The sequence below is a fragment of the Flavobacterium suncheonense GH29-5 = DSM 17707 genome (assembly GCF_000430025.1).
GTDB lineage: Bacteria > Bacteroidota > Bacteroidia > Flavobacteriales > Flavobacteriaceae > Flavobacterium > Flavobacterium suncheonense.
The window spans coordinates 1-57,671 of record NZ_AUCZ01000015.1 but is presented as its reverse complement, the minus strand read 5'-3'; the positions used below and the strand labels follow the sequence as shown (position 1 = coordinate 57,671).

General features: G+C 41.2%; 52 protein-coding genes (1 of these 52 running past the window's edge). 30 read left to right on the top strand and 22 right to left on the bottom strand.

What is annotated here, in order from left to right; translation table 11 throughout:
• From G498_RS15425 to G498_RS0108890, 10 genes are all read left to right on the top strand, one after another.
• On the top strand, positions 1–583 hold the 3' end of the coding sequence (locus tag G498_RS15425; protein WP_026980871.1) for a tetratricopeptide repeat-containing sensor histidine kinase. Its footprint begins 1,382 nt before the window's first position; 583 of the gene's 1,965 nt are visible here — the last part of the coding sequence; its start codon lies beyond the left edge, outside the window; it ends in the stop codon at positions 581–583.
• Between the two features lie 6 nt (positions 584–589).
• Positions 590–1,345: a LytR/AlgR family response regulator transcription factor gene (locus G498_RS0108940; protein WP_026980870.1), complete on the top strand. Its 756-nt coding sequence runs from the start codon at positions 590–592 to the stop codon at positions 1,343–1,345.
• 152 nt (positions 1,346–1,497) lie between these two features.
• A complete protein-coding gene (locus tag G498_RS0108930; RefSeq protein ID WP_026980868.1) occupies positions 1,498–2,619 on the top strand; it encodes a hypothetical protein in 1,122 nt (373 codons plus the stop codon).
• 357 nt (positions 2,620–2,976) lie between these two features.
• Positions 2,977–4,164 (top strand): hypothetical protein, encoded by a 1,188-nt coding sequence (locus tag G498_RS0108925; protein ID WP_026980867.1) that lies wholly within the window; start codon positions 2,977–2,979, stop codon positions 4,162–4,164.
• 17 nt (positions 4,165–4,181) lie between these two features.
• A complete protein-coding gene (locus G498_RS0108920; RefSeq protein ID WP_026980866.1) occupies positions 4,182–4,958 on the top strand; it encodes a T9SS type A sorting domain-containing protein in 777 nt (258 codons plus the stop codon).
• A gap of 216 nt (positions 4,959–5,174) precedes the next feature.
• Entirely contained in the window at positions 5,175–5,546 is a 372-nt protein-coding gene (locus tag G498_RS0108910; protein ID WP_026980864.1) for a VOC family protein, read from the top strand.
• Between the two features lie 28 nt (positions 5,547–5,574).
• A complete protein-coding gene (locus G498_RS0108905) occupies positions 5,575–6,015 on the top strand; it encodes a VOC family protein (protein ID WP_026980863.1) in 441 nt (146 codons plus the stop codon).
• 321 nt (positions 6,016–6,336) lie between these two features.
• Positions 6,337–6,915, top strand: a complete 579-nt coding sequence (locus G498_RS0108900) for a non-canonical purine NTP diphosphatase (protein WP_035744881.1) — start codon at positions 6,337–6,339, stop codon at positions 6,913–6,915.
• 175 nt (positions 6,916–7,090) lie between these two features.
• Complete coding sequence (locus tag G498_RS0108895) at positions 7,091–8,932, top strand: DEAD/DEAH box helicase (RefSeq protein ID WP_026980861.1); 1,842 nt, start codon at positions 7,091–7,093, stop codon at positions 8,930–8,932.
• A 78-nt stretch (positions 8,933–9,010) separates the two neighbouring features.
• The gene (locus G498_RS0108890; RefSeq protein WP_026980860.1) at positions 9,011–9,781 is read left to right on the top strand and encodes a carboxypeptidase-like regulatory domain-containing protein; all 771 of its coding nucleotides are present in this window, start codon (positions 9,011–9,013) and stop codon (positions 9,779–9,781) included.
• Between the two features lie 139 nt (positions 9,782–9,920).
• Here G498_RS0108890 and G498_RS0108885 read toward each other — a convergent pair whose 3' ends face one another.
• On the bottom strand, positions 9,921–10,589 hold the full coding sequence (locus G498_RS0108885; RefSeq protein ID WP_026980859.1) for a TrmH family RNA methyltransferase: 669 nt from the start codon (positions 10,587–10,589) through the stop codon (positions 9,921–9,923).
• A gap of 56 nt (positions 10,590–10,645) precedes the next feature.
• On the opposite strand from G498_RS0108885, the gene G498_RS0108880 reads away from it, so the two are divergent.
• The 5 genes from G498_RS0108880 to G498_RS0108860 all read left to right on the top strand — a co-directional run bounded on the left by G498_RS0108880 (position 10,646) and on the right by G498_RS0108860 (position 16,620).
• Positions 10,646–11,176, top strand: coding sequence for an RNA polymerase sigma factor (locus tag G498_RS0108880; RefSeq protein ID WP_026980858.1), 531 nt, complete (start codon positions 10,646–10,648; stop codon positions 11,174–11,176).
• The gene (locus G498_RS0108875; protein WP_026980857.1) at positions 11,176–11,976 is read left to right on the top strand and encodes an anti-sigma factor; all 801 of its coding nucleotides are present in this window, start codon (positions 11,176–11,178) and stop codon (positions 11,974–11,976) included. Before G498_RS0108880 ends, G498_RS0108875 begins: the two co-directional genes overlap by 1 nt.
• Before the next feature lie 68 nt (positions 11,977–12,044).
• Positions 12,045–12,728, top strand: coding sequence for an SIR2 family NAD-dependent protein deacylase (locus G498_RS0108870; protein ID WP_026980856.1), 684 nt, complete (start codon positions 12,045–12,047; stop codon positions 12,726–12,728).
• A gap of 143 nt (positions 12,729–12,871) precedes the next feature.
• A complete protein-coding gene (purB, locus tag G498_RS0108865; RefSeq protein ID WP_026980855.1) occupies positions 12,872–14,215 on the top strand; it encodes an adenylosuccinate lyase in 1,344 nt (447 codons plus the stop codon).
• 158 nt (positions 14,216–14,373) lie between these two features.
• On the top strand, positions 14,374–16,620 hold the full coding sequence (locus tag G498_RS0108860) for a cation:proton antiporter domain-containing protein (RefSeq protein ID WP_026980854.1): 2,247 nt from the start codon (positions 14,374–14,376) through the stop codon (positions 16,618–16,620).
• Positions 16,621–16,673: 53 nt separating this feature from the next.
• On the opposite strand, the gene guaB is transcribed toward G498_RS0108860, so the two are convergent.
• The 12 genes from guaB to katG form a co-directional block, all read right to left on the bottom strand.
• A complete protein-coding gene (guaB, locus tag G498_RS0108855) occupies positions 16,674–18,146 on the bottom strand; it encodes an IMP dehydrogenase (protein ID WP_026980853.1) in 1,473 nt (490 codons plus the stop codon).
• A gap of 80 nt (positions 18,147–18,226) precedes the next feature.
• Positions 18,227–19,096, bottom strand: coding sequence for a hydroxymethylglutaryl-CoA lyase (locus G498_RS0108850; RefSeq protein WP_026980852.1), 870 nt, complete (start codon positions 19,094–19,096; stop codon positions 18,227–18,229).
• Positions 19,097–19,117: 21 nt separating this feature from the next.
• Positions 19,118–20,137, bottom strand: coding sequence for a quinone-dependent dihydroorotate dehydrogenase (locus G498_RS0108845; protein WP_026980851.1), 1,020 nt, complete (start codon positions 20,135–20,137; stop codon positions 19,118–19,120).
• Positions 20,138–20,146: 9 nt separating this feature from the next.
• Positions 20,147–21,325 carry an AIR synthase related protein gene (locus G498_RS0108840; RefSeq protein WP_026980850.1) on the bottom strand — a complete coding sequence of 393 codons (1,179 nt, stop codon included), beginning with the start codon at positions 21,323–21,325 and terminating at the stop codon, positions 20,147–20,149.
• A 146-nt stretch (positions 21,326–21,471) separates the two neighbouring features.
• Entirely contained in the window at positions 21,472–22,326 is an 855-nt protein-coding gene (locus G498_RS0108835) for an OmpA family protein (protein WP_026980849.1), read from the bottom strand.
• A gap of 44 nt (positions 22,327–22,370) precedes the next feature.
• The gene (locus G498_RS0108830; RefSeq protein ID WP_026980848.1) at positions 22,371–23,150 is read right to left on the bottom strand and encodes an OmpA family protein; all 780 of its coding nucleotides are present in this window, start codon (positions 23,148–23,150) and stop codon (positions 22,371–22,373) included.
• 483 nt (positions 23,151–23,633) lie between these two features.
• Positions 23,634–25,823, bottom strand: a complete 2,190-nt coding sequence (locus tag G498_RS0108825) for a glutamine synthetase III family protein (protein WP_026980847.1) — start codon at positions 25,821–25,823, stop codon at positions 23,634–23,636.
• A gap of 121 nt (positions 25,824–25,944) precedes the next feature.
• Positions 25,945–26,781 carry a hypothetical protein gene (locus G498_RS0108820; RefSeq protein ID WP_131387705.1) on the bottom strand — a complete coding sequence of 279 codons (837 nt, stop codon included), beginning with the start codon at positions 26,779–26,781 and terminating at the stop codon, positions 25,945–25,947.
• A gap of 182 nt (positions 26,782–26,963) precedes the next feature.
• Positions 26,964–27,491: a hypothetical protein gene (locus G498_RS0108815; RefSeq protein WP_026980845.1), complete on the bottom strand. Its 528-nt coding sequence runs from the start codon at positions 27,489–27,491 to the stop codon at positions 26,964–26,966.
• Positions 27,492–27,605: 114 nt separating this feature from the next.
• On the bottom strand, positions 27,606–31,031 hold the full coding sequence (locus G498_RS0108810) for a methylmalonyl-CoA mutase family protein (protein ID WP_026980844.1): 3,426 nt from the start codon (positions 31,029–31,031) through the stop codon (positions 27,606–27,608).
• A 114-nt stretch (positions 31,032–31,145) separates the two neighbouring features.
• A complete protein-coding gene (locus G498_RS0108805) occupies positions 31,146–31,805 on the bottom strand; it encodes a VOC family protein (protein WP_026980843.1) in 660 nt (219 codons plus the stop codon).
• A 16-nt stretch (positions 31,806–31,821) separates the two neighbouring features.
• Complete coding sequence (katG, locus tag G498_RS0108800; RefSeq protein WP_026980842.1) at positions 31,822–34,032, bottom strand: catalase/peroxidase HPI; 2,211 nt, start codon at positions 34,030–34,032, stop codon at positions 31,822–31,824.
• A 222-nt stretch (positions 34,033–34,254) separates the two neighbouring features.
• On the opposite strand from katG, the gene G498_RS0108795 reads away from it, so the two are divergent.
• A complete protein-coding gene (locus G498_RS0108795; RefSeq protein WP_026980841.1) occupies positions 34,255–34,965 on the top strand; it encodes a DUF4197 domain-containing protein in 711 nt (236 codons plus the stop codon).
• Positions 34,966–35,122: 157 nt separating this feature from the next.
• On the opposite strand, the gene G498_RS0108790 is transcribed toward G498_RS0108795, so the two are convergent.
• Positions 35,123–35,959 (bottom strand): ABC transporter substrate-binding protein, encoded by an 837-nt coding sequence (locus G498_RS0108790; RefSeq protein WP_026980840.1) that lies wholly within the window; start codon positions 35,957–35,959, stop codon positions 35,123–35,125.
• Positions 35,960–35,976: 17 nt separating this feature from the next.
• Positions 35,977–36,792, bottom strand: coding sequence for an orotidine-5'-phosphate decarboxylase (gene pyrF / locus G498_RS0108785; protein WP_026980839.1), 816 nt, complete (start codon positions 36,790–36,792; stop codon positions 35,977–35,979).
• 155 nt (positions 36,793–36,947) lie between these two features.
• Between pyrF and G498_RS14880 the strand changes: the two genes are divergently transcribed.
• The 6 genes from G498_RS14880 (at position 36,948) to G498_RS0108755 (ending at position 42,121) form a co-directional block, all read left to right on the top strand.
• Positions 36,948–38,075: an AI-2E family transporter gene (locus tag G498_RS14880; RefSeq protein WP_051269816.1), complete on the top strand. Its 1,128-nt coding sequence runs from the start codon at positions 36,948–36,950 to the stop codon at positions 38,073–38,075.
• A 56-nt stretch (positions 38,076–38,131) separates the two neighbouring features.
• Complete coding sequence (locus G498_RS0108775; protein WP_026980838.1) at positions 38,132–38,689, top strand: helix-turn-helix domain-containing protein; 558 nt, start codon at positions 38,132–38,134, stop codon at positions 38,687–38,689.
• Positions 38,690–38,698: 9 nt separating this feature from the next.
• Positions 38,699–39,145, top strand: a complete 447-nt coding sequence (locus G498_RS0108770; RefSeq protein ID WP_026980837.1) for a response regulator — start codon at positions 38,699–38,701, stop codon at positions 39,143–39,145.
• 16 nt (positions 39,146–39,161) lie between these two features.
• Positions 39,162–40,955: a sensor histidine kinase gene (locus G498_RS0108765; protein ID WP_026980836.1), complete on the top strand. Its 1,794-nt coding sequence runs from the start codon at positions 39,162–39,164 to the stop codon at positions 40,953–40,955.
• Between the two features lie 188 nt (positions 40,956–41,143).
• Entirely contained in the window at positions 41,144–41,296 is a 153-nt protein-coding gene (locus tag G498_RS15745) for a lmo0937 family membrane protein (protein WP_117616546.1), read from the top strand.
• 159 nt (positions 41,297–41,455) lie between these two features.
• On the top strand, positions 41,456–42,121 hold the full coding sequence (locus G498_RS0108755; RefSeq protein ID WP_026980835.1) for a DUF6565 domain-containing protein: 666 nt from the start codon (positions 41,456–41,458) through the stop codon (positions 42,119–42,121).
• Positions 42,122–42,163: 42 nt separating this feature from the next.
• Here the strand turns inward: G498_RS0108755 and prfA are convergent, their stop codons facing one another.
• A complete protein-coding gene (gene prfA / locus G498_RS0108750) occupies positions 42,164–43,237 on the bottom strand; it encodes a peptide chain release factor 1 (protein ID WP_026980834.1) in 1,074 nt (357 codons plus the stop codon).
• A 139-nt stretch (positions 43,238–43,376) separates the two neighbouring features.
• Here prfA and G498_RS0108745 point away from each other — a divergent pair, with 139 nt between their 5' ends.
• From G498_RS0108745 to G498_RS0108735, 3 genes are all read left to right on the top strand, one after another.
• On the top strand, positions 43,377–43,889 hold the full coding sequence (locus G498_RS0108745) for a DUF6265 family protein (protein WP_051269813.1): 513 nt from the start codon (positions 43,377–43,379) through the stop codon (positions 43,887–43,889).
• Between the two features lie 181 nt (positions 43,890–44,070).
• A complete protein-coding gene (locus G498_RS0108740) occupies positions 44,071–46,269 on the top strand; it encodes a TonB-dependent siderophore receptor (RefSeq protein WP_026980832.1) in 2,199 nt (732 codons plus the stop codon).
• Positions 46,270–46,344: 75 nt separating this feature from the next.
• A complete protein-coding gene (locus tag G498_RS0108735; RefSeq protein ID WP_026980831.1) occupies positions 46,345–47,535 on the top strand; it encodes a PepSY-associated TM helix domain-containing protein in 1,191 nt (396 codons plus the stop codon).
• 85 nt (positions 47,536–47,620) lie between these two features.
• On the opposite strand, the gene G498_RS0108730 is transcribed toward G498_RS0108735, so the two are convergent.
• On the bottom strand, positions 47,621–49,084 hold the full coding sequence (locus tag G498_RS0108730; RefSeq protein ID WP_026980830.1) for an aminoacyl-histidine dipeptidase: 1,464 nt from the start codon (positions 49,082–49,084) through the stop codon (positions 47,621–47,623).
• 86 nt (positions 49,085–49,170) lie between these two features.
• On the bottom strand, positions 49,171–49,455 hold the full coding sequence (locus G498_RS0108725) for a (2Fe-2S) ferredoxin domain-containing protein (RefSeq protein WP_035744888.1): 285 nt from the start codon (positions 49,453–49,455) through the stop codon (positions 49,171–49,173).
• A 98-nt stretch (positions 49,456–49,553) separates the two neighbouring features.
• On the opposite strand from G498_RS0108725, the gene G498_RS0108720 reads away from it, so the two are divergent.
• Positions 49,554–50,615: a DUF3810 domain-containing protein gene (locus tag G498_RS0108720; protein WP_026980828.1), complete on the top strand. Its 1,062-nt coding sequence runs from the start codon at positions 49,554–49,556 to the stop codon at positions 50,613–50,615.
• A gap of 119 nt (positions 50,616–50,734) precedes the next feature.
• On the opposite strand, the gene G498_RS0108715 is transcribed toward G498_RS0108720, so the two are convergent.
• Positions 50,735–52,039, bottom strand: a complete 1,305-nt coding sequence (locus G498_RS0108715; RefSeq protein ID WP_026980827.1) for an NAD(P)/FAD-dependent oxidoreductase — start codon at positions 52,037–52,039, stop codon at positions 50,735–50,737.
• Positions 52,040–52,381: 342 nt separating this feature from the next.
• Between G498_RS0108715 and G498_RS0108710 the strand changes: the two genes are divergently transcribed.
• Both G498_RS0108710 and G498_RS0108705 read left to right on the top strand, forming a co-directional pair.
• On the top strand, positions 52,382–52,876 hold the full coding sequence (locus tag G498_RS0108710; RefSeq protein ID WP_026980826.1) for an RNA polymerase sigma factor: 495 nt from the start codon (positions 52,382–52,384) through the stop codon (positions 52,874–52,876).
• A 12-nt stretch (positions 52,877–52,888) separates the two neighbouring features.
• Positions 52,889–53,530: a hypothetical protein gene (locus G498_RS0108705; RefSeq protein WP_026980825.1), complete on the top strand. Its 642-nt coding sequence runs from the start codon at positions 52,889–52,891 to the stop codon at positions 53,528–53,530.
• Between the two features lie 27 nt (positions 53,531–53,557).
• On the opposite strand, the gene G498_RS0108700 is transcribed toward G498_RS0108705, so the two are convergent.
• Positions 53,558–54,373, bottom strand: a complete 816-nt coding sequence (locus G498_RS0108700; protein WP_026980824.1) for a lysophospholipid acyltransferase family protein — start codon at positions 54,371–54,373, stop codon at positions 53,558–53,560.
• Between the two features lie 47 nt (positions 54,374–54,420).
• On the bottom strand, positions 54,421–55,068 hold the full coding sequence (locus G498_RS0108695; protein WP_026980823.1) for an NUDIX hydrolase: 648 nt from the start codon (positions 55,066–55,068) through the stop codon (positions 54,421–54,423).
• Between the two features lie 80 nt (positions 55,069–55,148).
• On the opposite strand from G498_RS0108695, the gene G498_RS0108690 reads away from it, so the two are divergent.
• Positions 55,149–55,592: a DUF4268 domain-containing protein gene (locus G498_RS0108690; protein WP_026980822.1), complete on the top strand. Its 444-nt coding sequence runs from the start codon at positions 55,149–55,151 to the stop codon at positions 55,590–55,592.
• On the opposite strand, the gene G498_RS0108685 is transcribed toward G498_RS0108690, so the two are convergent.
• Entirely contained in the window at positions 55,589–56,833 is a 1,245-nt protein-coding gene (locus G498_RS0108685; protein WP_026980821.1) for a glycosyltransferase family 4 protein, read from the bottom strand. The genes G498_RS0108690 and G498_RS0108685 overlap by 4 nt on opposite strands.
• A gap of 68 nt (positions 56,834–56,901) precedes the next feature.
• On the opposite strand from G498_RS0108685, the gene miaE reads away from it, so the two are divergent.
• Positions 56,902–57,483: a tRNA-(ms[2]io[6]A)-hydroxylase gene (gene miaE / locus G498_RS0108680; protein ID WP_026980820.1), complete on the top strand. Its 582-nt coding sequence runs from the start codon at positions 56,902–56,904 to the stop codon at positions 57,481–57,483.
• Positions 57,484–57,671 lie beyond the last annotated feature (188 nt).

The following is a 57,671-nucleotide window of genomic DNA, read 5'->3' as shown; positions in this document are numbered from 1 at the left end:
GCATTTCATTTTCAATTCCATCGACAATATTCAGGGGCTGATTTACGACAAAAAAGATACCGAAGCGGTAAATTACCTGACCAAATTTTCCAAACTGACGCGCCAAATCCTGGAGAATTCGAATGAAAATTACATTTCGCTTGCGGAAGAAATAGAAATGACCCAAAATTATCTGGCCATCCAGCAACTTTTGTACGACAATAAATTCAGTTTCAGCATTGAGGTGGAAGACAACATCGATCAGGAAGCTATCCTTTTGCCGCCAATGTTAACCCAGCCATTTATTGAAAATGCCATTAAGCACGGTTTGAGCAACACCACAGCGCAGGGAAAAATCGACATTCATTTTTACCTGAAGGAAAGCAAGCTGTATTTTGAGGTTACCGATAACGGCAAAGGATTTGACACGGCACCAAAAATAAACGGCCACAAATCTCTGGCCATGACCATTACCAAAGAACGACTGGTGAGTTATACTAAAAATCAGGATTTTGTGGTACTTACCGACAACATAAAAGACAACGATGAGAATGTTGTGGGTGCAAAAGTTAGTTTTGAAATCCCTTATATTTACGAAAATTAAACACACATGTTACGAGCCGTAATTATTGATGATATCGAGAATATCCGAAAAAAGAACAGTGCCTTAATTAAGGCTACCTGCCCTACTGTTTCCATAATTGGAGAAGCCGACGCTGTGGAATCCGGAGTAAAACTCATAAAGCAATTGTCGCCCGATCTTGTTTTTCTGGATGTTGAAATGCCGGACGGAACCGGTTTTGATTTGCTTCAGAAATTAAAACCCATCAATTTTAAAGTCATTTTTATTACGGGTTACGAAGACTTTGCGGTTAAGGCCTTCCGATTTTCCGCCATTGATTATTTACTGAAACCGCTTGATCCCGATGATTTAGCCGAAGCGGTTAAAAAGGCCGAAAGTTCCCTTAACAAGGAAGTTTTTGAAATGAAGCTAAGCAACTTATTTGCCAATCTGGAGCGCCCTAAAAACCTGCAGAATCTTATTCTTAAAACGGCAGACCGTATTTACTCGGTAAATATTCAGGATATTGTAAACTGCGAATCGGATAAAAACTACACTACGTTTCATTTCATCAATGCGCCAAAGTTAATCGTTTCTACCAATCTTAAAGAGTATGAAACCCTGCTTACGCCGCACAACTTTTTCCGTACCCATCAATCGCATTTAATCAACATGGCCTATTTCGACCATTTCATCAAAACCGACGGTGGGAATACCATTGTAATGAAAAACAAAATTACCATTCCGCTTTCGGTTCGTAAAAAAGAAGAGTTCATGGTACTGCTTGAAAACCTTCAGGCGTAAATTTTCCGAAAAACGAATTTCCTTCCATCTTCAACGAATTTCCTTTAAAAGGAAACAGATGTTCATTGCCCGAAATTCCCATTTTCTTTTGATTTAAGTTTGGCCTGTATTTAAGAAAACAGAGTACTATTAATTTCAAAAAACAGTAAAACATGAAACAAATTAGAACGAGTGCACTCATTATTGCATCTTTATTCTCCTTTACCGCTTCTAATGCACAGTTATTGAATAAGCTTAAAAAAGCGTCCAATGATGCCGGAACTGCTGTTGAAGCAACCAAAACTGCAGACAAGGTGCTGAAATCTGCCAAAGGAAAAGCAGGAAAAGGAGGCAAAAGCGGTGATTTTGGAGGTTTAAAATTAGATTGGACTACTTTCAAACAAACGCCTGCCATAACTTTCAACTCTCTGCTTTACGGTACCACTGCCGGAACCATTAACAGTTATACGGCAACTTTTATTCCGAATAAAACGGTTGACGGAAGAACAGTTCATGCCTTTTCGGATCAGTCACAGTATTTAAGAATCAAGGTGTTCAAAGACAACCAATACATGAACTATTTTGAATATTCGGGAGATCAGGTTTTTGATGACGGTAAGAAAACAAAATTCAATGAACCAAGCAGCCGTTACCAACGTGATGGCGAATGGATTGGACATTCAGAATCGTTCATAACAGACTGGGGGCCGGGCAATTACCGATTGGATTTTTATGCCGGAGACAAAATGTTTTATTCTTTTGATTTTGAGTTGGCTAAACTAACGAATTCAGATCCTTATGCCGCTATGAATGAAATGTATGTGGTACGAGGACCCTGGAATAATTTTGCTTATTTAAATCATGCCAATACCGGTAATCTTCTTTTTGGTTTCTATATTACTCATGAAGAGTTTATGCCAAATCCTTCCAACAGCAGAAAAACCAACAAGAGTGTGAAATGGTCGGTAAATATGTTCAAAGACAATAAATTGTATGCGCAACATTACGGTAACGGACCAAATACAGCCCAAGTAGAACAAGCAAAATGGAATGAAGTTTCCTGTGCCTTTAAACTGGTGAACAAACCTGGTGAGATTAAATTTGCAGATCTTACCGACGGTGCTTACAAAATTGAACTTACTATTGAAGGGGAAAACGATCCGAGAATCTACAATTTCACTGTTAAAGATAAAAAGATTGTATTAATCCCGGAACAAGACAGAACCAAAAACACCGATCCTACAAGATTAATCGAAGGATGGAATGATTATTTCTGGCTTAAAAAAGTAAAATAATATCCAATTAAAGCCAGTCTGCCGACTGGCTTTAATTTAAATGTTTTCGGGGTAAATCAACAGACGAATTCTCTTTAAAAAACATCGAATACCATTTCATAGCCGTTAAATACTTCCTCAAAACCGACAAATACTCATTACCAAATATACAAGGTTTTGTTTGTTATAATATTGCAGCCGCTTTACGAAAAACATACTCTTGAACTATCCGATTATAAATACAACACTCATTCATCTTCCTGATTTTTAAGAATCATTTAGTCTTGGGACTACTATAATCACAGACCATTGGGAGCCGGAATGAGATCTTAAATTGATAAAACAATAATTACTTAAAAATAAAGCAAAACAAAAATCATGAAAAAACAATTACTTTTTACGGCAATCGCAGGTTTGTTTACTACGATGGCCAGTGCAGCGGATCTGTACGTTAGAGCAACAGGCGCAGGTGGTGCTTATACAACCGTATCAGCAGCGATAACGGCAGCGAACAACGGAGACCGAATCATCATTCAGCCCAAAACCGACGGATCGGCTTACATTGAAAACCTGACCATCAACAAATCACTAACCTTCGTTTCCGAAACCAATTACAACAAATACTTCATCAGAGGAACCATTAACATCAATCCGGCAGCCGGAAGGGTCGTAACGATAAGCAACTTAAGCTCCGGTAACTTTACCATCTACAACGTAGTGGCAACGGGTGCCACAACAGGCGGAAGAACAACCATCAATCTATTGAACTGTTATTTGAATAATGTGGATACCACACCGGCAAACACAACAACAAACATGTCTGGATGTACGGTTAGTGGCTACGTGTTTTTTTCACACGGAAGAATGACCGGAAACAACGTAGACAGAATGAATGCCTATAACACGTCTTCTGATACTTCTATGGCAACATCCGATATTGAAATCATAGGAAATGCTGTGTCTTCCTGGATTGGAAGTCAACAAACCAGCTATAATTTTAAATTCTATAACAACTTTACTAGTGGGTTTGGAATTTATAATACCAAAACAAGCGGAACCAACGAAATTGTAAACAATACGGTTTACCAACCTCTTGGTGGAGACGTAGCACCTATCCATATCAGCTTAAATGGCGATCCGGGTACTGGCGGAAACATTGCAATCATGAACAATGCGATTTCTTTTGTTGTAGCTCAAACCAATGCCTGTATCCAAAATGATAATAGTGTTGCGATAGTAACAGCTACCTATAACGTATCTACAAATCCTTTTGTAACAGAAGGGACCATCACGCAAAGCAACAATACGGGAGCTGCTAACATGAACTTCAACAATACAGCTTACACCGTTACTGGTGCAAACGTTAATGCAGGAAACCCGGCACTGAGCTACACCGATTTAGATTTAACACGAAACGATGCCGGGCACTACGGCGGTTCCAACAGCTGGGCAAACTATTGGCCGGCAGACTCCGGAGGTAAACCACAGATAAACTATTTAGTTACACCAAGAATCATTATATCCGGGGATACTTTAAATGTTTCGGGTTCAGGTTTTTCTAAATAATCCCAAATTACACACAGATGAAAAAATATATTTACAGCTTCATCGCATTGTTGGCGATAAGTTTATGTGGTGCACAGACCTCTATAACCCAGGCCGAATATTTCTGGGATACCGATCCGGGTGCAGGAAATGGTACAGCCGTTTTAGCTACCGACGGAAATTTCAACAGTGCGTTTGAACAATTGTCAAAAAATGGAATTTCTGCACCGGGAACAGGTTTGCATAAATTTTGCATCCGAATTAAGGATAACACAGGGGTTTGGGGGCCGGTTTTTACAAATATTGTTCAGGTTAATACCGCTACCACTACAGCCATCATGAGTATTTTGCAAGCCGAATATTTTTGGGACAACGACCCGGGAGAAGGGAACGGAACAGCTGTTTTAGCCACCGACGGTAACTTTGACAGCGCTCTTGAACAACTCTCAAAAACGGGAATCGTTTTACCTGCTGTCGGGCTTCATGTTTTCAATATTCGGATAAAAGACAATACCGGTATATGGGGACCGGTTTTCAGGAATGTTGTAAATGTTGAGACCAACTTAAGCAGTAACGATTTTGATATGAGCGGCTTGACCGTTTACCCAAATCCGGTAAAAAACATCCTAAATTTGTCATCTTCCCATGAGATTACAGCGGTAACGGTTTATAATTTTTTAGGCCAGCAGGTTCTTACCCGATCGGCACAGGCTAATGCATCAAAAATTGATGTATCCGGACTGACCTCGGGAACTTATTACCTGTCCATCCAATCTCAGGATAAAGTCAAAACAATAAAAATTATTAAGGAATAGACTCATTATTTTTAGTAATAATAAACCCAAACTTCATAAAAGCGGAGTTTGGGTTTATTTTTTTCGGAAGGGACATTACTGCTATACCCAAAACACCGAATACTATTAATGAAAAATGTATATTGAACAATATGTTTCCTGATAAACTTTTTGTAAATTGATGCCGTTTGCAAAGCAACAGAAACATTATATACAAATTAACCAAATCAAAAAAACATGAAATTAGGCGCATTTTCGATTAGTTTGGCCGTTAAAGACATTCACAAATCTAAAGAGTTTTACGAAAAATTAGGGTTTACCTATAAAGGCGGAAATATTGACCAAAACTGGATTGTTCTGAAAAACGAAAATTCCGTTATCGGGCTTTTTCAGGGCATGTTTGAAGACAACATCATTACCTTCAATCCCGGATGGGACGGCAATGCCCAACCCATTGAGGATTTTGATGATGTAAGAAGCATTCAGGCCCAGTTAAAAAATTCCGGTATAACCTTAACACGGGAAGCAAACAGCGACACAACAGGTCCGGAATACATCACTCTAACCGATCCTGATGGAAACAAAATATTAATTGACCAACACAGATAGATTTAACCAACAAATAATTATAAAAAAAATGGCAACAGTAAATGTTTATTTGACTTTTGACGGTACCTGCGAAGCGGCTTTCAAATTTTACCAATCGGTTTTCGGGGGAGAATTCCCGTATATAGGAAAATTCAAAGACATGCCGCCCAGTGAAGATTGCCCGCCCATGAGCGAAGAAGACGGCAATAAAATTATGCACGTTACCCTTCCGATCAGTAAAGAAACCTGTTTGATGGGAAGTGACACCGGCGGCGGATGGGCTACCGATTTCAAACAAGGCAACAATTTTTCCATTTCAATAAACGCTGAAAGTAAAGATGAAGCGGACAGACTGTTTAATGCACTTTCTGCAGGCGGACAAGTGACCATGCCCATGAACAAAACCTTTTGGGGCGCTTATTTTGGCATGTTTACAGACAAATTCGGCATTAACTGGATGGTTAACTTTGATGAACAGCCAAAGGGTTAAGTAACACTTTTTTCAAATTACTCCTAAAAACAAAACCTATTCCAATTGTTGGGGTAGTTTTTTTTTAATAATGGTCACAAATTACACGGATTACATGGATTAAGGGAATCGGTTTGTGCTTCTTGGCTTTAGTGTTGTCGTAACAAAATTTTCATTTTGATTTTTTTGTTGCAGAATGTGTAACATTTTTTTCGTTTTAATCCTTTTGTTGCAAAGTGAATTTTAGTTGAAGGTTTTGCCTCTAAACTCACATTACCTTTAAAAAGTATCCGTTTTCGCAACCAAACCTTATCTTTGCTCCCACAACATAATCAAACCAATATGCTTCAACTCGTTTTCGCCTCCAACAACAAAAACAAAATCAGGGAAATACAGCAATTAGTACCTTCCGATGTTCGCATTTTAAGTTTAGAAGACATCGGTTGCGACGTAGATATCCCCGAAACTGCCGAAACCATTGAAGGCAACGCCATCCTGAAAGCAAATTACGTTACCGAACATTACGGTTATGCCTGTTTTGCCGACGACAGCGGTCTGGAAATTGATGCCCTGAACGGTGAACCCGGCGTGTATTCCGCGCGCTATGCCGGTTCGCAGCGCAACGATGATGACAACATGAATAAAGTATTGGAAAAACTGCAAAGTGAAACCAACCGGAAAGCCAATTTCAAAACCGTTATCGCCCTGAATATGAATGGAGAACAACATCTATTTACCGGAATCATCCACGGAAATATTATTAATGAAAAACGCGGAACAAATGGTTTTGGCTACGACCCCATTTTTGTAGCTGATGGTTATACCAAGACTTTTGCCGAACTTTCCATGGATGAAAAATCGGCCATCAGCCACCGCGGAAAAGCAGTAAAACAACTGATTTCCTTCCTTAAAAACGCCTAATTTCATTGTCAAATCCTCAATAAAAAGGCGTAAATATTTTCAAATCTTCAAACTTTCTTCAGGGTTAATTTTCTAATTTATTGATTATCAAATACTAATAAATTCACAAATAAAGTTTTTTCATTAGTTAGTCTCGTTTATTAGCAGTACTTTTGCACCCAATTTAAAATATTTTATGAATAAATTTGAACAATTAGGATTGAATGAGTCGCTACTGCTGGCGATTAAAGATCTAGGATTTGAGAATCCGTCAGAAGTGCAAGAAAAAGCGATTCCAGTACTATTGGAACAAAACACAGATTTAGTTGCCTTAGCGCAAACAGGTACAGGGAAAACCGCCGCTTTTGGTTTCCCGCTAATTCAGAAAATTGATGCTGAGAACAGAAATACTCAGGCATTAATTTTGTCGCCAACGCGTGAGTTATGCTTACAGATCACCAACGAGATTAAATTATACTCAAAGTACATAAAGGGGTTACATACTGTGGCTGTTTATGGTGGTGCAAGCATTACAGAACAGGCTAGAGAGGTAAAACGTGGTGCACAGATTATTGTGGCTACACCCGGTAGAATGCAGGACATGATTAACAGAGGTCTTGTAAACATTAAAAACATCGATTTCTGTATCTTGGATGAGGCCGATGAGATGTTAAACATGGGATTCTACGACGACATTTGTTCCATATTATCGGACACACCAGATGAGAAAAACACTTGGTTATTCTCGGCTACCATGCCTGCTGAAGTAGCGCGCATCGGAAAAAAATTCATGTCTAACCCGGTTGAAATTACCGTTGGACATAAAAACTCAGGATCGGCAACGGTTTCACACGAATTTTACGTTGTAAATGCCCGTGACCGTTACGAAGCTTTAAAACGTTTAGCAGATGCCAACCCGGATATTTTCTCGGTAGTTTTCTGTCGTACCAAACGCGACACACAATCGGTTGCCGAAAAATTAATCGAAGACGGATACAACGCTGCAGCTTTACACGGCGATTTATCCCAGGCACAACGCGACGGGGTAATGAAAGCGTTCCGTGGCCGTCAGATTCAGATGTTGGTGGCTACAGATGTGGCCGCTCGCGGAATCGACGTAGACAACGTAACCCACGTGGTAAACTATCAGTTACCGGATGAAATTGAAACCTACAACCACCGTTCGGGCCGTACCGGTCGTGCGGGGAAATTGGGAACTTCCATTGTTATTGTAACGAAGAGTGAAATCCGTAAAATTCATTCGATTGAAAAAATCATCAAACAGAAGTTTGAAGAAAAAACCATCCCAAGCGGAATCGAAATCTGTGAAATCCAGTTATTGCACTTAGCCAATAAAATTCACGATACGGAAATCGATCACGAAATCGACAACTATTTGCCGGCTATCTACGAAGTTTTTCAGGATTTAAGCAAGGAAGAACTGATAAAAAGAATGGTTTCTGTGGAATTCAACCGTTTCTTATCGTACTACAAATCAAAACGTGACTTGTCAAGCCAGGGAGGCGAAAGAAGTTCGGAACCAAGAGAAATCAGAGCAGGCGACCCTGTTCGTTATTTCATCAACATCGGTTCGAGAGATGATTTCGACTGGATGCAACTGAAAGACTTCTTAAAAGAAACTTTAGATTTAGGACGTGACGATGTTTTCAAAGTAGATGTTAAAGAAGGATTCTCTTTCTTCAATACTGACGGAGAGCACACCGCTAAAGTAATGGACATCTTAAACGGATACGAACTTCACGGAAGAAGAATTAACGTGGAAATCTCTAAAAACGACGGAAGCAGCAACTCCAGTCGTCGTGATCACAATGGACGCGGTGGCGAAAGAAGAAGTTTCGGTGGCGGAAGAGACCGCGACAGAGGATCACGCGGTGAAAGCCGTTTTGGTGGCGAAAGACGTTCCGACAGAAGAAGCGGTTCGGATGACAGAGCACCGAGAAACGAAAGACGCAGCAGTGCAGCACCTCGTCGTTCCGATTCAAGCACACCAAGAGAAAGAAGACCGAGAAGAAGCTAATTCTTTTTGTTAATTTTCTTTAAATTCTTATAGAAACTACAAAATATCTAGTACTTTTAGACCATTCTAAAAACAAGTATGAAATATTTTGTAGTTTTTTTATTCGCCTTATTTTCCTTATCTGCTTTCGCTCAGGAAGAAGGACGTACCAAAATATCCGGAACCGTTGTTAATGAAGCCAATTTATTACCCAAAAAAGACGTTAACGTAATTAACCTTAATACGGTAAAAGGAACATCTACCAACGGCATGGGAGAATTTGAAATTGAGGCTAAAGTTAACGATACCCTACACTTTTCCTATATCGGATTTCAATCGATTAAAATCCGTGTTTCTGCAGACTGGATTAAAAACAAAACCGGTTTTAAGGTAAAACTTACCGAAAAGGCTTTTGCCATTGAAGAAGTGTTCATCCCAAGATATTTATTAACCGGCTATATGGAAGTAGACACCAAACTGATTGCCTTAAACGAAGCACAACGTTACAGTATTTCGGGTTTGCCGTACGGATACGAATCCGGCGGAAATTCTTCCTCTCAGGTTAAAAAAGTATTAGGCGCTTTATCCAACCCTGCCGATGCGCTGTACAATGTCTTCGGAAAAAAAGGAAAAGAAATGCGAAAACTCCGCGAGTTTAAAAAAGACGAGACCGTCCGTAACGTACTGGCTTCCAAATACGACCGCGAAACCGTATCCGCTTTATTAGGGATTGAAAAAAAGGAAATCAAAGAAATTCTGAAGAATTGTAATTACTCCGATACGTTTATTGAAACCGCCAACGATTTGCAGATCATGGACGCTATTAAAGGCTGTTACGAGGATTATAAATTGCTGAAGAAGAATAAGTAGTGAGAAGTGAAAAGTGAAAAGTGAAAAATGAAAAGTAAACAGTTTGCAGTTGCTTTAAAAAAATAAAAATAAAAAAACGCCTTGATATCAAGGCGTTTTTTTATTTAAATACCAATAGTCAAAACTGAAACTGAACCTCCTAAACCTGCTCCAAATATTTTTTCGTAATAAAATCAATATCCTTAATTGATTTTCGGGTCCAGTCGATGCGTTTTTCCAGTAATTCCGCTTCGGTTAATTTCCAGTCGATGTCGGAATGCCGCAAACGGGTGGAAATATTTTGCAGGATAATCGCTGCCGATACCGAAATGTTTAAGCTTTCCGTAAAACCTACCATCGGGATTTTCAGAAAACCGTCTGCCTGTTGCAAAACTTCATCGGAAAGTCCTAATTTTTCCGTACCGAAGAAAATGGCAGATGGCTTGGTAATATCAAAATCCTCTAACATGCAATCGTTTTCATGCGGCGTGGTGGCAATGATCTGATATCCTCTGGCTTTCAAATCGTTAATACAATCCTGATTGGTGGAAAACCGACGGATATCTACCCATTTTTCAGCACCCATCGCAATTTCCTTGTCGATTCGCTTTCCGAAACGCTGTTCCACTACATTAAGTTCCTGTATTCCAAATACTTCACAACTCCGCATCACCGCACTGGTATTGTGCAACTGATAAACATCTTCCATGGCAACGGTAAAATGCTTTGTGCGATTTTGCAATACTTTTAAAAAACCTTCTTTGCGGTTTTCGGTTATGAATGTTTCCAAATAGCTAAGGTAATTGCGGTCTGCAAAAAGGTTTTCCATCAAAAAAGCGGATTTATCAAATTTGTTTCTTATTTTTAAGGGATTAATTCCTACTTATGACACAAGAAGAATTATTGGAGCAAATTTATAAAAAAGACGACAAAGCCTTCACGCTTTTATACGATATGTATGCCAAAAGCCTTTTCGGTGTCATTTTCAATCTGATTAAAGACCGGGAAGAAGCCGAAGACGTGCTACAGGAAGTTTTCGTTAAAATCTGGAAAAACCTGGACAGCTACAACGAAAACAAAGGACGCTTTTTCACCTGGATTCTGAATATCGCCCGCAATGCGGCTATCGACAAATTGCGTTCGAAAGACTTTAACAACTCGCAAAAAAACTTATCGGCAGACAATTTCGTACATATTCTTGACGATCCCGGCCGGATGATCAACAAAATAGACACAATCGGTATTCACGAATTTGTCAAAAAACTAAAGCCAAAATGCATCCAACTGATTGATTTGCTCTTTTTTAAAGGCTACACCCAACAGGAAGTGGCCGACGAGCTTGAAATTCCTTTGGGCACCGTGAAAACACAAAACCGAAACTGCATTAACGAATTAAGAAACCTATTGAAAGTGTAATGAACAGCAGAGAATACATAGAGAGTGGTATTTTAGAGCTTTACGTTTTCGGAAAATTATCGGAAGAAGAACGGCAGGATGTACAGCAAATGGCCGCTGACAGTCCCGCTATCCGGACGGAAATTGCAGCTATTGAAAAAGCGGTTATCGATCTTTCACAAAGTGTTTCCCCAACTATTTCTTCGGAAACCTATGATAAAATCCGTCAGGAATTGTTAGGGGATGATCCGAAAGTTGTTCATTTAAAACAAAAAACAAACTGGACGCAATACTTAGGATGGGTCGCTTCGTTCATCCTCTTATTAGGCGCCGGGCTGATGTACTTAAAAATGAACGATTCGATGAACGAGCAAATCAATTCCGAAATCGAAAAAAACAAAGCCGAATACAGCAAAATGCAGCAAACCGTGTCTACACTGGAGCAAAAAAACAAAGCAGTGGAAAACATGATGGAAATTCTGCGCGATCCGAACAACACCATTGTTGCCTTAGACGGACAAGCAGCCATGCCTTCCGCCTCAGTAAAAGTGTATTGGAACAGAGCCACTCAGGCAGTATATGTTGATGCCAAAAGCCTTCCGGAACCGCCACAAGGTATGGTTTATCAGGTTTGGGCTTTAAAAATGGATCCGTTCACCCCAACCAGTATTGGTTTGTTGGAAAGAGCCACTGCTTCCTCCTCAAAAATGTACCGCGTTGACAATACTCACGAAGCCGAAGCATTTGGAATTACGCTGGAACCGGAAGGCGGCAATGCAACACCAACAATGGAGCAATTGTATGCGCTGGGAAAAGTATAACGTAAATAACAACACTCTTAAAACCTCAATTGCATCGCACTCTTGAGGTTTTTTAATTGCCATAAACCATGAAAAAGAAACTCGTAATCCTTTCCGGAGCCGGAATGAGTGCCGAAAGCGGTATCAAAACCTTTCGCGATGCCGACGGCCTTTGGGAAGGTCATGATATTATGGAAGTCGCCTCACCGATCGGCTGGTCCAAAAATTCGGGATTGGTTTTGGATTTCTACAACAAACGCCGCGCCCAGCTTTTAGAAGTGCAACCCAACCGCGGACACGAAATCATCGCTGAAATGGAACATCAATTCGACGTACACATCATTACTCAAAACGTAGACGATTTGCACGAACGCGCCGGCAGCACCAAGGTTTTACACCTGCATGGCGAATTGCTGAAAGTGCGCAGTACAGTCAACGAAAATTACATTCTGGACTGGAAATCCGACTTAAAATTGGGCGATACCGATGCGCACGGCCATCAGCTCCGTCCGCATATTGTATGGTTTGGCGAAGCGGTTCCGGCAATTGATGAAGCAATAGACATCGTGGAAGGTGCCAATTATCTGATTGTTATCGGAACTTCATTACAAGTGTATCCGGCCGCAGGTTTAATCAATTATACTAATCCCGACATTCCGATTTATTACATTGATCCGAAACCGGCGACCATGTACGATGTTGCCAATCCTGTAACAGTAATTCCGATGAGTGCCAGTGACGGGATGGAATTTGTGAAAAAGGAATTAGGGTAAGGGGTAAGGGACAAGGGACAAGGGACAAGGGACAAGGGAGAAGTGGACGTTCGTTTTCGATTCAATACAACTTTTGTCTTTTGCCTTTTGCCTTCTGCCTTAAAAAAATTATCTTTGCAGCTTCAAAAACAACACAAAACACCATGCAACTAACTGAACTGAACGCTATTTCACCGATTGACGGTCGTTATAGAAACAAAACGGTTTCCTTATCCCAATATTTTTCCGAAGAAGCTTTAATCCGCTACCGTGTTTTGGTGGAAGTGGAATATTTTATTGCACTTTGTGAATTGCCATTACCGCAATTATCCGGCGTTGATAAAAACTTATACCCGGAATTGCGCAAAATGTATGAGAATTTCTCCACCGAAGACGCACTCTGGATTAAAGAAACCGAAAAAACGACCAACCACGACGTAAAAGCGGTGGAATATTTCATCAAAGCGGCTTTCGACAAGTTAGGACTGCAACAATACAAAGAATTCATCCACTTCGGATTAACGTCTCAGGACATTAACAATACCGCGATTCCGTTATCGACTAAAGAAGCTTTTGAAAAAGTGTACATGCCGTCGTTAATCAATGTGATTGCCAAACTGAAAGAGTTAAGCCTCGAATGGAAAGACGTTCCGATGTTGGCCCGCACGCACGGACAACCGGCCTCTCCTACCCGTCTGGGAAAAGAAATCCAGGTTTTTGTAGAGCGCCTGGAAGAACAAATGCGTTTGCTTTTCAACGTGCCTTTTGCGGCTAAATTTGGTGGCGCAACCGGAAATTACAACGCGCATGCGGTGGCGTATCCGCACAACGACTGGCGCAAATTCGGAACAGATTTTGTGGAAGATGTTTTAGGGTTGCACCATTCGTTCCCAACCACACAAATCGAGCATTATGACCATTTTGCAGCTTTCTTTGACGCTTTAAAACGCATCAACACCATTTTAATCGATTTAGACCGCGACATCTGGACCTATGTTTCGATGGATTATTTCAAACAAAAAATTAAAGCGGGCGAAATTGGTTCTTCAGCGATGCCACACAAAGTAAACCCGATTGATTTTGAAAATTCGGAAGGGAATTTAGGGATTGCCAACGCGATTTTCGAACATTTATCAGCGAAATTACCAGTTTCAAGATTACAGCGCGATTTGACCGACAGCACGGTTTTACGAAATATCGGTGTTCCGATAGGACATACCTTAATCGCTTTTGAAGCTACGTTGAAAGGACTGAACAAACTACTTTTAAACGAAGATAAATTTGCAGAAGATTTGGAAAAAAACTGGGCCGTAGTAGCCGAAGCCATCCAAACGATTTTACGCCGCGAAGGCTATCCGAATCCGTACGAGGCCTTGAAAGACCTAACCCGAACCAATACGGTTATCAACAAAGAAGCGATTCACAATTTCATCGGAACTTTAGCTGTTTCGGATGATGTAAAAGCCGAATTGCTGAAGATTACACCAAGTAATTACCTGGGCATTTAATTGCTTTAAAACCTATACATTCAAAACGCCCTGATTCTTTGAGTCAGGGCGTTTTTGTTCTATATCATAAATTCATCTTAAAAAACGCGCATCACACCCGAAAAACTTGACTAAAAAAGCGGTATTTCGTATATTGTGACAATTCAAACTTAAACTCCATGCCTTTAAGCTTAACTGTTGCAGCCGAATCTACTCATCACCTGTATCCCTTAATCAGCGATTTGGGGTTAATCTTAATGACGGCCGGTGTCGCGGTCTTACTCTTCAAAAAAATTAAACAGCCCTTGGTTTTGGGGTACTTAATAGCCGGTTTTTTGGCCGGTAACAATTTTGACTTTTTCCCGTCTGTAAAAGACACCCACAGTGTCGAGGTTTGGGCTGAAATCGGGGTGATTTTCCTTTTGTTCAGTCTGGGGCTTGAATTCAGTTTTAAAAAGCTGATGAAAGTTGGCGGAACCGCAGGGATAACCGCAACCGTTCAGATTGTCACCATGATCTTGCTGGGCTATCTGGTAGGCCGATGGATGAATTGGTCGCAGATGGACAGTATTTTCCTTGGAGCCATCCTTTCCATGTCTTCTACCACCATTATTTTAAGAGCTTTTGACGAATTGAATGTGAAAGGACGAAAATTTGCCGGCATTGTTTTCGGCGCCCTGATTGTTGAGGATATTGTGGCCATTTTGCTCATGGTTTTACTTTCAACGATAGCTGTAAGCCAGCAGTTTTCGGGAACTGAATTGTTTGATTCTGTCTTAAAACTGGTGTTCTTCCTGATCTTATGGTTTATCGGTGGTATATTCTTTATCCCGACACTGCTTAAAAAGGCTAAAAATCTTCTTACTCAGGAGACTTTACTCATCTGCTCCCTTGCCCTTTGTTTAATGATGGTGATTTTGGCCACCGAAGTAGGTTTTTCACCAGCATTGGGCGCCTTCATCATGGGGTCTATCATTGCGGAAACCACACAAGCCGAACGCATTGAACATCTGATTAAACCTGTTAAAGATTTATTTGGTGCAGTTTTCTTTGTATCGGTGGGGATGCTTATCAATTTAGACACTTTGGTGGAGTATTCGGTTCCGGTTCTTATTATCACATTGCTTACGATATTAGGAAAATCAACCAGCTCGGCACTTGGTGCGATGATTTCCGGACAACCGCTGCGGCAATCGGTACAAACCGGTATGTCTTTGGCGCAAATCGGAGAGTTTTCCTTTATTATCGCAACGCTGGGGATGTCCCTTAAAGTAACGAGTGATTTCTTATATCCGATAGTGGTGGCGGTATCAGCCATAACGACTTTTACGACACCATTCCTAATTAAGGCAGCTACCCCATTTGCAGAATTCCTGCAAAAAAAATTACCTCGAAAATGGGTAAGAGCCATAGACATTTACAGTTCGAATGCGCAATCCATTAAATCGCTGAGTACCTGGCAGAAATTCATCCGTTCGAGTCTGACACAGGTTGTAATTCACTCGGTAATTATTATTGCCATTATTCTTTTGTCGTCACGATTTATCCTGCCAATTGTTGAAGATTCCAAATTTGGTAATGCCATTGCGGCCATCATCACTCTGGTGATTATTTCCCCTTTTTTATGGGCCATTTCACTGCGAAGAGTGGCTGTGGAAGAAGTTGACCTGTTACGCCAGGAAAGACGGTACAAAGGCCCTTTGGTCATGATAATCCTTTTTAAAATGGCACTGGCCTTATTTTACATTGGTTTTGTACTCAACAATTTCTTTTCTCCGGGCATTGCCTTTATCGCCTTGGTAATAGCCATTACCACTTATATTCTTTTCCCGAAACAATTGCATTTGCTGTACAACCGGATTGAAAATCATTTCCTGAAAAATTATAACGACCGGGAAATTGCTGTGGAAAAACGAAGACGCAGAGATTTAACACCTTGGGACGGTCACATGGCTGATTTTGAAATAGCCAAAGAGTCTAATCTGGCAGGCAAAACTCTTGAAGAACTGCAGCTTAGGGAAAAAACAGGCATTAACATCGCTTTCATCAAACGAGGTGAAATATCCATCAATGTTCCGAGCAGAAATGAACGTTTGTTTCCGGGTGATGAAATCCACGTGATCGGAACAGACGATCAGATAAAAGAATTCAAAAGTTTCCTGGACAAAAACGAACAGGAACCTTCCGAAAACAATACAGGTTCCGACAATATTGTCTTGCAGAAACTGGAGCTTAAAAACGAATTTTTCATCGGCAAAAGCATTCGTGAATCGCAAATCAGGGAAAAAACAAGCGGTTTGGTGGTCGGAATTGAACGCAACGGCCGACGTATGCTCAACCCGGATTCGCATCTGGTTTTGGAAGACGGCGATATTCTGTGGGTAGTTGGCGATAAAACGCTGCTGACCAGTCTGGAACAATGCTAATAAAAAAAGGGATACGTTTTTTAATGTATCCCTTTTTTTTTATAGCTTTAAAATTATCTCGAGTAATTAGGCGCTTCTTTGGTAATCGTTACATTGTGCGGATGGCTCTCCCCGATTCCGCTGGTGGTGATTCGCACAAAACGTCCGGTTGTCTGAAGCGTTTCAATGTCTTTGGCTCCACAGTACCCCATTCCGGCACGAAGCCCTCCAATAAACTGTAGCATACTTTCGTTTAACTCGCCTTTGTAAGGAACGCGGCCTACGATTCCTTCCGGAACCAGTTTTTTCACATCGTCTTCCACATCCTGGAAATAACGGTCTTTCGATCCTTCTTTCATCGCTTCCACAGATCCCATTCCGCGGTACGATTTGAATTTTCTGCCTTCGAAAATAATCGTTTCACCCGGCGATTCTTTGGTTCCTGCTAATAAGGATCCTAACATCACACAATCCGCTCCGGCTGCAATTGCTTTGGGAATATCGCCTGTATAACGGATTCCACCGTCTGCAATTACCGGAACACCAGTCCCTCTTAAAGCTGCCGCCACTTCCAATACTGCTGAAAACTGAGGAAAACCAACTCCTGCAACCACACGGGTTGTACAGATGGAACCCGGTCCGATTCCTACTTTTACGGCATCAGCACCGTTTTCGGCTAAATATAACGCGGCTTCAGGAGTAGCGATGTTTCCAACTACTACGTCCAGTTCTGGGAATTTCGCTTTTACGTCTTTTAAAACCGTTACCACACCTTTGGTATGACCGTGTGCGGTATCAATAATTACGGCATCCACACCCGCTGCTACTAAGGCAGAAGCTCTTTCCACGGCATCGGCTGTTACTCCTAAAGCGGCTGCTACGCGTAATCGACCGAACTTGTCTTTGTTAGCGTTTGGTTTCTGGGTAAGTTTTGTGATATCTCTAAACGTAATCAATCCTACTAATTTATTTTCGGAATTGACTACCGGTAATTTTTCTATTTTATTGCCCTGAAGGATTTCTTCCGCCTGGCTTAAAGTCGTTCCTTCCGGAGCGGTTACCAGGTTTTGGGAAGTCATTACTTCGGTGATGGCACGGCTGTTGTTTTTCTCGAAACGCAAATCTCTGTTGGTCACGATTCCTTTCAAAATCTGATTTCCATCCACCACCGGAATCCCACCAATGCTGAATTCGCGCATTACTTGTTTAGCATCACCTACAGTTGCGGTTAAAGGTAACGTTACCGGATCGATGATCATTCCGCTTTCGGCACGTTTTACTTTGCGTACTTCGGCAGCCTGCTGTTCGATGGTCATGTTTTTGTGCAAAACGCCGATACCGCCTTCCTGGGCCATAGCAATTGCCATAGCGCTTTCCGTAACCGTATCCATTGCGGCAGAAACAATCGGGGTGTTCAGCGTAATGTTTTTGGTGAATTTTGTTTTGATGCTTACTTCGCGCGGAAGTACTTCGGAATAATTAGGAACCAGTAGAACATCGTCGTAGGTTAACCCTTCTCCGACGATTTTAGTAGTGTGTGCGTTCATGTTGCAATTGTAGTTAAATTGCATGCAAATGTACACAATTATTTGGAATTAAAAATTTGAAATTAGGGATAAATTAACGTTTAGTGATACACCGTGAAAATTTTAAGCGCTTCGTTATAGGCACTTTCAAAACTCATGGGGTTCAGATTGGTATCGGCTTTCACAGTGGTAAAATAAGAAAGCATCTTTTCGGTAGGCATATTTCCGGTCAAATCGTCTTTGGCCATCGGGCAGCCGCCAAATCCTTGTATTGCACCGTCAAATCTACGGCAACCGGCTTTGTACGCGGCATCCACTTTTTCAAACCATTTGTCCGGCGTGGTGTGCAAATGTGCGCCGAACTCGATGTTCGGGTATTTCGGTATGAGGTTGGAGAACAAATAATCAATAACGTCAGGAGTTGAACTGCCGATAGTGTCGGAAAGCGAAAGGATTTTCACGCCCATACTTGCCAGTTTTTCGGTCCACTCGCCAACGATTTCCACATTCCACGGATCGCCGTACGGATTTCCGAAGCCCATCGAAATATAGGTAACCACTTCTTTATTGGATGTATCGGCGATGTTGAGAATTTCCTCCAAAGTAACCAACGATTCGGCTATGGTTTTGTGGGTGTTGCGCATCTGAAAGTTCTCCGAAATCGAAAAAGGAAAGCCCAAATACTGAATTTCAGGGTGAAGCGACGCGTTTTCTGCGCCTTGGGTATTAGCAATAATCGCCAGCAATTTGCTTTGGGTGTTTGACAAATCCAGCTTTGCCAAAACTTCGGCCGTGTCCTGCATTTGCGGAATGGCTTTCGCCGAAACAAAACTTCCGAAATCAATCGTGTCAAAACCTACGCGCAATAGGGATTGGATGTACTGCACTTTTTTTTCCGTAGGAATAAAGTCTTTGATTCCCTGCATGGCATCACGCGGACATTCGATGATTTTAACGTGTTCTGTTTTCATAATAGCCAAATGTAAGACTATTTATGCTTTTTCTAAAATCTTTTTGTTGATGGCTTTGATGAGTGCCGGACCTTCGTAAATAAAACCGGTGTACAACTGTACTAAACTGGCTCCGGCTTCTAATTTTTCGAGAGCATCTTCAGCGGAATGGATTCCTCCCACTCCGATAATCGGGAAAGCTTTGTTGCTTTTCTCCGAAAGGAACCGAATAACTTCCGTCGAGCGCTTGGTTAACGGTTTCCCGGATAATCCTCCTGCTTCAATACGGTTGATGGATTTCAGTCCTTCGCGGGAAATCGTGGTATTGGTGGCAATCACTCCGGCGATTTTGGTTTCTTTGACGATGTCGATGATATCCAGAAGCTGTTCATCAGTTAAATCGGGAGCGATTTTTAAAAGAATCGGCTTTGGACTGGATTTCGCGTTATTCAGATTCTGAAGTGTTTGCAGCAATTGCGTTAACGGCTCTTTATCCTGCAAAGCTCTTAAATTAGGCGTATTCGGGGAACTTACATTCACCACAAAATAATCGACGTAATCAAACAACGCATTGAAACATTTTTCGTAATCCTTAACAGCTTCTTCGTTGGGCGTTACCTTATTTTTACCGATATTGCCACCGATCAGCACCCCTTTGTTTTTTTTCAGACGTTTCACGGCTTCATCCACTCCGCCGTTGTTGAACCCCATTCGGTTGATAATGGCAGAATCTTCGCGCAAACGGAACAACCGCTGCTTCGGATTGCCGCCCTGCGCTTTCGGGGTAAGCGTCCCGATTTCGATAAAACCGAACCCAAAATTGGAAAGTTCCTGGTATAATTTGGCGTCTTTATCAAAACCAGCGGCTAAACCAACCGGATTTTTAAATTTCAAACCGAAAACCTCGCGCTCCAGACGCTTGTCATTCACTTCATAAAGCGATTTGAAAAGCGATGAAAAACCAGGAATTTTATTCGCCAGACGAACGGCGGAAAATGTAAAATGATGCACGGCTTCCGGATCGAAGCAGAACAATAGCGGACGGATAAGTTGTTTGTACATAAGCCGTTATTAATATTCAAACACTCCGTATTCGGATGTAATAGTCAGTTTTTTGTTCTCGGAAGCTTCCACTCTTCCTACAATTTGTGCGTCTACCCCAAACGATTTTGAAATTTCGATGATGTCTTCCGCAATATCCTCCGGAACATACAATTCCATACGGTGACCGCAGTTGAACACCTGATACATTTCCTTCCAATCCGTTTTCGATTGCTCCTGAATCAGTTTAAACAAAGGCGGAACCGGGAACAGATTGTCTTTGATTATGTGAACGTTATCTACAAAATGTAGTACTTTGGTTTGCGCACCGCCACTGCAATGTACCATTCCGTGAATTAATCCGGCGGTATATTTGTCTAAAATCGCCTTAATAATTGGCGCATACGTTCTGGTTGGTGACAAAACCAGTTTTCCAGCATCGATGGGCGAACCTTCTACTTTATCGGTTAGTTTTACGTTTCCGGAATATACTAAATCAGCAGGAACCGAGGCATCGTAACTTTCCGGATATTTTTCGGCTAAATACTTGGCAAAAACATCGTGACGGGCGGAAGTCAATCCGTTACTGCCCATGCCGCCGTTGTATCCTTTCTCGTAATTCGCCTGACCAAAAGAAGCCAATCCGACAATCACATCGCCCGCTTCAATATTGGCATTATCTACCACATCTTCGCGCTTCATTCTTGCCGTTACGGTTGAATCTACTATGATGGTTCGGACTAAATCGCCCACATCGGCCGTTTCGCCTCCGGTGGAATGAATGGTTACTCCGAATGCTTTCAATTCCGCTATCAATTCTTCCGTTCCGTTGATAATCGCGGAGATTACTTCGCCGGGAATCAGGTTTTTATTTCGTCCGATGGTCGATGACAGCATGATGTTATCCGTAGCGCCAACACACAGTAAATCGTCAATATTCATGATTAACGCGTCTTGCGCAATGCCTTTCCAAACCGACATATCACCGGTTTCTTTCCAGTACATGTACGCCAATGAGGATTTGGTACCGGCACCGTCTGCATGCATAATCAGACAGTAATCGTCATCATTAGTGAGATAATCGGGAACAATTTTACAGAAAGCTTTCGGGAACAATCCCTTGTCGATGTTTTTGATGGCGTTGTGCACATCTTCTTTGGAAGCCGAAACTCCGCGAAGGTTATAACGTTGGCTGTTATCAGAACTCATGTAGTATGTTTGTGTTGTTGTGGCGCAAAGTTAAAAATAAGTTATAAGTTATGAGTGATAAGTGATAAGTTTTTTGTTCCCAAAGTCAAAACAGAAATCGCTACCACAATGTTCGCCTTCTCCCTTCTCCCTTTTCCCTTTTCCCTCTACTTACTCAAAATCATAATCTCCACACGACGGTTAGCGGCCGCCTGTTGCTCATTAGCTTCCGGTATTGGATATTTTGGATGCGAAACACCGAAACCTTTTACTTTGATGCGCTTTCCGGGAATCATATTGCCTTCCAGAATCCTTCTTACCTGTTTGGCTCTTTCCAGAGACAAATTGCGCTTGTCTTCCCGGACGCAACAGATATGTCCCTGAATTTCGATACGCATTTTCGGATTTCGGTCTAAAACCATCAGCAATTCGTCGATGGCCCGTTTGGATGACGGCATCACCGCAAACGTGTTCTGGTAGAATAAAATGTCTTTCAGCACAATTCGGGTGCCTGGTTTGGACAGCTTGATTTTTTCTTCCAGCGTGGCATCCTCCGGAAAATGCATGTCTTCTTCCTCTATCGGAACAATGTCGTCATCCGACAACACTACCGGTTTTAATCCTAAAATTTCCTCTTCTCTGGCTAAATCTTTTTCCAGAAGGTAATGAATATCCACTTTTCGGTTTTCCGCTTTAATTTTGGACTGATTATGTGTTTCTCCGAAACTTCGGGTTTTAAAATCTTCCCTGATTTTTACGTTGTTTTTCAAGATGATGTTATGAACGAAATTCACCCGACGCTGCGACAGGGAATCATTGAAGGCATTGGTTCCGTCTTCATCGGCATATCCATTGACGGCGACCACCTTTGAAGTTTTATTGGCACTGATCCAGGTGTTGAGAAGTTCCGCTTGCTTTTTGGTTAACTCGTGTTTTCCGCTTTCAAAATACACCGTGAATTTTTCCTGAGCATTCAGCAAAACAGAAAAGAACAACATCAAAACCAGGGCAAAACGTTTCATACAAATAAGGTGTTATACTAATTATAAACGAAAATACGCGTTTTTTATTGATTGGCCACTATCATAATTTCAACACGGCGGTTTTCGTCGCGTTCAAACTCATTTTTTTCCGGAATCGGATATAGAGGCATGGTGCTTCCGTAACCTTGGTAGGTTAGACGTGATTTGTCGATTCCTTTTTCAATCAGATAGTTGTATACTGTTCTGCTGCGGAGGGTTGAAATATCTTCTAAATCGCCTTGCGGCTGACAGCAGATGTGTCCCTGAATGTCGATTTTCAGCTTCGGATTGTCCTTCATAATCTGATACAGTTCCTCTAAAACCGGAATGGATTTCGGCACAACTCTTCCGGAACGGTTGTAAAAATTCAGATGTCGCAGTCGCAATTTATCGCCTACTTTCATTGCGGCTACTTTTTCAGCCATTTTTTCTTCCTTTTCGGCTCTTTTCGCTTCCGGTCTGTTAAAATAGATTTCCACCTTACGGTTTTCACCCTGATCAGGCGATTGCTCAAAACGTTCTCCAAAGCCTTTGATTTCCAATGTTTTTGAAAATCTAACGGAGTTCTTTTTTAAAATATCCAAAATGGTACGGATGCGTCGCAGTGCTAATTTATCATTGTAACCATAAGTTCCGACACTATCGCAATAACCGTAAACTTTCTGAATTTCAAACTGCTGGTTTTGTGAGAACCATTCCGAAAGTTTAAGACTGCCCTCTTTCTGCATCTCGTGACTATCCAAATCGAAATAAACTGTAACTTTTTCCTGTGCGCCAACACAAACGGAAACCATTAAAATACAAATATTTAAAAAACGTTTCATAAGCAGTTAAAAAAGCTAAAGAAAGCAATTTTTCAGAAAAAGAAAAGCGCTTTCCTAATAAAAGAAAAACGCTTTTCCCAACTTAACAAGTTTAAATGGATACTTTTAAAAAGTGAGGTTAGTTTCCCAACCTCACTTTTCTTCAATGGGTTTTGTTTGTTTCTGAGCACAAGAGCAACAAAATCACCCTTGTAGGTTTAACAATTCTTAACCCAAAGAATTGCATATCGTTTGATATCGCTTTACAGTATGAAAAGGTGGGAATAAATTATGATTCTGAAGAAGCCTGTTTGATTGGAAGTAAATTCTGTGGTTGAATTTCTATTCAAATTTAAAACAATTAAGGCTAACCAAAATCATCTGCAATCAATTATTTTTCAGTAAAATACAAGTTTTCTACAAAGCGTAAAAAAAAGCAGTCCAACAACCATTTTAACAAAAAAACCTCCGAAAAGGAGGTTTTAAAACAAACAGTAAAACAGATTATTTTGTAAACAATAACTCTCTGTATTTGGTTAGTGTCCAGATTTCGTCGTCTACCAACAATTCTAATTTATCGGAATGGTAACGAATTTCCTCGAAATACGGTTTCACTTTCTCACAATACGCATCGGCCATTTTTTCGGCATTTGCCAAATTGTTGGCTTTTTTGCGCTCTTCGGTCATCGCCTCTACTTTTGAATTGATGCCTTCGATATGCTCCGAAATTTCTTTAATTAAACTGATTTGCTCTTTCGCAATTTTCTCGAAATCTTTTCCGAAAATCTCTTTCAGACCTTTTACATTTTCAATTAAGGTGTTCTGATAACGAATCGCCGTTGGTATAACATGATTGCGGGCAATGTCCCCTAAAATACGTCCTTCAATCTGGATTTTTTTGATGTATTCTTCCAATTCGATTTCGTAGCGCGCTTCAACCTCTACATGGTTCATTACGCCCATTTCGCTGAACAACTCGATTGCTTTTTTGGAAACTTTTGCCTTCAGCGCCTTCGGAGTCGTTTTATGATTGCTCAAACCGCGTTTTTTTGCTTCTTTTTCCCAAGCCTCGCTGTAACCGTCTCCCTCGAAAAGAATGGCTTTGAAATTTTTGATGTACTCTCGCAACACGTTGAAAATCGCATCGTCTTTTTTCATGTCTTTTTTCTCGATTAAGGCATCCACCTCAACTTTGAAATCTTTCAACTGTTTCGCCACGATAGTATTTAAAGTGGTCATCGAAACCGCACAGTTCGCCGAAGAACCTACCGCACGGAATTCAAATTTGTTTCCGGTAAACGCAAACGGAGAGGTTCTGTTACGGTCTGTATTGTCTAATAAAACGTCCGGAATTTTACCTACTACGTTTAATTTTAAATCGGTTTTTTCTTCCGGAGATAATTTTCCCTTGGAAACACCTTCTAATTCTTCCAGTACTTTGGTTAACTGTTGTCCGATAAATACCGAAATGATGGCCGGTGGTGCTTCGTTAGCTCCCAAACGGTGATCGTTGCTTGCCGAAGCAATTGATGCTCTTAACAATTCTTCGTTATCGTGAACCGCTTTAATGGTATTGATGAAGAATGTCAAAAACTGTAAATTGCTCATTGGCGTTTTGCTCGGACTTAACAGGTTGATGCCGGTATCGGTTGCCAACGACCAGTTGTTGTGTTTTCCGGAACCGTTTACGCCTTTGAACGGTTTTTCATGGAACAACACTTTAAAATGATGACGCTCGGCTACTTTCTGCATTACGTCCATCAATAAGGAATTGTGGTCTACCGCTAAATTGGTCTCTTCAAAAATAGGCGCTAACTCAAACTGGTTTGGTGCAACTTCATTGTGACGGGTTTTCACCGGAATTCCCAACAACATACATTCGTTTTCCAAATCTCTCATATAATTTAATACACGAGTTGGAATGGATCCGAAATAATGATCTTCCAATTGTTGCCCTTTTGCGGAGGTATGGCCTAACAACGTTCTTCCGGTTGCTAAAATATCGGGACGCGAAGCCGCTAAAGCCGCGTCAACTAAGAAATATTCTTGCTCCCAACCTAACGTTGGGGTTACTTTTTTAACGTTTTTATCGAAATATTTCGCCACTTCTGTTGCAGCAGTATCAATCGCGTGTAAAGCTCTTAACAACGGGGTTTTGTTGTCCAAAGCTTCTCCTGTGTACGAAACGAAAACAGTTGGAATACATAAAGTTGTTCCGTAGATGAAGGCCGGCGAGGTTGGATCCCATGCCGTATAACCACGTGCTTCAAAGGTATTGCGGATTCCTCCGTTCGGAAAGGATGAAGCGTCGGGTTCCTGTTGTACTAATTGGCTTCCCCCGAATTTTTCCACCGGATCACTACCGTCGAAAGAAGTTTCAAAGAAAGCATCGTGTTTTTCCGCTGTAGTTCCGGTTAATGGCTGAAACCAGTGTGTATAATGGGTAACTCCTTTGGACAACGCCCACTCTTTCATTCCCATAGCAATGTAATCGGCAATTTTGCGGTCGATTTTCACGCCCTGCTCGATAGCACTTTTAACAGCTTTGTACGCTTCCGGCGTTAAAAACTGTCTCATAGCTTTGTCGTTAAATACATTGCTGCCGAAAATGGCAGATTTTCTATCCAGTTCTTCTACTGCTACCGTTTTTCTGTCGGTTGCTTTTTGCAGTGCATGAAAACGAAATGTTGACATAAAGTTGTGTTTTAAAATTTGTACCCTTATTTTTACCCTGCAAAAATAACTATTTTTAGAATACAAAAAAGAAATACCCCTAAAATTTAGGGGTACAAATATAGTAATTGTATAAAAAATATCATCTAACCCTTATTGCATACAGACTCATTGGCGAATTACCGGAAGAATAATCAACATGATTAAGTTCATCACTTACCAAAGTCGCCACCACTTTGTGTGTGTTGTCAGAAACAAGTTTTCCATCAATAATACTACCAGAATCACTACGGATTTCACCACCATTCAAAACAGCATGAAAAAACCAGATTGCATCGGTTCTGGACAATAACACTCGAACAGCTCCTTTATCGGTAATATTCTCTGCTGGAGGAAACGGATTATCAACCTTTCCCTCTAATTCCGGCACATTGCCACTCTGTGGATAGACTACTGTTTTAATATAATATTTTCCTTCAAAAGATTCCTGCAATGTTTTTGAAGTTTCTTTGACAACGTTAGCAACAATCGCTTTTCCGTCCGGAAGTGAAAAATCGTAAACTTTAGGATTTGAACCGTCTTGGCTTACCCAAAAATTCATGGAAAATTTTTTTCCGTCCAAAGCGCCTCTTAATACAGCCATTAAATTTCCTTTTACATAAGTACTGGATACTCCAAATAATTCAATTCTTTTATTGTTATAAAAAACTACACCTTTTATATCTTCACTTCTGTTTTTAACATCAAGTTCAAAAGATCCGTTGGTAAAAACACCTTTATAAATTCCGTTACTGCTGTTATCATTTTCCGGAAGTGCTTCAGAAGTCTTTACACAACTCATACATTGATACGGAACTCTGGAACTTGTATTGTTAGGCGCATCGTCTGATTCACTACAGGAACCGACAAACATTGCGACGAAACACATCGCAAAGAAACTTGAAAGTTTCATACTACGGGAGGTAACTGAATTTTTCATAATATTTATAATTGATGATTTCTAAATATTATGGGGCAAATCAGCAACTGCTGTGGTATTTTACATGAGCATTTTACTTTCTTAAAAGTACAAAATTATTAAGGGTTAATTTTTAAAAAAATCTTAAATATACAGCATAAAAAAAGCCTCATTTAAGAGGCTTTACCATGTGCTGCAGCACTTTATTCTGAAATCTTCATGAACTTTGACTCATCAATTCCGTAAAAATCGATTACTTCTTTATAGTTGTTAAAATCAACTGTTTTTCCTTTGGCTGATTTTCCGTAATAAGCCGGTATTACCACTACTCTGAAAATCTGATTCAATCGGTAGGCGCCTGACAAACCTGCTAAATCATAACCATACAAATCAATTTTTGCATCATACTGTGTAAAATCGTTCTTATAACCGAAATCTAAAGTTTCGTCGTCAAAATAATAGGTTTCCGGAAGCAGTTTCCAGACATCTCCAGCAGAACCACCTCCTGCTAAACGGTACACCAAGACCATATCAGAAGAATAAATTGCATGCGGAAAATTCAAAAACTTACTGTAATTATTTCCTGCGTGGAAATCTACATTGGAATATTCCCAAACCTCACTGATGGTATCATAATCTACTGTATCATCCACAACTACTTCTTCCCGGACACAACTTTGCATTACCATCATTCCGCTGATTAATGCAACAAATAGTATTATTTTTTTCATGGCTATTATTTTTTATTTTTTTAAACTTAATTCAATAGTCGTGCCAAAAAAATAAAGACATAAAAAAAGGCCTCTGAATTGAGACCTTTCTTATTAACTATCAGTATTTACAAATCACATATTTCTTCGGTACTGCCCTCCCACTTCAAACAAAGCAGAAGTAATCTGGCCTAACGAACAATATTTGGTAGCATCCATCAGTTTTTCGAAAATATTCTGATTCTGGATGGCCGCATCCTGAATGATCTCCAACTGTTCTTTTACTTTATCTGCATTGGCTTTGTGCAGGCTTTCCAAAGTTGCAATCTGGAATTGTTTCTCTTCTTCCGTAGCGCGGATAACTTCAGCCGGAATTACCGTTGGCGAACCTTTGGAACTTAAGAAGGTATTCACTCCGATAATCGGGAATTCTCCCGTATGTTTCAAAGTCTCATAATACAACGATTCTTCCTGGATTTTAGAACGCTGGTACATGGTTTCCATTGCGCCAAGCACTCCGCCTCTTTCCGTGATACGGTCGAATTCAGCCAATACAGCTTCTTCCACTAAATCCGTTAATTCTTCGATGATGAACGAACCTTGAATCGGGTTTTCGTTTTTCGCCAAACCTAATTCTTTGTTGATAATCAACTGAATCGCCATCGCTCGACGTACCGATTCTTCCGTTGGCGTGGTTATCGCTTCATCGTACGCATTGGTATGCAGCGAGTTACAGTTATCATAAATCGCATACAACGCCTGTAAGGTTGTACGGATATCGTTAAAATCAATTTCCTGCGCATGTAACGAACGGCCTGAAGTCTGGATGTGGTATTTCAACATCTGTGCTCTTTCGTTGGCGCCGTATTTCAGCTTCATGGCTTTTGCCCAGATTTTACGGGCCACACGACCGATTACCGCATATTCCGGATCGATACCGTTCGAGAAGAAGAACGATAAGTTTGGACCAAAATCGTTGATGTTCATGCCTCGGCTTAAATAGTATTCCACGTAAGTGAACCCATTCGCCAACGTGAACGCCAACTGCGTGATTGGATTTGCTCCGGCTTCTGCAATGTGATACCCTGAAATCGAAACCGAATAGAAGTTACGCACATTATTCTGGATGAAATACTCCTGAACGTCACCCATCAGACGAAGCGCGAATTCCGTGGAGAAAATACAGGTATTTTGCGCCTGATCTTCTTTTAAAATATCCGCCTGAACCGTTCCGCGAACCTGCGCTAAGGTTTTTACTTTAATATCGTTATATACATCGGCCGGTAACACCTGATCTCCAGTTACTCCTAAAAGCATTAAGCCTAAACCGTCGTTTCCTTTCGGTAATTCACCGTTGTAACGCGGTCTTTCTACTCCTTTAGCTTTGTAGATGGCGTTGATTTTAGCTTCCACCTCGGCTTCCAAACCGTTTTCTTTGATGTATTTTTCACAATTTTGGTCGATGGCCGCGTTCATGAAGAAACCAAGCAACATCGGAGCCGGTCCGTTAATGGTCATGGAAACCGAAGTCGCCGGGTGGCTCAAATCAAAACCGGAATATAATTTTTTCGCATCGTCCAGACAACAAATGGAAACACCCGCGTTACCAATTTTTCCGTAGATGTCCGGTCTGTGATCCGGGTCATTTCCATATAATGTTACCGAGTCGAAAGCTGTCGATAAACGTTTTGCCGGCATTCCCAACGAAACGTAATGAAAACGACGGTTGGTTCTTTCCGGTCCGCCTTCTCCCGCAAACATACGCGTTGGATCTTCGCCTTCACGTTTGAACGGATACAATCCGGATGCGAACGGAAATTCTCCCGGTACGTTTTCCTGTAAGTTCCATTTTAAGATATCGCCCCAGGCCTGATATTTCGGTAAAGCCACTTTCGGGATTTGGGAATGCGATAACGATTCCGTGTGCGTCTGGATTTTGATTTCCTTGTCACGCACCATGAAACTGTATACCGGATTTTTGTATTTGTTTACTTTCTCGTCCCAGGTTAAAATGATTTCCCAGTTGTACGGGTCCAAGTTCATTTTTACGCGGTCGAATTCTTTCATTAATAACGAAAGGAATTCTTTTTTCTCAGGAGAATGATTCAATGAATCTTCTATAACACCCGATTTGTCAATTTTCGGCACTCTTCCGGAAACCGTTTCCATGGTTTTGAAGATACCGTATAGTTTCTGAGCCACATCTACTTGTGATAAGGCAGTCTCGTCGTATTTTCTGTTGTTTTCCGAAATCTCAGATAAGTAACGTGTTCTGTGCGGCGGAATCACGAAGATTTTCTCGCTCATCTCCCGCGTAATCTGGAAGTTGGAATGCAAATCGATGCCTGTTTTCTCTACAATTTTATCCATGATGGATTTGTAAAGCGTGTTCATGCCCGGGTCGTTAAACTGCGAAGCAATCGTTCCGAACACCGGCATTTTATCCGGATCTACGTCCCACAAATGGTGGTTGCGCTGGTATTGTTTTTTCACATCGCGAATCGCATCCAAAGCACCGCGTTTGTCGAATTTGTTTAACGCTACCAAATCCGCGAAGTCTAACATGTCGATTTTTTCTAACTGAGTAGCCGCTCCGAATTCCGGCGTCATTACGTATAACGAAACATCGGAATGTTCTAAAATTTCCGTGTCGGATTGCCCGATACCGGAAGTTTCCAATACAATCAAATCGTATTTCGCAGCTTTCAATATTTCAATGGCTTCCTGAACGTATTTTGACAAGGCTAAATTCGACTGACGGGTTGCCAGTGAACGCATGTATACTCTCGGATTGTTAATCGCATTCATACGAATTCTGTCTCCCAATAAAGCTCCGCCTGTTTTACGTTTGGAAGGGTCAACGGAAATCAATCCGATGGTTTTATCCGGGAAGTCGATTAAGAAACGGCGCACCAATTCATCCACCAAAGATGATTTTCCGGCACCACCCGTTCCCGTAATCCCAAGAACCGGGGTTTTGCTGTCCTGATTAATTTTGGCAATTTTCTCCAAAACCGGTTTGGCTACTTCCGGAAAATTTTCAGCTGAAGAAATCAAACGGGCAATCGCTGTCGGATTTTTATCTTCCAGATGATTGACTTCTCCGTTTAGTGTATCACCCACAGGAAAATCGGCACGTTGTACCAAATCGTTGATCATGCCCTGCAAGCCCAATTCACGGCCGTCGTCCGGAGAATAAATGCGTTCGATACCGTATTCGTGCAATTCGGAAATTTCGGAAGGTAAAATTACACCGCCTCCGCCTCCGAAGATTTTAATATGACCCGCTCCTTTTTCCTTGAGCAGATCGTACATGTATTTGAAATATTCGTTGTGACCTCCTTGATACGAAGTCATCGCAATGGCATTAGCATCTTCCTGAATAGCGGTATTCACTACTTCTTCCACACTTCTGTCGTGCCCTAAGTGAATCACCTCAACGCCGGTAGCCTGGATGATACGGCGCATGATGTTGATGGCTGCATCGTGTCCGTCAAATAAGGACGCAGCGGTTACAATTCTAACTTTATTCTTAGGTTGATAAGGTTGTTGTTGTTCCATTTCGGGTATTAAATTTGAGGCTGCAATTTACGCATTTCTGAAAAAGTAATGACTTAAAAATTAAATTCTTCTGAAGAAAAGAGAAGTCTCGTTACAACCGCTAAACAAAATGCTTCAGGGCAGAAACGTAAACTGATAAACCTGATAATCCATTTCAAAGATAACTTTGGTCCAAAAGGATTTCGCCAATTTATCGGTGGGATACCAATGGCGGTTTAAGGAAGAAACAATGAACAATCCATAATCATCTCCCAATACTGAGAAATTTTCTCTTTTCGGTTGTTTTACAAAGTAATCGGTGCCATACATGAAGTTGATTTCCTCGCAAAAGGTAAGCACATCGGCTACGGCAAAGCCAATTTCGCTGATCTTCAGAAAAGAATGGGCACCAAAAGGTTCATTGCAAATGTTCAGCAAATCGTATCGGACTATGCATTCCAGAATGTTGCCGTTGTTGTCGTAAAAATAGAACGATTTGGCGTTCCAATTGCTGAAATCGACGATGTATTTTCCGGGTTCGTACGGAATGAGTTCGACTTTGTCTTCTATCCATTTTAACCCTTTTTTCAGTTGGTTTTCCGGAATATCGAAGGCAACATGATATACCGGTTTTTCGACGGTTTCGGACTGATGAAACCAAAGTTTGGAAATACCGGTTTCAAAACAAAGAAGTTCATCCGTTTGTTCCGCTACTTTAAAACCCAGCTTTTCGGCATAGAAGCGTTGGGTTTCCTTGAGGGAATTCGTCAACAGATGAACTTCCGTTATTTGCATGATTTGGTGTTTTACATTAGGTTAAATCAAAACGGTCTAAATTCATGACTTTACTCCAGGCGGCCACAAAGTCGTTCACAAATTTATCCTGAGCATCTGATGAAGCATATACTTCGGCTAACGCTCTGAGTTCGGAGTTGGAACCGAAGATCAGATCGACTCTTGTTCCCGTCCATTTCAATTCGCCGGTGGAGCGGTCTTTCCCTTCAAAAATTTCCTCATGCTCGTCTGCGGCTTTCCAAACGGTATTCATATCAAGTAAATTCACAAAGAAATCATTGGTTAATGAACCGGGACGATTGGTAAAAACTCCATGTTTCGAGCTATCAAAGTTAGCATTCATCACACGCATTCCGCCTACAAGAACGGTGAGTTCGGGAGCAGAAAGTGTTAACAATTGCGCTTTGTCAATTAATAAAGCTTCGGTTGCAACAGCATATTTCGTTTTTAAATAATTTCGGAAACCGTCTGCTTTTGGTTCTAAAACTGCAAAAGAATCTATATCGGTTTGTTCTTGCGAAGCATCCATACGACCCGGTGCAAAAGGCACTTTTACGGAATGTCCTGCATTCGCTGCGGCTTTTTCTACAGCGGCACAACCTGCCAAAACAATCAAATCGGCTAATGACACTTTTTTATTCCCAGATTGTGATGCGTTGAATTCGTTCTGAATTTTCTCCAAAACGTCTAAAACTTTGGTCAGTTGCGGCGGATTGTTTACTTCCCAATACTTCTGAGGCGCTAATCGAATACGTGCTCCGTTGGCACCACCACGTTTGTCTGAACCTCTGAATGTTGATGCCGAAGCCCAAGCGGTTGCAACCAATTCAGAAACAGTAAGTCCGGAATCCAGCACTTTTGCTTTTACCGATTCAACATCACTGCCATTGATTAATTCGTGATTGACGGCCGGAATCGGGTCTTGCCAGATTAATTCTTCTTTTGGAACTTCGCTTCCAAGATAACGGGCTAATGGTCCCATATCACGATGGGTTAACTTGAACCACGCGCGGGCAAATGCATCGGCAAACTGATCAGGATTTTCATAGAAACGTCTTGATATTTTTTCATACGCCGGATCAAAGCGCAAGGACAAATCTGTAGTTAACATGGTTGGGGCGTGTCTTTTCGAAGGGTCATGAGCATCCGGAATTGAACCGGCTCCGGCTCCGTTTTTAGCCACCCACTGGTAAGCACCTGCCGGGCTTTTGGTGAGTTCCCATTCATTTTCAAACAGGTTGCTAAAAAAATGATTACTCCATTTCGTTGGCGTTTGGGTCCAAGTTACTTCCGGACCTCCGGTAATGGTATCGCCGGCATTTCCTTTCCCGAATTTACTTGCCCAGCCCAATCCCTGTGCTTCAATTGGAGCAGCTTCCGGTTCGGGACCTACTAAAGCGGTGTCTCCGGCTCCGTGGGTTTTTCCGAAAGTGTGGCCTCCGGCGATCAGCGCAACGGTTTCTTCGTCGTCCATCGCCATTCGGGCAAAGGTTTCGCGGATGTCTTTGGCGGCTGCTATCGGATCGGGATTTCCGTTTGGCCCTTCCGGGTTCACATAAATCAGTCCCATTTGTACGGCGGCTAAGGGATTTTCAAGGTCGCGTTCCCCGGAATAGCGTTTGTCGTCTAACCAAACGTCTTCGGAACCCCAGTATACATCTTCCTCCGGTTCCCAGACGTCTTCACGACCGCCGGCAAAACCAAATGTTTTGAACCCCATAGACTCTAAAGCAACATTTCCGGCCAGAATCATTAAATCGGCCCAGGAAATTTTCTGACCGTATTTCTGTTTAATAGGCCATAACAAACGGCGGGCTTTATCAAGGTTGGCATTGTCTGGCCAACTGTTTAAGGGTGCAAAACGCTGTTGTCCGGCTCCTGCTCCTCCGCGTCCGTCTCCTATTCTGTAAGTTCCGGCGCTGTGCCAGGCCATTCGGATGAATAGTGGTCCGTAATGTCCGAAATCAGCCGGCCACCAGTCTTGGGAGTCGGTCATTAAATCGGCAAGGTCTTTTTTTACAGCCTGCAAATCGAGACTTTTAAACGCTTCTGCGTAGTTAAATTTTTCGCCCATCGGATTGGACAATGACGAATGTTGCCGCAAAACATTCAACTTAAGCTGATTGGGCCACCAATCGCGGTTTTTGGGACCGCTCCCGGCTACACCAGGATTTGCTGTGGTTCCTGAAAAAGGGCATTTACCATTGTTGTTTGTGCTGTTTTCCATACTTTTTATATTATTTGAATCATGAATAATCGTTTTACAATCAATATATTGCAAATCAGAATTTTACAACCTTTAAATTTACCTAAAATTACGCAATTGGGAAAGGAAAATCTGATAAATCAAATTGATTGTTTTTATTTTTTCATAACCAAAAACTATATACAAAATTTTGGCATCATGTTTGCCTATCTTTGCCTACGAAACATTTTATTACATTTTTATATGAAGAAGATTTTTATACTATTCGCTTGTATTCCGTTTTTAGGATGCGCAGAAATGCAACAGGTAATGCAACAATTACCGCAAACACAAGGTGTTTTATCACAGGCCGAAATTGCTTCCGGTTTAAAAGAGGCTTTAAACAAAGGTATCGACAAACAGGTTGTTAAGCTTACTAACGTAGACGGTTTCTATAAAAACGAAATGGTAAAAATCCTGCTTCCGGAAGAATTGAAAAAGGTTGACAAAGCCCTGCGCGATGTCGGAATGGGCAAATTAGCCGACGAAGGTATAAAAGTCATGAACCGCGCTGCAGAAGATGCCGTAAAAGAAGCCACTCCGATTTTTGTGGATGCCGTAAAAGGAATGTCTTTCAACGATGCAAAAAATATTTTACTGGGTGATGACAGTTCGGCGACAACGTATCTGCAAACAACAACCTCATCGGCTTTGTATACCAAATTCAGTCCGGTGATTAAAAATTCGTATGCGAAAGTGGGTGCCGATAAAATTTGGAGCCAAATCATTACCAAATACAACAGCCTTCCGTTGGTTAAAAAAGTAAATCCTGATTTGACGGATTACACCACCAACAAAGCCATGGAAGGTGTTTTCAAAATGATTGCCGTGGAAGAAAAAGACATCCGGAACAATTTGGCCGCAAGAACTTCAGATCTTCTGAAACGCGTGTTTTCACTGCAAGACAACAAATAAAACTAACTTTTTAGTTTTCAATAGGATACATATAACAATTCCTTAACATTAGATATGAAAAATTTATCGGAAATTTGTACCAATAAATAGTTTCTCATTTGGTTAGGGTTAGTTAAAAAAGAATTCCACGCTTTCGGGCGTGGTTTTTTTATGGTTGCTACAGGCGGTTTTGCAGTTGTTTGAAATACTCAAAAGCCTTTACCAGTCTGCTCCCGTACCAGGAAAACATTTCACCGTCTACGAAAACAGTGATCGCGTGATGCGTGTGACGCCCTAATTCAAAAGCATGTTCGTCTTTAAACGGATACGGTTCTGAGGACAATAAAACCAAATCCGGGTCGCCCTGAATCCGCATTTTCTGAATCACAATTTCCGGGTAACGGCCTTCGTATTTAGCTACGCTCTGTTCGGCTTTGCCTCGGGTCGGATGATTATCGTAGATGTTTTCAAATTTGTTCAGCTTTAATAATTCGTTGATAAAAGTGTTCCCGCCGGCCACCATATAAGGATTCGCCCAAATAAAATAGGCTACTTTTTTCGGTTCTTTGTCTCTGATGAAATTCTTAAAATCTTCTAAGGCAAATTTGGTTTTATCAATCCACTTTTGAGCGCTGGTGCGTTTGTTGAACAGTTTTCCGAAATCTTCAATCATTTGCAGGTTGTCATCGAGGGTGATAATGTCGGTTACCCAAACCGGACAGATTTCTTTTAACGATTCGACGATTTCCAGCGTATTTTCCTCTTTGTTGGCAATGATGATATCGGGATTTAACGCTTTGATTTTGTCAATTTTCACCTGTTTGGTTCCGCCCACAATCGTTTTGGTCGATTTGAAATGAAACGGATGCACACAAAATTTCGTAATGCCGACGATGCTTTCCTCCAAACCCATATCGTAAAGCAATTCTGTTTGGGACGGCACTAACGAGATGATTCGCTTTGGCGTAGTTTCAAAACGGTGTTCGGTTCCTAACTGATCGGTTAAAACTGTAATCACGAATTTAAAAAATATTAATTTGAAAGAATTGCTGCCATTTCCTGCTGTAATTTCAACGCTTCTGTTCTGGCTTTTTCGGCAAAATCGGTTCCGTTGGAAGCGTAAATGATTCCTCTGGACGAGTTGATTAACAAGCCTACATTGTTGCTCATTCCGTATTTGCAAACTTCCGACAAGCTTCCGCCCTGCGCACCTACGCCCGGAACCAGAAGAAAACTGTCGGGAACGATTTTCCGGATATCGGTAAAATACTCCGCTTTCGTCGCGCCCACCACATACATCAGCTTTTCGGAATTTTTCCAGGTTTTGGACGTTTCGATTACGGTTTTGTACAACTCTTTTCCTTCCACATTTTTGGTCTGAAAATCGAACGCACCTTCGTTGGACGTTAAGGCTAACATAATGGCATGCTTGTTTTCAAACGCCAGAAACGGTTCCACGGAATCTTTGCCCATATACGGCGCCACCGTTACCGAATCGAAATTCAAATCTTCGAAAAACGCTTTGGCATACATGGATGAAGTATTCCCGATATCGCCGCGTTTGGCATCGGCTATCGTAAAAATTTCCGGATAGTTTTCGTTGATGTAATTGATGGTTTTCTGAAGCGATTGCCAGCCTTTTAAACCGTAGGCTTCATAAAAAGCCGTATTCGGTTTGTAGGACACACACAAATCGTGCGTGGCGTCGATAATTGCTTTGTTGAATTCGAAAATCGGGTCTTCGGTTTGCAGTAAATGCTGCGGAATTTTAGTCAGGTCGACATCCAAACCGATGCATAAAAATGATTTTTTAGCGTGAATCTGTTGTGTAAGTTGTTGTGTTGTCATGGTGTTGTTTTGTGCCGCAAAGTTACAAAGGTTAAACGGTAAATCTCAAAATTTTGTAACATTCTGCTGAGATTATATAACACAAACGACCTGTAAGCCCGATAACTTTGTTACTGTAGGCAAATCTGCATCTGTCTAAATAACAGTTCAATATTATGAAAACCACAGGCAACAATTCGCAACTGGCTAACAATCTGTTCTGCTTTCTGGCTATTGTTTTCATCTTGTATTTTCTGAAACCTTTCATTGTGCCTTTGCTTTTTGCCGTAATGCTCAGCATCATGATGTATCCGGCCGCTATTTATCTCGAACGACAATGGCGTTTTAACCGAATTGCTTCGTCTTTGGCCGTCGTGCTGCTGTTGGTTGTCATTTTCACAGGTTTGTTTGCATTCATTGGTTTTCAGATTAAGGATGTGATTGGAAAATCCGATTTGTATTCGGAAAGACTGACACAATTGAATGTTCAGATACTGCAATACACCGAAGATACTTTCGGCATCGACAAAAAACAACTCCTGTCTGACCGAAGTCTGAAAATCGAAAACCTCATCAAAAACAATTTTTCCAGAATCAGTGATTTTGTAACCCAATCGGGCAGTTTTATCAGTGATCTTTTTCTGGTGCCGATTTACATTTTCTTTTTGCTGCTGTACCGCAAATTTTTTGTGACTTTTGTGCATCGGGCTTTCCCGAAAAAAGACAACGCCTATCTGAACGTCATTTTAAAAAAAATTTACCAAACCCAGCAGGATTACCTGAGCGGTCTTTCCATAGTCATGCTGATTGTCGCTTTGCTGAACAGTTTCGGTTTACTGTTGTTGGGCATTGAAAACGCTTTCTTTTACGGCTTTTTGGGCGCTTTATTGCTGCTGATTCCTTATATCGGAATTATTGTCGGCTCCCTGATTCCGGCTTTTATCGCACTGATTACCAAAGATTCTGCGTGGTATGCCGTTGGCGTGATTGGTGTCTTTGCCTTTGTTCAGTTTATTGAAGGGAATTTTATAACGCCGAAAATTACGGGTTCCAAAATCAGTGTGAATGCTTTTGTGTGCATTTTGGCTTTGGTAATTTTTGCCATGCTTTGGGGAATTGCCGGAATGGTTTTGGCCCTGCCGGTAACCGCGACCGTTAAAATCATTTTCGATCAGATTCCTTCGATGAAACCGTATGGTTTTCTGATGGGTGAACCCGACAAAGACTACCTCAGAAGCACGGCTTACAACCGTTTGGCGAACTGGAAAAAAATCCGGGCGCTAAAAAAGAAAGGGGTTTTGTAATCGTTTTGGCATTTATCCGCAACAATTCTGTAACTTTAAGACTGTAAAACCAATTTATGAAAGCATTTCTGAAATTCGACTTCACTACCTTAACCCAAAAAGTACTGGAAGAAAAACTGGGCGAATGCAATATTAAATTCACTGTAACCGGTTTTGGCGAAGTGGAGTTCCTCGAGCATCTTTCCCCGGAAAAACTGGAAGAAATCACTGCTTTGCTCAACCGCTACGGCATCGAAGTGATTGAAAATCAGAAAAGTGTTTTGGTGCAGAAAATCAAGGATGCCATTGTGGAAATGGTTTTTCAGGAGAACGCGACCAATGTGAAAAGTTCGGTGTATTTGTCCGAAAAACTGAACCACAGCTACGGATATTTGTCGAATCTGTTTTCGGAAGTGACTTATACGTCTATCGAAAATTTTATCATTCTGCAGAAAATCGAACGGGCCAAACAACTCATTGTAAACAACAAACTGAGCCTGACCGAAATCGCCTATCAGCTGAATTATTCCAGCGTGGCGCATTTGAGTACGCAATTTAAAAATACGACCGGCATTACGCCTTCTGCATTTCAGCGGATTATCGCCAAAAGAAGGGAAATTGCCAATAACAAATAAATCCGGAGTATGATTAAAGAATATATCTACATCATTTTAGCCGATGACGACGAAGACGACCGTCTGTTCTTTACCGATGCCTTCAGCGAAATGAAAATCAATACGAAAGTGGACACTTTTAAAGACGGCGTGGAACTGATGAACTATTTAAACGATTCGGAATCCATACTGCCCAACGTTCTTTTTCTCGATTTGAACATGCCGAAAAAAAACGGCATTGAATGTCTGCACGAAATCAAGCAAAATGACCGATTCAAAGATATTGCTATTGCCATTTATTCTACGTCATCATCCGAAGAAGATATTGAGGAAACCTTTGTTTGCGGGGCGAATATCTACATCAAAAAGCCGAGCGATTTCAACACGCTGAAAAAAGTGCTGTCGGATGTGGTAACCATCAACTGGCAATACCACACGTCGGGCTTAAACAAAGACAACTTTCTGTTACGCTTATAACGATAAACCGTTTTCCATGAAATTTACCGAATTCATACGAACGCCGCTGTTTCTGAGAATACTGTTTGTGATTTCCATCGCCGTTATCTTTTTCATTTCGGGCATCACCTACAAACATCTTACCCGACTATCGGAGTCTTCCGACGAAGTGAACCGGGCTTACGAAATGACGCTGCAACTGGAAAAACTGATGTCGCAGATCAAAGATGCCGAAACCGGAAACCGCGGTTATATCATCACCAAAGATTCCACCTTTCTGGAACCTTATCTCTATGCCAAACTGCGGATTAATACTTCGTATATGGTGCTGCAACATTTAACCGATAACCGTGAACAGCCTAATGACCACCTTGTTCTTTTAAAAACGCTGATTGACAGTCGTCTGGCACAGATGGAAAAATCGATACTCCTTGCGCAACAAAACAAAACAACAGAACTTCAGCAGAATCTCCTGAAAGGAAAAACAACCATGGACGATATTCGGCAATGCATTGCAAACCTAACCGATCTGGAAACCAAACTGTTACCGATTCGTCAGGAAGATTATAAAAACAACTTCTCCATTACGCCGATTTTCATTTACATCGTGATTCTAATCGGGCTTATCCTTACCGTGTTATCGTTTGTAAAAATCAGTCAGGATTATACCGAACTGAAAAAGACGAACAACCAATTGCTTATTGCCAACGAGTCGGGAAACATTGCGGAAATAGTCGGGAATTTTGGGCGCTGGGAATGGGATATCGAACAAAACCAATATCGTTTTTCAGACAATATGTTCCGTCTTTTCGGTCGTGAACCCGGAACTTTTGAAGCGAATCTGGACAATTATCTGAAATACGTTCATCCGGAAGACGTGGCCTATGTAAACCGAACGATGACTAAAATGATGCAGACCAACGATTTACCTTCTTTCAATTACCGCATTAAACGGGAAGATGGCGAAGTGCGGTATTTCAAATCTGTTGGTAAACTGGTGACGAATAAATCCGGCGAACAGGTTCTGGTTGGAACGACAAGCGATATCACCGACGAATACAACACCACAAAGGAAATCGAAGAACGCAACAGGGAACTGGAACGCAGCAACAAGGAACTTACCGCCTTCAACTATGTGGCCAGTCATGATTTGCAGGAACCGCTGCGGAAAATTCAAACCTTTATTTCCCGTCTGAACGATAAAGAAATAAACTACTTAAGCGAAACCGGAAGAGAATATCTTGAACGGATAACGGTGGCGTCCGACCGAATGAGAAATCTTATCGACGATTTGCTGCAATTTTCAAGATCCAACAAGGCGGAAAAAGAATACGAATCTGCCGATTTGAATTTTTTACTGGAAAACAGCAAACAGGAACTTTCTTCCATCATCGAAGACAAAAAAGCGGTAATCATCAGCGATAGACTGCCGACACTTAACGTGATTCCATTCCAGATTCAGCAGTTGTTTACCAACATTCTCGGGAATTCGCTGAAATACGAAAAAGAAGGCATCCCTCCTCAGATTTTCATCGCAGCCAAAAAAGTAAAAGCTTCCGATGAGGAACAACTTCCGAAAAACGCCGGCGATTCCTATTACAAAATAAGCATTACCGATAACGGCATCGGGTTTGAACAGGAATACGCCGAAAAGATTTTCATCCTTTTTAACCGCCTTCACAATAAAAACGAATACGACGGAACGGGAATTGGCCTGGCCATCTGCAAAAAAATTGTCGACAACCACAAAGGCTATATTTTTGCCAAAGGAGAGCCAAATATAGGAGCTGTTTTCACCTTCTATCTGCCCACCGATTTAAAGAACAATTGATGCTCTTGCATCCCAACCAATTGAAATCCCGCAGCTGTGGGATTTTTTTATGCTCAGCTGTTTTCATACTATCTGGTGGAAATTCTGTAACAATTAGAAAATATGTTATAACGTATGGCCGGCTAATCTGTTGCAACTTTGTAATGTAATCATGAAGACTATCTATTAATCTGTAAAACCAGACAATTATGCAAAATTTACTTTATATGGCCGCGGTAGTATTGGTGATATTATGGGCCTTGGGATTTTTTGTTTACAGCGCCGGTAACTTAATTCATCTTTTATTGGTAATTGCTGTAATCGCAATTTTACTGAGACTGATTAAAGGAAGAGAGTTGTAAAACTGAAAGCGCTTCCCGAAAAAATAAAAACTATGCGGTTGATGAAAACGTAAATTTCTTTACAAAAGCCTTTCAAATTCTGCCTTGATGAATGAAACGTTATTTCAAAACAAATCGTTATAAAACAACCTATTCAACACAACTTAAATCTTATAAGCTATGAAACATGTAACCTTTTATATTGCAGCCACAGCACTTGTTACTGCGATGACATCGTGTAAAGATGAAAAAAAAGAAATGGCGGACACGGCCGTGAATGAATATGCCGCTTACGTGGATTCCGTAAGTAAAGTAGATGCCCAGGCCGCAATACTGAACTGGGATGAAATCGAAGCCACAACCGATTACAAAAAACAGGAAGCCGAAAGTGCCGTTGCCGAAGTTGCCGATAAAACGGCATACGATACTAAAATGAGTGCCACCGCAAACCAATACGACGCCTTTAAAGTGACCGTTGAAACAGAAAAACAAAAAGCAGATGCCGCCAGTCCTAAAAAAACATTGCGAAAATCGCTGTTTGGCGATGTTGAAATTGGTGATGACATGAATTTCGACTGGGTAAACAAAGATAACATCGCCAATGTATACGACAACTTCGTAACCACTGTTTCCAACAATAAAGACGCCTATTCCCGAGAAGACTGGGATGAAATTAAATTGTTATATGAAGCCCTTGATGCCCACAAAAATACGGTAGAGAAAAACGGTTTGTCGGCCAAAGACAATACCAAAATTGCCGGTTTGAAAATCAAATTCTCAACCCTGTACCGTTTGAACCGAATCGGAGCCAAATCAGCAGAAAATGCAGCGGCCAAACAGGAATAATCCGGTATAAAAAAAGCGAGAATAAAACCTCGCTTTTTTTATTTAATATACTTCGCTTTCTTTTAATTTTTCGGTGTTGGCTACCAATTGCAGCTCGTCGATCATCTTCTGAAGGTTTCCGTTCATAAAACCGTCCAGATCGAAGATACTCAAACCGATGCGGTGATCGGTAATACGTCCTTGTGCATAGTTATAGGTACGGATTTTCGCCGAACGGTCTCCACTGCTTACCTGAGAATTACGTTTTTTCGCGTCTTCCTCCTGCTTTTTCGCCAATTCCATTTCATACAAACGCGAACGCAATACCTGCAATGCTTTGTCTTTGTTTTTATGCTGTGATTTTTCGTCCTGACACTGCGCCACCAAACCGGTAGGAATGTGCGTCATACGAACCGCCGATTTTGTGGTATTTACAGACTGCCCTCCAGGTCCGGACGAACAGAACAAGTCGATACGCACATCGTTCATGTCGATTTGTACGTCAAATTCTTCCGCTTCCGGTAAAACCATAACCGTCGCGGCGGAAGTGTGAACACGTCCTTGTGTTTCGGTTTGCGGAACACGTTGTACACGGTGCACTCCAGCTTCAAACTTCAACGTTCCGTAAACATCTTCTCCGGTTACTTCGAAAATAATTTCTTTGAAACCTCCGGAAGTTCCTTCGTTCAAATCTACCACAGACGTTCTCCAGCCTTTGTTTTCGCAATATTTGGTATACATACGGAACAAATCTCCGGCAAAAATCGAAGCTTCATCGCCTCCGGTTCCCGCACGGATTTCCACCATAACGTTTTTGGCATCTTCCGGATCTTTCGGGATTAGCATGAATTTGATTTCTTCTTCCAGTTGCGGCAAACGCTCTTGTGCTTCTTCCAACTGCATTTTGGCCATTTCCACCATTTCCGCATCCGAACCGTCGGCAATGATTTCTTTGGCTTCTTTGATATTTCCGTCAAGATTGATGTACTCCTCGCGTTTTTCAACCAGAGCTTTCAAATCTTTGTATTCTTTATTCAACTGAACGTAACGCTTCTGATCGGCGATAACATCGGGCTGAATAATCAGATCCGAGATTTCGTCGAAGCGTTGTTTCACATATTGTAGTCTGTCTAACATAGTATTTTCCTCCTGTTTTGGATGTGCAAAATTACGAAAAAAATCGGTTCAAAAAATAGTCGAAAAATGAGGGCTTATTTTTTGCAAAATAATTAACGTTTTAGCTACCTTTAACCCGTCAAATAACCTAGATGAACTAATGAAAAAAACGACGTTACTTTTAGCTGCTTTTGCGGTTGTTTCGTGCAATGAGAGAAGTGAAAGTTCCATACAATACGGAGAACCGCAGGAGATCGAAACCAAAACCTACGAGCAGTTGGATAAAGTAAACTGGCTGGTGGGCGCATGGGGCAACACAACTCCGGAAGGAAATTTAACCGAAACCTGGTCGCAGGCAAACGACAGTACGTTAACCTGTAAAACAGTTTTCATGTCCGGCAACGACACTTTATTTACCGAAACCATTGAAATTGTACAAGTTAACGACAACTTACTGTACAACACCAAAGTATCTAATCAGAATCAAGGAAAAGCAGTTTCATTCAAAGCTTCCGACATTACAGACAAACAAATTGTTTTTGAAAACCCGAAACACGATTTTCCTCAAAAAATCACCTATAACAAAATCTCAGCCGATAGTTTAGTTGCCGAAATCTCCGGAAGGAAAGACGGAAAAGAAAGCAAAGAAAGCTACCCGATGAAGAAGAAATAATCCAAAACAATTACAAGCCTCGTCAAAACCGAGGCTTTTTTATTTCTAAAACATTAATAATTAACAAGTAATAAAAATATCACAAATTTTATTTAAAATAAGTCTAAATAAAATTTGCACACAATCACTCTCTGAAATAGCTTTGCTAAAAAATATTATTTTTAATTTATTCTAAATAAAAATGACAAAACTATTTATCTCCCTTTCCGTCCTGCTTTTTGGCGCCCATTTAAGTGCCCAGGAAAAAGAAAAGCAACAAACCCAAAACGATTCCATCAAAAAACTTGAAGAAATTATTGTCAACGGGAATACCAACAAATTCAAGAGAGAAAAAAGCACTACTGTGTCCAGAATGCCTCTATCTGACTTGGAAAACCCACAGGTTTATAATGCTATTTCTTCGGAACTTCTTAAAGAACAGGTCGTAACAAATTTTAACGATGCTCTTAAAAATGCAACCGGAGTAACCCGTCTTTGGGAGTCTACTGGTCGCGGAACGGATGGTGCTGAATACTATTCCATGCGCGGTTTTGCCCTACAGCCTACAATGATTAACGGCTTACCAGGTATCAACAACGGAAAAATCGATCCGGTTAATGTCGATAACATTGAAGTAATCAAAGGACCTTCCGGGACATTGTTCGGGAGTAGTTTAATTTCTTACGGAGGCCTGATCAATGTTGTAACCAAAAAACCTTACAAGACATTTGGCGGTGAAATTGGTTATACAGCAGGAACTTACGGTTTGGATCGCGTAACGGCAGACATCAATACACCTTTAACAAAAGAGAAAAATGTGTTGCTGAGAATAACAACAGCATACCAAAAAGAAGGAAGCTTTCAGGATTCCGGCTTTAACAAATCATTCTTTATTGCACCTTCGTTGAGTTATACCGTAAACGACAGATTGTCTTTCTTAATCAATACAGAGTTTACTCAAAATGAAAGCGCAAACGCTCCCATGATTTTCTTAAGTCGTTATGCTTCTTTATCTTTCAACTCAATGGAACTATTTGAGAAATATTACAAAAAGTCATTCAATTCCAACGAATTATCCATAAGCAACCCGACGTTTAACCTTCAGGCTCAAATGTTTTACAAATTATCGGAAAGCTGGACATCACAAACCGTTCTCTCAAGAAGCAACAGTAAAACAGACGGCTATTACTCCTATTTATGGGATGCTGCCAACGGTGATGAATTTACAAGATATATTTCAAAAGCCAACGGAGAAACGTATGCGACTGATATTCAGCAAAATTTCATCGGTGATTTTAAAATCGGTAATTTAAGAAACCGCATGGTGGCCGGATTGGATTATTTCAAAGAAACCATTACCAGTGGCAGTCCGAGCTGGGTAGGCTTTGGAACAATTTCTTTAGTAAACGGAACAGATCTTTGGACAGATCCAGCCAGCGGAAACGTAATTAACACTCCGCTGACAAAGGCAAGTGTTGATAATGCATTAGCCGGCACTTATTCCGGTATTGCTGAAGCAGAAACGGAAGTTTACAGCGCTTATGTTTCCGATGTTCTGAACATTTTACCGGAATTATCGGCTATGGCAAGTTTACGGGTAGATCACTTCAAAGGAAGAACCAACACCTATTCCGAAGAAAACAAAGGACAAACGGCTTTCTCTCCGAAATTCGGGATTGTATACCAGCCTGTAAAAGAGCATCTTTCTGTTTTTGCCAATTATATGAACGGATTTGTTAATGTGGCGCCGCAACAAATTGCCAATGTGGACGGTTCAAATCCTCAAATGAAAGCTTTCGATCCGGAACATGCCAACCAATTCGAATTCGGGGTAAAAACCAGTCTTTATAAAAACAGGATTTCGGCTACTGCAAGTTATTACAACATACGAGTGAAAGACCGGTTAATGACCGATCCGAACAACATCAACAACATGATTCAAGGCGGCGAAGTGGAAAGCAAAGGTTTTGAATTCAGCTTAATCGCAAATCCGGCAGACGGTTTAAATATTGTGGCGGGATTCAGTAACAATAAAAGTGAAGTAACCAAAGACACTCCGGACGGCGGTTATCTGGGGATGCGTCCTGAAGAAGCCGGACCTGAAACACTAATCAACCTTTGGGTTAGTTACACACTTCAAAACGGAACGCTAAAAGGATTAGGATTAGGACTGGGCGGAAACCATGCCAGCGAATACAAAACGCTTAACCGCTCGACAACCGGTTCTTTTGCCTTACCGGATTATACGATTTTAAATTCAGCGCTATCTTACAACACCAACAAATTCAACATCGCACTGAAACTGAACAATATGCTCAATGAAAAATATTACTCCGGATGGTCGACCATCACCCCACAAAAATTAAGAAATCTTTCTGCAGGAGTAACCTACCGCTTTTAATAATTTATTTCAGTTTAGTTTAGAAAAGCTCCCTGTTCCGGCGGGGAGTTTTACAATTTGTAATCACACCTACTCATGAGCAAAAAAAAGGGATTCAAACACAAAATAGGCCAACTTCACTTATGGCTTGGACTAACGGTCGGATTCTTTGTCTTCGTCATTTCGATAACCGGTGCGCTTTATGCTTTTCAGGCAGAAATAACCAATTACCTGAGAAAAGACGCCATTCATCATCATGAAAAAAACACTGAAAAGAAAGCCGTTTTACCGCTTAAAGTATTGGAGCAGAAAGTAAACAAACACACTAAGGAAAAGCATCCGGTTCATTGGGTAAATGTTCCTGTAGACAAAAAACGTAGTTATATCTTTTACTATTACGAGCACAATCCCAAAGCCTGGAATTTTTTTGAGGAATATGTGGTTTACAAATCGGTATATGTCAATCCGTTTACCGGGAAAGTTTTGGGCGTTTATGATGAGACGCGTGACTTTTTCAATATTGTCAAATCAATTCATTACAGTTTTTTGTTGCGATCGGAATGGGGCGCTTACGCTTGCGGCATCCCTACCCTGATTTTCATCTTCATGCTGATATCGGGCATTATTTTGTGGTGGCCGAAGAACAAAGCCGCTCGAAAACAGCGCTTTTGGTTCAACTGGAAAAATGTGAAAACCTGGAAACGCAGAAATTATGATCTGCACAACATTTTAGGGTTTTACGCTTCCTTTTTAGCATTGATTGTTGCTATTACCGGATTGTACTATTCCTTCTTTTTCATTCAGGCGATGATTTATGTGGTTTTTTCCGGAGGCGATACATCCTATCCGAATTTCGATCACATTACCACCAAAGCACCAATCGAGCAGCGCAACGAAACCACACTCGACAAAATCGGGAAAAAAGCGGAAGAACTTTACCCGGATGCTTATGCCTATTCGTTAGATTTCGGTCATCCACACCTTGACGATCACGAACACCCGAATTATTCCGTATTTGTGCAACAATTATCACATTCCTACCACATCAACCACAGTTTAATTTTCGATGAAAACTCCGGTGAACTCTTACACGTTCACGAGCACAAAGACAAAAACTTAGGCGAAAAAGTGATTGCAGCAAACTACGATACGCATATTGGCGCTATTTTTGGGCTGCCCGGAAAAATTCTGGCGTTTACTTTAAGTTTGGTATGCGCTTCCCTTCCGATTACCGGATTTTTGGTTTGGTGGGGACGCAATAAAAAGAAGAGTAAAATTCAAAAATAAACACCCGCCGATGTAACGGATCTTACAAATAAAAAGGCTTTTCTAAATTGAAAAGCCTTTTTTATATTCTGAAAACTGATGTGTATTAGTTTTTCATCGGAATGTTCTCCAAAATTTCCAACACGAATTTCCAGTATTTCTGAGCTGATGAAATAGAGGCTCTTTCGTCCGGGCTGTGTGCGCCTTTGATGGTCGGGCCGAAGGAAATCATGTCCATATCCGGATAATTGGTGCCTAAAATACCGCACTCCAAACCGGCGTGACACGCTACTACGTGTGGTTTTGAACCGTTTTGTTTTTCGTAGATGGATGTTAACACATCCAAAATCGGCGATTCCACATTAGGTGTCCAGCCCGGGTAAGAACCGGTAAAGGTTACTTCACATCCGAACAATTCAAAAGCAGAACGCAAGGCATTCGCCAAATCAAATTTAGACGATTCCACCGACGAACGTGTTAAATTCTGAATCGAGATTTCACCGTCTTTCACGATCACACGGGCGATGTTGTTGGAGGTTTCCACCAGATTTTCCATATCGGCGCTCATGCGGTAAACCCCGTTATGAGCTGCATAGATCGCACGAAGCAATCCTTCCTGAACGCCTAAATCCATTACTTTGGACGGCAATTCGGATTTTACGATTTCAATTATCAGGTTTTTCTCCGTGGTTTTGTATTCGAATTTGATATCGTTGATAATTTCCTGCATGTCGAACACGAAAGCCTCATCGTACATTTCGGCAATAATCACTTTAGCAACGCTCTCACGTGGAATCGCATTGCGCAAACTTCCGCCGTTGATTTCCGCAATCTGCAAACCGAAGTTTTCAAAGCCGTCGAACAACAAACGGTTCATGATTTTGTTGGCGTTTCCTAAACCTTTGTCGATGTCCATTCCGGAGTGACCGCCGTTTAAGCCTTTTACCGTAATCGTGTATCCGACAGAACCTTCCGGCACTTCTTCTTCGTTATACGAACGAACCGCAGTAACGTCTACACCTCCTGCACAACCGATATCGATTTCGTCGTCTTCTTCCGTATCTAAGTTCAAAAGAATTTCCCCGTTTAACAAACCGCCTTTTAAGCCCATGGCTCCGGTCATTCCGGTTTCCTCATCAATGGTGAATAAGGCTTCGATAGCCGGATGTTTGATGTCTTTGCTTTCCAAAATTGCCATGATGGTGGCTACTCCTAAACCGTTATCCGCACCCAGCGTAGTGCCTTTGGCACGAACCCAGTCGCCATCTACGTACATTTCAATCCCTTGCGTGTCGAAATCAAAAACAGTATCGTTGTTTTTTTGGTGCACCATATCCAAATGCGACTGCATCACAATGGTTTTGCGGTTTTCCATGCCCGGAGAAGCCGGTTTTTTGATGATGACGTTTCCTACTTCGTCTTTGATGGTTTCCAGACCTAATTTCTGACCGAACTCCATCATAAACGCAATGACGCGCTCTTCTTTTTTGGACGGACGCGGCACGGCATTCAAATCGGCAAATTTATTCCAAAGCTGTTTGGGCTCAAGATTTCTGACTTCCTGACTCATATTTTTTAGTTATAAATTGTTGTTGTTTTTTACAAAGCTTCAAAGTTACGAAGTTTTGTAACGCTGAAACGGAAATTTCAGAAGAATTATTCGTGATTTAAAAGCTTAGCGTGCGCAATGTGCTCTTCAAAAAGTTGCGGGATTTTTTTCTCGGAGACTTCACCATACCAAGCATTATCGGGCTGAAAACCAATTACCGGGGCACATTTACAATTATCCGTACAATGGATTTTGATTAATTCAACCTCGCCCTTCATTTCGGTTTGCTTAATAAGCCCGCGAAATACTTTGCGGTTGTGCTTGTTTTCTTTTCCGCATTTGCTCCCGTCGCAAAACAGGATGGCTTTATTCCGCATGTCTAACTTCTTCATCACACTGGTTTTAAGTGTTTCTCACTCTTACAAATTTACGACAAGTCTTTCATTCCTACATTCAATTAACATTTTTTATCTTTAGCAAAATTTCACAGATGAACCGAAAACTGATTTTACCGCTGTTTCTTGTTGTACAACTTATCGGCTTGCGCATTCTTTCCTTATTTCCGGAAACAGTGGAACGGTTTTACAGCAACGGTTTCTATCCCGTGTTAGCGAAGATTTCAAGAATTACGTTAGGCAATATTTCCTTTTCGGTAGGCGATGTGATATACGGAATTGCGATTTTCTTTCTACTTCGATGGTTCTGGAAGAAACGCAAAACCTGGAAAGCGGAATGGAAATCGAATCTTTTAGCATTGATTGGTTTCGCATCGGTGTTTTACTTTCTGTTCAACTTATTTTGGGCGTTGAATTATTTACGCGTGCCGATGTATCAGAAACTGAATATCGAAAGAGAATATTCACAACAGGATTTGCTGATTTTTACCAAACAGTTGATTGAAAAGACGAACAGTATTCATTCACAACTGGTCAAGAACGATTCGATGAAAGTTACGCTTCCCTATTCGCAGGACGAAATTTTTAAAAAAACGCAAAACGGTTACGATAATCTGCAGAAAAAATTCCCGTATCTTACTTATGAAAACCATTCCGTAAAACCTTCTTTATTGAGTTTACCTCTGACATATATGGGGTTTGGCGGTTATCTGAACCCGTTTACGAATGAAGCACAAGTGAACAATCTGGTTCCGAAGCACAATTTTGTGGTAACTACAGCGCATGAAATGTCGCATCAAATCGGGATTGGTTCGGAAAGTGAAGCGAATTTTGTCGGGTTTATGGCGACGATTCACAACGATGATTTGTATTTCAAGTATTGCGGTTATTCGTATGCGTTGCGGTATTGTTTAGGCAATCTGGAAAACTTCCAAGAGGATTCTACCAAAGAGCTATTGCCTTTAATTCACACGGGAATTCTGAAAAACTTCAAGGAAACACAGGATTTCTGGGACAGCCATCAAACGTTTATCGATGTTATTTTTCATCAGTTTTACGATAAATTCTTAATGGTAAACCAGCAGAAAGACGGTTTGGAAAGCTACAGCAAATTTGTAAATCTGATGGTGAATTATTATAAGGGGAAAGAGTTGTAAGGGTTGAAGAAAAGGGAAAAGGGAAAAGGGAAAAGGGAAAAGGGAAAAGCAACTTCTCATCTCTTTACACACTAGACTCATTCCTTATCCATTTCGACATTTGACTTTCGTCTTTTTCCTTAAATCTCATCCGTGGTAAAACTCTGAATGTTTTTCTTTTTGTACGGACGAATAATCAATCGGCCTTCCCTGTCGAACTTGATATAATTGTACACCCAGTTCATCAAAACCACCGCTTTGTTTTTGAAGCCGATTAAGGAAAAAAGGTGCACAAACATCCAAACGAACCAGGCAAAAACCCCGTGGAAATGCATTTTCGGCAAATCGACTACGGCTTTGTTTCTTCCGATAGTGGCCATGGAACCTTTATCGTTGTATTCGAAGGCTTTCATCGGCTTATTCTTGATTTTTTTGACAAGGTTTTCTGCCAGTAAATTACCCTGTTGAATGGCGGGTTGTGCCATCATCGGATGGCCGTACGGATATTTTTCGGATATCATGGAAGCGACATCACCCACCGCAAAAATGTTATCGTAACCCAAAACCTGATTGTATTCGTTTACTTTGAAACGATCCGCTCGCGGTATTAACGCTTCTGCCTGAATTCCGTTGATGGCGGCGCCTTTTACACCCGCAGCCCAGATTACGGTAGCGGTTTCAAAAGTCAAATCGGAACCTGTGGTGACGGTACGACCGTCGTAATTGGTTACGCGTACGTTTTTCCAGATGCTTACACCCAAACTGTGCAGGAATTTCTCGGCACTTTCGGAGGATTTCGGAGACATGGCATCTAATAGCCTGTCGCTGCCCTGCACTAAATGGATGCCCATTTTACGGATGTCTAAATCCGGATAGTCTTTGGGAAGAATGGCTTTTTTCATTTCGGCCAGTGCACCGGCTAATTCCACTCCGGTTGGGCCACCGCCTACGATTACGAAATTCATTAAGGCGTCGCGTTCGGCTATGTCGTTGGTTAAGGTGGCCTGTTCAAAATTTTCGAGAATTAAACTGCGGATGTTGAGCGACTGCGGAATGGTTTTCATCGCCATGCTGTAATTTTCGATGTCTTTGTTCCCGAAATAATTGGTTTTGGAACCCGTGGCAATCACCAGATAATCGTAATGCAAATCGCCAATGTCGGCCAGCACTTTTTGATGGACCGTGTCGATTTCCTTTACATTGGCCAAACGGAAGTAAAAATCCTGATATTCCTGCACTACTTTCCGGATGGGATAGGCAATGGAACCAGCTTCCAGACCTCCGGTAGCCACTTGGTATAACAACGGCTGAAACGTATGGTAATTGTGTTTATCCAACAAAACCACCTGTACATTTTTATTCTTAAGTTTTTTGGCTAAACTGATTCCGGCAAAACCACCGCCTATGATAACGATGCGCGGAAAACTGGAGCGGGGAATATTCATTTTTTAAGTAGCTGAGTTACTAAGTTCCTGAATTGCTAAGGTACGAAAAAGAGCGGAAAAAACAGCGCAACAAAACAAGATCGCTAAGCCAACCTTTTCCCTTTTCCCTTTTCCCTTTTCCCTTTTCCCTTTTTACTTTTTACTTTTTACTTTTCACGTCTCCCTTTTCACGTCTCCCCAAAAGTTTAAAAAATGCCAAAAGTTTTCCCTTAGCCCCGATGGGAGCGGTACCTCGTAAAGCGGACAGCGGGAATTACCGCTAAAAAAGCCCCAAAAGTGTTGCTTCAAAAAATAAAAAGTTGCAATTTGTAACATTCTGTGAAGTTATAACACTAATCGTTTATGAATTCGAGTTTAGAGCAGTCCTTTGTTTCGCAATTGCAGGAGCATCAGAATATTATCCACAAGATTTGTAGGTTGTATACGTCTGATGAGGATGCGCATAAGGATTTGTTTCAGGAGATTACCATTCAGCTCTGGAAAGCGTTTCCGCAGTTTCGCGGGGAAGCGAAATTTACCACCTGGGCGTATCGCGTGGCGCTGAACACTGCCATTACGCTATACCGGAAAAAGACGAAATCCGTAAGTACCATTGAGTTTGACGGTAAGATTCACAAATTCAGCCACGACGAATACAATTACGAAGAGGAAGAACAGATTAAACTGTTGTACAAAGCGGTTCATCAGTTAAACGATATCGAAAAAGCGCTGGTTTTCATGTACCTGGAAGACAAAGATTACACGGAAATTGCCGAAACACTGGGAATCAGCGAGGTAAATGCAAGGGTAAAAATGAACCGAATCAAAGGAAAATTAAAGAAAATAGTAAATCCGTAAGGAGCAGGAAATATGGACGAGTTAGATTTATTAAAAAAAGACTGGAAGAAAAACGAAAGCCAGTATCCGAAAGTTTCGGAGCAGGAGATTTATGCGATGCTGCACAAAAAGTCGTCTTCTGTTGTGAAATGGATATTCATTATCAGTGTATTGGAAATCATGCTTTGGACGGCTATCAGTACTTTAACGGCCGATGAAAGTTACCTTAAAACGTTAGAGCATTATCATATCAGCTCCTTAATGAATATTTTTACCGCGGTAAATTATGGTGTTATCGCAGTTTTCATCTTTTTGTTTTACAAGAATTTCAGAAACATTAATACAACCGACAATGTAAAATCGCTGATGAAAAATATTCTGAGAACGCGAAAAACGGTTCAGTATTACATCTGGTACAATCTGGGCATGATTGGTCTTACTTTCATTACCATCATGATTGCTACGTTTAAATACGACAACCGCATTAATGAAATCGTGGCCAGATCATCAAGTACGGATGGAAATACGCTGTTCTGGATTGTACTGATCGGGTTTACATTTATCTTCTTTGTGGTGATTTTCGGGCTTTTCTGGCTGTTTTACCGACTGATTTACGGGTTTTTACTGCGCAGGCTGCACAAAAATTATGAAGAACTGAAAAAAATAGATCTATAAAAAAAGCGGTTTAGGCCGCTTTTTTATTTAATAATTCCACTGGCGCTGTCTGTCCAGTTCTTTCATTTCTTCAATTTCCTCTTGTGGGATTACTTTCAAAAACGAAGGATGCTGTTCGATGGCGTATTCAATTTTTTCAACGATTTCTTCAATCGTTTCATTGTCGTAATCAATCTGCAAAGGTTCTTTAATAATAAACGACTGGAGGATTCCTTTTTTCTTTAAACGCAATCCTTTACGGTCGAACGAACGTCGGAATCCATCAATAACAATCGGAACCACAATAGGTTTGTGTTGTTTGATGATGTGGGCCGTTCCCTTACGGACCGGTTTAAACGATTTGGTTGTGCCCTGAGGAAACGTAATTACCCAACCGTCAGACAAGGCAATTTTTATGTTCTCGGTGTCGTTAAAGTTCACTTCTTTGCGTTCGTGTTCTGCTACGTCTTTTCCACCGCTTCTCCAGGTTCTTTCCACCGTAATGGCTCCAACGTAAGCTAAAATTCTCGGTAAAAGTCCCGACTGCATCGTTTCTTTGGCGGCCACGTAATAAATATTAAGCTTGGGCTTCCACAAATAACCGATATTTCTGATGTTGTCTTCGCGGCCTTTCAGACTGGCGTTGAACACGTGAAACATCGCTACCACATCGGCAAAATAGGTTTGATGGTTGGAAATGAACAATACGTTTTTATCCGGTAAGGCGCGAATGATTTCGGAACCGTCTATCTGTAATTGATTAAAACCACGGTAACGTCTGTGCGTTAAAGCGCCGAATATGCGAATCAGCCAGGTTTTAATAAAAAGTATGTGACCAAAAGGATTTCTTTTAAACAATCCCATAATTTCAGCAGATTAAGTTCTAAAAAAAGAGGTGCAAATGTAATCAATTAATTTATTTCGAGCACTTTTCTTATGGTTTCTTTCAGTTCGCTCATCATCATTGCCGTGGCGCCCCAAACCACATATTTATCCACATTAAAAACCGGAACGCTGATGTTTTTGGCATAGGAAGTCGACATTACAACTTGGGTGATAATTCTGTCGTCCAATAAATCTTTTAGAGGTAATTCTAACACACGTTTTACTTCATAAGGACTGGGAACAAAGGCAATTTCTTCATAAACAATTCCCAAAAACGGGGACACTAAAAAATTACTGGGCGGAATATACAGCTCACTAAACGGTTTTATAACATTCACAATCTCCGGCTTTACCCCGATTTCTTCATGGGTTTCCCGTAAGGCTGTATGTTCTAAGTTGATATCGGTCGGTTCGACTTTACCGCCCGGAAATGCAATTTGAGAAGCATGAATACCGGGATAGGAATTTCGGACGATTAAAGCCAGATGTACTTGATTGTTTCTCGGATACAAAAGCATCATTACCGCAGCTTTTTTGGGATTCTTGTCGAGATAGTCTTTGGAGGACAACGAAGAAATCCGCTCCAGAGGCGCCATTTTCATATGCGCTTCCACAGAAAGTAACTTTTCTTTTTCTATTTTTGGAAGATATTTTAAAAAGTCCTGAAAATCCATTTTTAGTGTACTATTTTTACAAAACGTAGCTATAAAGTTACCGCTAAAATTAACTTTGACAAAGTTTTACCTCATTTATTATGTTCAGCAAAGAAGAAGCACAACAAATAAAAAAAGAATTCTGGACCGCTTTCGCCGAAGCGTATCCGAGAAAATGGTTGTTGTATGACACCAAAATAAAAGATTTTTCTTTTAAGTTTTACATCGACAACAAAAAAGCACAGGTTTTGATCGATATTGAAAGCCGTGACGACGAGAAAAGGAAGATTTACTACGAAAAAATAGAATCGCTGAAAACCATCCTGCTCGAAGAGTTTATTCCCGAAGCCATTTTCGAACGCAATTTCTATCTGGAAACCGGCCACTGCAACAGCCGCATTTGGGTGGAAAAAACCGGCATCAGCTTATACAACAGAGCCACTTGGGAAGAAATTTTCGACTTTTTCCACGAAAACATGGATGCGTTTGAGCGTTTCTTTTACGAATATCAGGATTACATCAGCGATTTGGAGATCAACACCTAAACGCCTTTTTTATTTTTTTCTTCAATCCATTTCGACATGTAATAGGTACTTTGCATTGTATGATGCTGCAACATGGCTCCGATGAAATTCTTTTGGCGGTGTGCCGTGAGATTGTCTCTCAGCGTTTCGATTTTACTCCTTAAGTCCGGTAAAAACAAATCCTCCGAAAACCGTTGGCTGACAATTTCAATACCTTTTTGCTGCGCTTCAGACCAAAGCATTTCGTCGGAATACAATACCGCCGCCGCGTTTACAAAACCTTCATTATCATCGCAAATAAAACCGTTCCACGGCAAATTCCCAGGCATGGCTTCCGCTCCAATGGAAGTGGTTACCGAAGGCGTTCCGCAAACCATTGCCTCCAACAGTTTTCCTTTAATTCCGGCACCAAAGCGAATCGGAGCCAGCAAAACACGGGATTGTTCGATGACTTCATCTGCACTTTCGGCCCGCCCGTTGATAAAAAAATGTTCCGCCGGATTGTGCAACTGCAGTACTTTTTGAGAAGGATAAGCGCCATAAATCTGCATCTTGGCTTCAGGAAGACGCTTTCTCAGTTCCGGCCAGATTTCCGTTTTCAACACCTGAACGCAATTCCAGTTCGGTTCGTGCAGAAAGTTCCCGATGAAGACAAAGTCTTTCCGTTTGGCGAAAGATGCCCTTTTATCAAATTCAGCAATAGCCTTCTGATCAATTAAAATAGGTAGATAGTGTAATAACGACTTATCAACCCGGAAAAAATCTTCCAACAGCATAATCTCAAACTCAGAAATCATCAGGGTCAGATCACAACGGAAAATACTGGCTATTTCACGTTTGGCTACTTCTGAAAAAAGCATATCCATTTGAAAAGCAAGTCCTTTTTTATAGGCATTTTTACGGACGTCGCGCAGACAATGCAGATCTTCGGTATCCAAAATCTTAACGGCATCCGGACAATGGGCAGAGACTCTCGATCCGAACTGTTCTTCAACCATAAAACGGTCGAACAACACCGCATCGGGCTGTAATCCCTTAACAAAAGCATCAAAACTACTGTCGTTTAACAAGACTATATGAGATGCTACATCTATTTTTTTCAAATCAAAAGCAAATTCTGACGCCGAAGCGGTACTTGCATATACTACTTCATAGCCTTCCGATTGGAAAAAGCGAATCAACTGAAGCATTCTGCTGCCCGCTGCAGACGATTGGGGCTCTACCCACACCGAACTGATGATTAATAGTTTTGGATTTTGCATCCTCAAAAATAGGCAGCATCGGCCGATAAATCCAAAAAAGGAGTTATTTTTGTACAAATTTTTACAAAATGTTAGGTCTAAAATTAGCAACAGACCCAAGATGGGTGAATATCGTAGAATCCAATATAGAAGAAATATTAACCGATCACGCCTGGTGTGAACAAAAAGCGGCTTCTAATGCTATTTACATCATTGTGAACAACTCTGAAAAACACGATTTGGTTGCCGAAATGACCAACATTGCCATCGAAGAAATGGAGCATTTCAAAATGGTTATCGACCTCATTAAAGAGCGAGGGTTAACACTAGGACGGGAACGCAAAGACGACTATGTAAGTGATTTAGCGAAATTTTGCCGAAAAGACGGCAGCCGAAATGATGCATTAATCGAGCGTTTACTTTTCGCCGCTATGATTGAAGCCCGCAGTTGTGAGCGTTTTCGTGTACTGTCCCAAAACATAAAAGATCCGGAATTGGCTAAATTCTACCACGATTTGATGGCCAGTGAAGCAGGACATTACACCACTTTTTTAAAATTTGCCAAACAATATTCCGAAAGAACAGACGTGGACAAACGCTGGAAAGAATGGCTGGAATACGAAGCCACGGTAATTGCCAAATACGGCAAAAAAGAAACCATCCACGGATAATACAAAACACAAACCGCTACAAGTCAATCTTTTACGATTGGCTTTTTTTATTTTCTTCTGGAGCGAATGGCTTGGTTTTGATTGCTATACGCCGTTCCCGTGTTCCATTTTACTGCGTGCCATTGCACCCGGGGCTAGGGAAGTAATCGTAATTCGTTTGGTTTTCATAGAGGTAAGGTTCACCAAAC

Bases quoted from the DNA above. Each gene is read 5' to 3' on its own strand.
- G498_RS0108940 (WP_026980870.1), top strand. From the start codon at position 590: ATGTTACGAGCCGTAATTATTGATGATATCGAGAATATCCGAAAAAAG.
- G498_RS0108930 (WP_026980868.1), top strand. From the start codon at position 1,498: ATGAAACAAATTAGAACGAGTGCACTCATTATTGCATCTTTATTCTCC.
- G498_RS0108925 (WP_026980867.1), top strand. From the start codon at position 2,977: ATGAAAAAACAATTACTTTTTACGGCAATCGCAGGTTTGTTTACTACG.
- G498_RS0108920 (WP_026980866.1), top strand. From the start codon at position 4,182: ATGAAAAAATATATTTACAGCTTCATCGCATTGTTGGCGATAAGTTTA.
- G498_RS0108910 (WP_026980864.1), top strand. From the start codon at position 5,175: ATGAAATTAGGCGCATTTTCGATTAGTTTGGCCGTTAAAGACATTCAC.
- G498_RS0108905 (WP_026980863.1), top strand. From the start codon at position 5,575: ATGGCAACAGTAAATGTTTATTTGACTTTTGACGGTACCTGCGAAGCG.
- G498_RS0108900 (WP_035744881.1), top strand. From the start codon at position 6,337: ATGCTTCAACTCGTTTTCGCCTCCAACAACAAAAACAAAATCAGGGAA.
- G498_RS0108895 (WP_026980861.1), top strand. From the start codon at position 7,091: ATGAATAAATTTGAACAATTAGGATTGAATGAGTCGCTACTGCTGGCG.
- G498_RS0108890 (WP_026980860.1), top strand. From the start codon at position 9,011: ATGAAATATTTTGTAGTTTTTTTATTCGCCTTATTTTCCTTATCTGCT.
- G498_RS0108885 (WP_026980859.1), bottom strand. From the start codon at position 10,589: ATGGAAAACCTTTTTGCAGACCGCAATTACCTTAGCTATTTGGAAACA.
- G498_RS0108880 (WP_026980858.1), top strand. From the start codon at position 10,646: ATGACACAAGAAGAATTATTGGAGCAAATTTATAAAAAAGACGACAAA.
- G498_RS0108875 (WP_026980857.1), top strand. From the start codon at position 11,176: ATGAACAGCAGAGAATACATAGAGAGTGGTATTTTAGAGCTTTACGTT.
- G498_RS0108870 (WP_026980856.1), top strand. From the start codon at position 12,045: ATGAAAAAGAAACTCGTAATCCTTTCCGGAGCCGGAATGAGTGCCGAA.
- purB (WP_026980855.1), top strand. From the start codon at position 12,872: ATGCAACTAACTGAACTGAACGCTATTTCACCGATTGACGGTCGTTAT.
- G498_RS0108860 (WP_026980854.1), top strand. From the start codon at position 14,374: ATGCCTTTAAGCTTAACTGTTGCAGCCGAATCTACTCATCACCTGTAT.
- guaB (WP_026980853.1), bottom strand. From the start codon at position 18,146: ATGAACGCACACACTACTAAAATCGTCGGAGAAGGGTTAACCTACGAC.
- G498_RS0108850 (WP_026980852.1), bottom strand. From the start codon at position 19,096: ATGAAAACAGAACACGTTAAAATCATCGAATGTCCGCGTGATGCCATG.
- G498_RS0108845 (WP_026980851.1), bottom strand. From the start codon at position 20,137: ATGTACAAACAACTTATCCGTCCGCTATTGTTCTGCTTCGATCCGGAA.
- G498_RS0108840 (WP_026980850.1), bottom strand. From the start codon at position 21,325: ATGAGTTCTGATAACAGCCAACGTTATAACCTTCGCGGAGTTTCGGCT.
- G498_RS0108835 (WP_026980849.1), bottom strand. From the start codon at position 22,326: ATGAAACGTTTTGCCCTGGTTTTGATGTTGTTCTTTTCTGTTTTGCTG.
- G498_RS0108830 (WP_026980848.1), bottom strand. From the start codon at position 23,150: ATGAAACGTTTTTTAAATATTTGTATTTTAATGGTTTCCGTTTGTGTT.
- G498_RS0108825 (WP_026980847.1), bottom strand. From the start codon at position 25,823: ATGTCAACATTTCGTTTTCATGCACTGCAAAAAGCAACCGACAGAAAA.
- G498_RS0108820 (WP_131387705.1), bottom strand. From the start codon at position 26,781: ATGAAAAATTCAGTTACCTCCCGTAGTATGAAACTTTCAAGTTTCTTT.
- G498_RS0108815 (WP_026980845.1), bottom strand. From the start codon at position 27,491: ATGAAAAAAATAATACTATTTGTTGCATTAATCAGCGGAATGATGGTA.
- G498_RS0108810 (WP_026980844.1), bottom strand. From the start codon at position 31,031: ATGGAACAACAACAACCTTATCAACCTAAGAATAAAGTTAGAATTGTA.
- G498_RS0108805 (WP_026980843.1), bottom strand. From the start codon at position 31,805: ATGCAAATAACGGAAGTTCATCTGTTGACGAATTCCCTCAAGGAAACC.
- katG (WP_026980842.1), bottom strand. From the start codon at position 34,032: ATGGAAAACAGCACAAACAACAATGGTAAATGCCCTTTTTCAGGAACC.
- G498_RS0108795 (WP_026980841.1), top strand. From the start codon at position 34,255: ATGAAGAAGATTTTTATACTATTCGCTTGTATTCCGTTTTTAGGATGC.
- pyrF (WP_026980839.1), bottom strand. From the start codon at position 36,792: ATGACAACACAACAACTTACACAACAGATTCACGCTAAAAAATCATTT.
- G498_RS14880 (WP_051269816.1), top strand. From the start codon at position 36,948: ATGAAAACCACAGGCAACAATTCGCAACTGGCTAACAATCTGTTCTGC.
- G498_RS0108775 (WP_026980838.1), top strand. From the start codon at position 38,132: ATGAAAGCATTTCTGAAATTCGACTTCACTACCTTAACCCAAAAAGTA.
- G498_RS0108770 (WP_026980837.1), top strand. From the start codon at position 38,699: ATGATTAAAGAATATATCTACATCATTTTAGCCGATGACGACGAAGAC.
- G498_RS0108765 (WP_026980836.1), top strand. From the start codon at position 39,162: ATGAAATTTACCGAATTCATACGAACGCCGCTGTTTCTGAGAATACTG.
- G498_RS15745 (WP_117616546.1), top strand. From the start codon at position 41,144: ATGCAAAATTTACTTTATATGGCCGCGGTAGTATTGGTGATATTATGG.
- G498_RS0108755 (WP_026980835.1), top strand. From the start codon at position 41,456: ATGAAACATGTAACCTTTTATATTGCAGCCACAGCACTTGTTACTGCG.
- prfA (WP_026980834.1), bottom strand. From the start codon at position 43,237: ATGTTAGACAGACTACAATATGTGAAACAACGCTTCGACGAAATCTCG.
- G498_RS0108745 (WP_051269813.1), top strand. From the start codon at position 43,377: ATGAAAAAAACGACGTTACTTTTAGCTGCTTTTGCGGTTGTTTCGTGC.
- G498_RS0108740 (WP_026980832.1), top strand. From the start codon at position 44,071: ATGACAAAACTATTTATCTCCCTTTCCGTCCTGCTTTTTGGCGCCCAT.
- G498_RS0108735 (WP_026980831.1), top strand. From the start codon at position 46,345: ATGAGCAAAAAAAAGGGATTCAAACACAAAATAGGCCAACTTCACTTA.
- G498_RS0108730 (WP_026980830.1), bottom strand. From the start codon at position 49,084: ATGAGTCAGGAAGTCAGAAATCTTGAGCCCAAACAGCTTTGGAATAAA.
- G498_RS0108725 (WP_035744888.1), bottom strand. From the start codon at position 49,455: ATGAAGAAGTTAGACATGCGGAATAAAGCCATCCTGTTTTGCGACGGG.
- G498_RS0108720 (WP_026980828.1), top strand. From the start codon at position 49,554: ATGAACCGAAAACTGATTTTACCGCTGTTTCTTGTTGTACAACTTATC.
- G498_RS0108715 (WP_026980827.1), bottom strand. From the start codon at position 52,039: ATGAATATTCCCCGCTCCAGTTTTCCGCGCATCGTTATCATAGGCGGT.
- G498_RS0108710 (WP_026980826.1), top strand. From the start codon at position 52,382: ATGAATTCGAGTTTAGAGCAGTCCTTTGTTTCGCAATTGCAGGAGCAT.
- G498_RS0108705 (WP_026980825.1), top strand. From the start codon at position 52,889: ATGGACGAGTTAGATTTATTAAAAAAAGACTGGAAGAAAAACGAAAGC.
- G498_RS0108700 (WP_026980824.1), bottom strand. From the start codon at position 54,373: ATGGGATTGTTTAAAAGAAATCCTTTTGGTCACATACTTTTTATTAAA.
- G498_RS0108695 (WP_026980823.1), bottom strand. From the start codon at position 55,068: ATGGATTTTCAGGACTTTTTAAAATATCTTCCAAAAATAGAAAAAGAA.
- G498_RS0108690 (WP_026980822.1), top strand. From the start codon at position 55,149: ATGTTCAGCAAAGAAGAAGCACAACAAATAAAAAAAGAATTCTGGACC.
- G498_RS0108685 (WP_026980821.1), bottom strand. From the start codon at position 56,833: ATGCAAAATCCAAAACTATTAATCATCAGTTCGGTGTGGGTAGAGCCC.
- miaE (WP_026980820.1), top strand. From the start codon at position 56,902: ATGTTAGGTCTAAAATTAGCAACAGACCCAAGATGGGTGAATATCGTA.